Genomic DNA, 47068 nt, shown 5'->3' with positions numbered 1-47068 from the left:
TGAATGTGTTCCAGAGATCCGCTGAGGAACGTCCCAATGGAGCGGCCATGAAGGTGGTTGCCCACGACCTCAAGCCGGAGGAGATGCAGGCTGTAGCCGCGTATGTGTCTACCCTGACTACGAAGAAATAGGCCTCTCTTTGGCGGCTTAAGTGACGCCAGCTGTTTTTTCCACCAGCAGCGTATGCAGCCGTCTGCTGTCTGCGCGCAATACATGAAACTTGAGGCCGTCGAATTCGATTTCCTCACCGCGCTTGGGCAGGTGGCCGAACTGGCTCACCACCAGACCGCCGACGGTATCGAATTCCTCGTCGGAAAACTGGGTGCCTAGCACGGTGTTGAAATCGGCGACTTCGGTCACCGCCTTGACCCGGTAGCGCCCGGCCTTGTCACGGATGACATTGTCTTCGGTTTCGTCGAAATCGTATTCATCCTCGATGTCGCCGACGATTTGTTCGAGCACGTCTTCAATAGTGACGAGCCCAGCGACGCCGCCGTATTCATCCACGACAATGGCGATATGGTTGCGGCTGGCGCGGAATTCCTTGAGCAGGACGTTAAGGCGCTTGGATTCCGGGATGAACACGGCCGGGCGCAGCATTTCGCGCACGTTGAATTCCTCACCTGCGTTATAGCGCAACAAATCCTTGGCGAGCAGAATGCCGATGACGTCATCCTTGTTTTTATCGATGACCGGAAAGCGCGAGTGCGCGGTTTCGATCACATAGGGAATGAACAGTTCAGGCGTATCGTTAATATCCACCATATCCATCTGTGCACGCGGGATCATGATGTCGCGCACCTGGATTTCTGAAACCTGAAGCACACCCTCGATCATGGACAAGGCATCAGCATCAAACAGGTTGTGCTGATAGGCGCTATGCAGCATCTCCACCAGCTCGCCGCGGCTTTCCGGCTCGCGCGAGAGAAATGCGCCAAGGCGCTCTAGCCAACTGGATTTGGCGGGTTCTTCCATGTTAAATCTGCTCCATTTCTAAATAAGGATTGGCAAAGCCCAGCCCAGTGATAATTTCGGTCTCGCGTGCCTCCATGGCTTGCGCATCGGCATCATTTTGATGATCCATGCCATGCAGGTGGAGTACGCCGTGGACGATCAGGTGCGCGTAGTGGGCGATAATGGGTTTGCCTTGTTGCTGCGCCTCACGGCTCACTACCGGGGCGCACAGAACCAGATCGCCACTGATCACCGGGGTTGAGGCATACACGAAGGATAAAACGTTGGTGGCATAATCGCGGCCACGATAGTCATGGTTGAGTGCACGGCCTTCCTGCTCATTAACCAGACGGATGGTGAGTTCGGCATCGCGTTCGAGCGCGGCTCGCGCAAATTGCATGATCTGGGCACGGCTGGGCGCATCGGTTGCACGGACAGCGCGTTGCACGGACAGCGTAAGACGTGGCCGCGCCGGCCTACTTCGGGGTGAGGGTTCAGCGGGTTTGGTCGCGCTTTTCATAAGCATCGACGATCCGTGCGACCAGCGGGTGGCGCACAACGTCTTCCGATAGAAATTGGGTGAAAGCAATACCGCGTATATTCTGCAGCACTTCGCTGGCGTCAACCAGGCCGCTTTTCTGGTGGCGTGCCAGATCGACCTGCGTGACATCGCCAGTGATGACGGCTTTGGAGCCAAAACCAATACGGGTAAGAAACATTTTCATTTGTTCAGGCGTGGTGTTTTGCGCTTCGTCCAGAATGATAAAGGCCTGGTTCAAGGTGCGCCCACGCATATAAGCCAGCGGTGCAATTTCAATCGTGTTGCGCTCGAACAACTTACCCACTTTGTCATAGCCAAGCAGATCGTACAGAGCATCGTACAACGGACGCAGGTACGGGTCTATCTTCTGTGCCAGGTCACCGGGCAGGAATCCAAGCCGCTCACCCGCCTCTACCGCCGGTCGGGTCAGGACGATGCGTTTGACGGTATCGCGCTCCAGCGCATCCACAGCACTGGCTACGGCGAGATAAGTCTTGCCGGTTCCGGCAGGACCGACGCCAAAAGTGATGTCATGCGCCTGAATCTGGGCAAGATACTCTGTCTGGCGCGGGGTGCGGCCGCGCAGATCGGCACGGCGCGTCATGAGTAACGGTACGCTATCCGGGGCAAGGCTGGATGCGTTATGGTGTGTAGCTTCGACCAATGCCAGCTGGATATCATCCACGCTGATCGGGTCGCGTGCCTTGAGATAAAACGCTTCCATCAGTTGAGCGGCAAGCCGGGTCTTGGCTGTTTTTCCGGTAATGCGGAAGTGTTCGCCGCGGCGCGTGATGACGACATCCAGCCCGGTTTCGATCTGACGCAAATTTTCTTCCAAAACCCCACACAAATTGGCCAGTCGTGCGTTATCTACAGGTGCGAAAGCGATTTCCATTAATTCGTGACCCTTTCACCGCGCAACGAATGCGGCTCCGCCCGGGTGATGACAACTTCGGCAAAATGCCCGATCAGACGCGCAGGGCCCGGAAAGTTGACCACGCGATTGTTGTCGGTGCGCCCCGCCAGTTCGCTGGCATCCTTTTTGGACACGCGTTCCACCAGGACGCGCTCGCGGTTGCCCACCATAGACTGGCTGATGGCCAACTCGTTGGCTTCAATGCGTTTCTGTAATTTCACCAGACGCGCCTGCTTGACTGCATGCGGCACCTCATCAAGCAACTCGGCTGCCGGAGTGCCCGGACGTTTACTGTAGATAAAGCTGAACGAGTTATCGAAACCCACGTCCTCAATCAATTGCATCGTTGCTTCGAAATCGGCATCGGTCTCGCCTGGAAAACCGATGATGAAATCCGATGAAATAGTGATGTCCGATCGCGCCTCGCGCAAGCGGCGAATAATGGATTTGTATTCCAGTACGGTGTAGCCGCGTTTCATCGCCGCCAGAATGCGGTCAGAGCCGGCCTGTACCGGCAAATGCAGGTGTGAAACCAGCTTGGGCAGGCGCGTATAGGCATCAATCAGACGCGTGGTGAATTCGCGTGGATGGCTGGTGGTATAGCGGATACGTTCGATATTCGGGATGTCATGCACATATTCGAGCAACAAAGCAAAATCGGCGCTGTCGCCATCTTCCATCGTACCTTGATAAGCGTTTACATTCTGCCCTAGCAGGTTAACCTCTTTCACACCCTGGTTGGTGAGAGCCGTGATTTCGGCCAGGATGTCATTGAATGGGCGCGATACTTCTTCGCCCCGGGTATAAGGCACAACGCAAAACGAGCAGTATTTGGAGCAGCCTTCCATAATGGAGACAAAGGCGCTGGCGCCTTCCGATCTGGCGGCGGGGAGATGGTCGAATTTTTCGATTTCCGGGAAAGAGATATCCACCTGGGGTTGCCCGGTAGCGCGCCTTTTGGCGATTAACGCCGGCAGGCGATGCAGGGTTTGCGGCCCGAACACGATGTCGACGTACGGCGCGCGGTCTATGATGGTCATGCCTTCCTGGCTTGCCACGCAACCGCCCACACCGATAATCAGATCGGGATTGGCGTCCTTGAGTTCGCGCACCCGTCCCAGGTCGGAGAATACTTTCTCCTGCGCTTTTTCGCGTACCGAGCAGGTGTTGAACAGAATGACGTCCGCATCTGCGGGGTTGTCCGTCGGGATCAGTCCGTCAGACGCACGCAACACGTCTGCCATCTTGTCCGAGTCGTACTCGTTCATCTGGCAGCCGAAGGTTTTGATGAAGACTTTTTTCACAATGGGCGCCGGGCAGTTATCAGACTGAGGGCGAAGAAATCGAGTGGTGGTGATGGGCGGAGTCGAACCGCCGACCTATGGGTTATGAATCCATCGCTCTAACCATCTGAGCTACATCACCCCATGAAGCAAAGCGCGGAATTATCAGGGTTTTGCCCTTGTCCTGTCAAGATTTGCGACGATAAGCCCATACCATCATGGCTATGCCAGCCACAATCATTGGCAGCGACAGCCATTGCCCCATGCTGAGTCCGAGGCTGAGCAGACCGAGAAAATCATCCGGCTCGCGCGTGAATTCGACCAGAAAGCGGAACAGTCCGTAGCCGGTCAGGAACAGCCCTGACACCGCACCCATGGGACGTGGCTTGGCCGAAAATAGCCACACGATAGTAAACAGCACAATGCCTTCCAGGCCGAATTCGTACAGTTCGGAAGGATGGCGCGGCACATTATCCACGGCAGGGAAGATCATTGCCCAAGGGACATCGGTAGGCCGTCCCCACAATTCGCCATTGATGAAATTGCCGATGCGCCCGGCGCCCAACCCGAGCGGCACCAGCGGCGCAATAAAATCGGTGATGGCGAGCCAGGGTTTTCCGGTGCGTCGCGAAAATAGCCACATGGCAAAAATTACGCCGAGAAAGCCGCCATGAAATGACATGCCACCTTCCCACACATAAAAAATCTCGAGCGGGTGCGCCATGTAGTAGCTGAACTTGTAAAACAGCACGTAGCCGAGCCGCCCACCGAGCACGGTGCCAAGCACGCCATAAAACAATACATCATCCAGGTTTTTGGTGGTCCAGCCGGAATCAGGATGCTGCCTGATGCGCCAGCGCCCGAGCACCAGTACCAGCATGAATGCGGTCAGGTACATCAAACCGTACCAGCGAATATCGAGCGGGCCGATGGAAATGGCGATGGGATTGAAGTCGGGATGGATCAGCATAGTGCTTGGTAATGGGATAAAATTGGCAATTCCGTATTATCGCACTAATCTGAGGTCAACCATGCCCGTCTATCGCTCCCATACCACTACCCACGGTCGCAACATGGCCGGCGCGCGCGCCCTGTGGCGCGCCACCGGCATGCAGGATGGCGATTTCGACAAGCCCATCATTGCCATTGCCAACTCGTTTACCCAGTTTGTGCCGGGCCATGTACACCTGAAAGACATGGGGCAACTGGTGGCACGCGAGGTCGAAGCCGCCGGCGGGGTGGCCAAGGAATTCAACACCATCGCGGTGGACGACGGGATCGCCATGGGGCACGGCGGCATGCTGTATTCATTGCCATCGCGCGAACTGATCGCCGATTCGGTGGAATACATGGTCAATGCCCACTGCGCCGATGCGCTGGTGTGCATTTCAAATTGCGACAAGATCACCCCCGGCATGCTGATGGCAGCGATGCGACTTAACATCCCGGTGGTATTCGTGTCCGGCGGGCCGATGGAATCCGGCAAGGTCACCATCCGCGGCAAGGTCGTCAAGCTCGACCTGGTGGATGCGATGGTATCCGCTGCCGATGCGCGCGAATCGGATGAGGACGTCATGACCATGGAACGTTCCGCCTGCCCTACCTGCGGCTCGTGTTCCGGCATGTTCACCGCCAACTCGATGAACTGCCTGACCGAGGCACTGGGACTGTCGCTGCCTGGTAACGGCTCGACGCTGGCCACGCATGCGGACCGCAAACAATTGTTTTTGCAGGCCGGACGCCTCATTGTCGATCTGGCAAAACGTCATTATGAGCAGGACGATTATTCGGTGCTGCCGCGTTCCATCGCCACGTTCGAGGCATTTGAAAACGCCATTGCGCTCGACATCGCCATGGGCGGTTCCACCAATACCGTGCTGCACCTGCTGGCATCCGCCTTTGAGGGAGGCGTGCCGTTTACCATGAAGGATATCGACCGCATGTCGCGCAAGGTGCCCAATCTGTGCAAGGTGGCGCCTGCCTCGCAGCAATACCATATGGAAGACGTGCACCGCGCCGGCGGCGTAATGGCGATTCTGGGCCAGCTCGATCGCGCCGGACTACTGCATCGTAACCTGCCCACGGTGCACAGCAAAACCATGGCTGAGGCACTGGAAAAGTATGATGTATCGCGTACCGAAGATGCGGCAGTACGCCAGTTTTATCGTGCCGGCCCGGGTGGTGTGCCGACCCAGGTGGCGTTCAGCCAGGACAAACGCTGGCCTGATCTCGACCTTGACCGCGCTGCGGGCTGTATTCGCGACAGGGAACATGCCTACTCACAGGATGGCGGACTGGCGGTTTTGCACGGTAATCTGGCGCTGGATGGCTGCATCGTCAAAACCGCCGGTGTGGATGAAAGCATTCTCAAATTTTCCGGTCCGGCGCGAATTTTTGAATCCCAGGATGCGGCCGTGGAAGCGGTGCTTGCTGACCAGGTCAAGGCCGGCGATGTAGTGCTGATCCGTTATGAAGGCCCCAAGGGCGGGCCAGGAATGCAGGAAATGCTTTATCCTACTTCATACATCAAATCCAAAGGTCTTGGCAAAGTCTGTGCGTTGATTACCGATGGACGATTCTCGGGTGGCACCTCGGGCTTGAGCATCGGCCATGTATCGCCCGAGGCGGCCGAAGGCGGCACCATCGGCCTGGTTGAGGAGGGTGACAGCATCGAAATCGACATTCCCAATCGCAGCATCCATTTGGCCGTGAGCGACACTGAACTGGCGCGCCGCCGTACGGCGATGCACGCCAGGGGCGACAAGGCGTGGCAGCCGGTAAAGCGTGAGCGGTTCGTTTCCGTGGCGCTGCGTGCCTATGCAGCATTGACCACGAGCGCCGCTACCGGCGCGGTGCGCGATGTGACCCAGGTGGAACGGCGTAACCGCAGCGATGTGCAATAAATTTTTATGAAAACCATTCTGATCGCCAATCCCAAGGGCGGCAGCGGCAAAACGACGCTGGCGACCAATATTGCCGGCTATCTGGCTGCAGCCGGTCAAACCGTGCGCTTGCTGGATATGGATCGCCAGCAGTCGGCCAGTGGCTGGCTGGCGTTGCGATCCGAAGCACTCCCGCCGATCACGCTGTTTTCGGACAAGGTGGTCACCAATGCCGCGCATGAAGGCTGGCTGGTGATTGATTCACCTGCTGGCCTGCATGGCAAAAATCTTGAACGCGCGCTGAAGCTGGTGGATCGGGTGGTCGTGCCCATCGCACCTTCGCTGTTCGACATGAACGCCAGCAAGGACTTTCTGGATGTGCTGCAAACCGAAAAAGCGATACGCAAAGGCAAGATCTTTGTCGGCGTGGTAGGCATGCGCATGGCGCCGCGCACGCTCGCAGCTGCTGCCCTCGAACAATTCCTGCAGGAACTGGATATGCCGATACTGGCCTATCTGCGCGAAGCCCAGTTGTACGTGAACGCCGCCTTTGAGGGGAAATCGCTGTTTGATCTGCCGCCTTATCTGGCTGAGCGCGAGCTTGAACAATGGCAGTATCTATTGTCCTGGCTGGATGCAAAAGCTTGATTACTGGCCCTTTATGGTAGATTTTACAATGGCTTGTGTAGCAAATTGTACGGCTTGTGGACTGGCGCAATTCAGGTAGTATTGCTTCACCCACAGTAGTTTCCATGTGATTTTTAACTAAACTAAGGAGAGCATAATTATGAAGGCATGGATGGGCATTGTTACCGCCTCGATCATTGCGCTCGGCGCAGGTTCTGCAGCTGCGGCGGATTCTGGTTTGTCACTCGCGCAGAAAAATGCGTGTATGAGTTGCCACAGTGTGGACAAAAAAATTGTTGGTCCGGCATACAAAGACGTCGCCGCCAAATACAAAGGCGACAAGGGTGCTGAGGCCAGGCTGATCGAGAAGGTCAAGCGCGGCGGAGCAGGCGTATGGGGGCAGGTACCGATGCCGCCTAACCCGCAAGTCAAAGATGCGGATGTGAAAACAATCGTGAGCTGGATACTCAGTCTCTAAGCAGGAACAGTCATCATCCGGGCCGGCTCTAGTAGCCGGCTTTTTTTACGCCTGCAAGCCGTTCTGTGAGTTGCGCCCAAGTCCCATTACGTTCACGGCTTTTAGCGTTTGTGGTATAAGTTAAAGAAAATTTTGTGACGGAGAACATGTTGAAACCCATCGTAAATGCATTACTGGTCGCGACAATGGCGGCATTGGTACTAGGTGGTTGTGGCAAACATGACGGCGCGTCCTCTAACATCATCAAGATTGGTTCAGTGTCGCCGCTCACCGGACCGCAGGCGCATCTGGGCAAGGACAACGAAAACGGCGCACGTCTGGCCGTGGATGAGATCAATGCTGCCGGCCTCACCCTGGGCGGCAAGAAAATGCATATTGACCTGTTGAGCGAGGACGATCAGGCCGATCCGAAGACCGCCACGACCGTCGCGCAAAAACTGGTGGATAGTGGCGTTGTTGGCGTTATCGGCCACCTCAATTCCGGTTCCACCATTCCGGCATCGACTATTTATCACGCCGCCGGCATCCCGCAGATATCGCCTTCCGCTACAGCCATTGCGTATACCGCACAAGGGTACAACACCGCGTTTCGCGTGATGACTAACGACGAACAGCAGGGCCATGTGCTGGGCCAGTACGCGGTCAATAAACTTGGCGCAAAAAAAATTGCCGTGATTGATGATCGCACTGCCTATGGTCAGGGGCTGGCAGATGAATTCGCCAAGGCCGCCGAGGCGGCGGGTGCGAAAATTGTCGCGCGTGAATACACTACCGATAGATCTACCGATTTCATGTCTATCCTCACCTCGATCAAGTCCAAATCTCCCGACCTGGTGTTCTTCGCAGGTATGGATCCGCAAGCAGGTCCAATGGCCAGGCAAATGAGGCAGCTGGGATTAAAGACGCAACTGTTGGGCGGCGACGGCATGCAAACACCCGAATTCATCAAGCTGGCCGGTGCTGACGCTGAAGGCGCAATTGCTTCCAATCCTGGCCTGACTCTGGATTCCATGCCCGGCGGCAAGGCCTTCAAGGAAAAATTCACCGCGCGTTTTGGACCGATCCAGAATTACGCTCCTTATGCCTATGATGCCGTGTATGTCATGGTGGAAGCCATGAAACGAGCTGATTCATCGGATCCGGCCAAATACTTGCCAGAGCTTGCCAAAACCGATTACCAGGGCGTGACTGGAAAAATCCGTTTTGACAGCAAAGGCGATGTGAGCGGCGGCGCGGTAACGCTATACCAGGTCAAGAATGGTGCCTGGCATCCGCTGGAAACCGTATTCAACGGCAAGTAAGCGGTTTTCTCCAGCGCGTGGCATGGATATTTTTGTTCAGCAGTTGATCAACGGTCTGGTGCTGGGCAGCGTGTACGCGCTGGTGGCATTAGGCTACACCATGGTTTACGGCATCCTTGAATTGATCAACTTTGCCCATGGTGAAGTAACCATGATTGGTGCCATGGTTGCATTATCGGTGATCTCCGCGCTGGTTGGCAGCGGGGTCGAATTGCCCGGCGTGGTGATCGCATTGCTTGGCTTGTTGGCGGCGATCCCGGCGTGCATGGCGCTGGGCTTTACCATTGAGCGGCTGGCATACCGTCCGCTGCGCAATGCGCCGCGGCTGGCACCGCTGATTACCGCAATCGGCGTATCCATCGTGTTGCAGAATCTCGCCATGCTGATCTGGGGACGGCAATATATTTCTTTTCCTCCTATCCTGCCGCAAGGCCGTCATCAATTGCTGGGCGCCAGCATTACCGATGTCCAAATCGTCATTCTGATTACTTCCGTCGTGCTGATGCTGGGGCTCACCATCTTGGTAAAAAGAACCCGTCTGGGGCGTGCCATGCGCGCCACGGCGCAATCACCCCAGTTAGCCGGCCTGATGGGAGTGAATGCCAATACCGTAATCTCGCTCACCTTTGTAATGGGCTCGGCGCTCGCTGCGGTGGCAGGGGTGATGGTGAGCGCCTACTATGGCCTGGCACACTATTACATGGGATTTTTGCTGGGACTCAAGGCGTTTTCGGCAGCGGTGCTGGGCGGTATCGGCAATCTGGCAGGCGCCATGCTGGGCGGTCTGTTGCTGGGGGTGATCGAGAGTCTGGGCGCGGGTTATATCGGCGATTTCACCGGTGGCTTCCTGGGCAGCAATTATCAGGATGTATTCGCCTTCTTTGTGCTGATCCTGGTGCTGGTATTCAGACCCTCCGGCCTGCTGGGCGAGCGTGTCGGCGAGCGCGCCTAAGCCTATGCCACGCAGCAAGCGCCAGGTCTGGTTAACCTTTATCGCGCTGGGAATGATGCTGGCCTTGCTGCCGTTTGCGGTGGATTTCGGGCTGGGGCGCTCCTGGCTGCGCATCATGGATCTGGCGTTGCTGTATGTGATGCTGGCGCTGGGGCTGAATATCGTGGTGGGCTACGCCGGGCTGCTCGACCTCGGCTACATTGCATTCTATGCGGTGGGTGCGTATTGCTACGCTTTGCTGGCCTCGCCGCAATTTGGCCTGCACTTGCCGTTCTGGGCAGTGCTGCCCATTGGTGCGGCCGTCGCCGGCTTATTCGGCGTATTGCTGGGTGCCCCCACGCTGCGTCTGCGTGGCGATTATCTGGCCATTGTGACGCTTGGCTTTGGCGAGATTATTCGTATTTTTCTGAACAACCTCAATGCTCCGGTGAATATCACCAATGGCCCGCAGGGCATTAACCAGATCGATCCGGTGAGTCTGTGGGGAGTGTCACTGGGTAAAACCCATCAGCTGTTCGGAATCACCCTGTCCGCGCCGCACCAGTATTACTTCCTGTTTTTGCTGCTTACCCTGCTGGTGGTATTTGTTTCCCTGCGCTTGCAGGATTCCCGTATTGGCCGCGCCTGGGCGGCAATCCGCGAAGACGAGGTGGCTGCCGAAGCGATGGGCATCAATGTACGCAATATCAAGCTGCTGGCGTTTGCCATGGGCGCCACTTTCGGCGGCCTGGCAGGCGGGTTGTTCGCCGGATTCCAGGGCTTCATCAGCCCGGAGAGCTTCAACCTGATGGAATCCATCATGATTCTGTGCATGATCGTGCTGGGCGGCATGGGTAATATTCCCGGCGTGATTCTGGGTGCTCTGCTGCTTACCGTATTGCCCGAGGCGCTGCGTTATACCGGTAACCTGCAGCGTGCGTGGCTGGGACACGTGGTGATAGACCCCTCCGATTTGCGCATGTTGCTGTTCGGCATGGCCCTGATTCTGGTCATGCTGTTTCGCCCGGCCGGACTGCTGCCGTCGCGTCAGCGCAAGCGCGAACTGGTTGCCAAAGGCGATGTCGCGGTGCAGGAACAGGCCAGCGTCTATGATGCAAAGCGATAATTGACGATGTCCGAACTCATCCAGCTGGAGCAAATCAGCAAGCATTTTGGCGGGATTCACGCGCTCAAAAAGGTCTCGCTGCAAGTGCACGAAGGCGAAATACTCGGACTGATCGGGCCCAACGGCGCGGGTAAAACCACGCTGTTCAATATCCTCACCGGGCTGTATACCCCCAGCAGCGGTAATATCGAATTCAAACATTGTTCCATGCTGGGCATGAAACCGCACCAGGTACTCAAGCAAGGGATCGCACGCACTTTCCAGAATATCCGCCTGTTCGCCAACATGACGGCGCTGGAGAATGTCATGGTGGGGCGCCATGCGCGCACCCGCGCAGGGGTGATCGGAGCGGTATTGCGCAACGCCGCCACACGGACGGAGGAGGCAGCCATTGGCGCGCGTGCACATGAGTTGCTCGAATGGGTGGGCATTGCCAGCCATGCCCACCGGCTGGCCAAGCATTTGTCATACGGGGATCAGCGCCGCCTGGAAATCGCCCGTGCGCTGGCCACCGATCCCCAGGTACTGGCGCTGGACGAACCGGCGGCGGGGATGAATCCGGCAGAGCGCGACATACTCAAGCAGTTGATCCGCCGCATGCGCGACCAGCTGGGTTTGACAGTGTTGGTGATCGAGCATGATGTGAAGCTGATAATGAGTCTGTGCGAGCGGATAGCCGTACTCGATTTTGGCGAGCTGATCGCGCAAGGTACACCAGACGAGGTGCGTCGCGACCCGCGTGTCATCGCCGCCTATCTCGGCGGAGGGGCCAAGTGAGTCTGTTATTCGTTGAAAACCTGGCAGTTTCCTACGGCAACATCAAGGCGGTGCGTGGTGTCAGCCTGAAGGTGGATGAAGGCGAGCGGGTATGCCTGATCGGTGCTAACGGTGCGGGTAAAACCACTTTGCTCAAGGCAATCGTGGGAATGTTGCCGCCAGCCAAAGGATCCGTGCACTTCGCCGGACAATCCATCACCCATAAACCCTCGTTTCAGATCGTGCGTTTAGGGCTGGCCATGGTGCCAGAAGGCCGCGGCATTTTTTCGCGCCTTACGGTGGCAGAAAATCTGGCCATGGGTGCCTATGCCAGGCGTGATGATGCCGCCGTGCGTCAGGAAACCGATGCCATGTACCAGCGTTTCGAACGCCTGGGAGAACGTCGGAACCAGCCTGCCGGTCAACTCTCCGGCGGCGAACAGCAAATGCTGGCGATCGGGCGCGCGCTGCTGTCGCGTCCGCGCCTGTTGCTGCTGGACGAGCCCAGCATGGGACTGGCGCCGATGATGGTGGAAAAGATATTCGACACCTTGCGTGATATTGCTGCGCGCGGCGTCAGTATTTTCCTGGTCGAGCAAAATGCCCGTCTCGCCCTGGAAAGCTGTGATCGCGGCTATATCATGGCCAGTGGGAATATCACCGGCGCAGGTACGGCAGCTACGCTGATAGATGATCCTGCAGTGCAGGAAGCGTATTTCGGCGCTTGAAGCGATACAACCCTCGCTCGGTCAGCACCGCATCGAGCGGCACATCCCAAGGGTCGTGCGGCAGCTCGCCGCTGATACGCTGGCACTCGAACGCCACACCGACCAGAAAAGGTTTGCGCCACGCTTGCCGGCGTCGCAGATAGGCCAGGGTCGTGTCGTAGAAACCACCCCCCATGCCGATGCGATTGCCGCCGTCGTCGAATCCCACCAGCGGCATAAACAGCAAATCGAGCTGGCGTGCATGCAACTGCTGAGTGGTGGTGTTTTCCGGAATGCCAAAACGGTTGGCTACCCATGTTTGCCCCGCTTGCAGGCGATTGAACCACAGCGTCCTGCCGCGTCCGAATGACAACATCGGCAAATAACACGCGCGTTTTAGCATCAGCGCGCGGTTGATCAACGACAAGGTGCTGATTTCGGCGCCGTGGGCGAGATAAATGCCGATGCGTTGATAGCGGGTCAGCAAGCCATGACGCAGTGCATTGCGCGTCAAACCGACGGCGGCGCGTCGGCGTTCGGTGCGGCCGATAGCAGCGCGGCGCTGGCGCAGAGATTTACGCAGTTCGGATTTGTTCATGAGGGGGTGCTCCCCGCGATGCAGTCTGGACGCTATCTTGAACCTGCGGTTCAAGGGGTCGCAGCGCAAGTACTTTAGGCACATTAACGTGTAACGCGCACACCGGTACCAAAATATAGCCGCAACCAGATCAAATTTATTGGTTCAAAGAATTCGCGGCCAGAGCAACATCGCAGAGAGCATTAACTGGATTCTGGAGAAGTGAACAGCTCGTTTTGATCGGCCATCGCTTTGTCCAGCAACGCTTCCATGGAATTCATTCTACGCTTGATGGCAGTGATGTCAAAACCCTTGTCCTGCCTTGAGGAAAGTAACTCGTAGGCAATATTCAATGCTGCCATTACAGCAATCCGTTCAACCCCGATGACCTTGCCCTGCTCGCGTATTTCGCGCATTTTCTTGTCCAGAAAATCCGCGGCGGAGAGTAAAGCTTCCTGCTCATCGACCGGGCAGGCGACACGAAATTCACGCCCCAGAATGTTGATATCCATACCTTTGCTATCGCGACTCATGCTTCACCTTCGGGAATTTTTTCCAGCAAAGTTTCGATACGGACGCGTGCCTGCGTCATGCGCTCGGCAAGCAGCTTTTTTTCGCCGGTTGCCGCAGCGATTTGCTGGCGCAGCTTCTGGTTCTCCGTACGCAGATTCTGGCACAATTGAGCCATCTGCTGAATTTTGGACTCGAGGGCGTTCAGTTCACTTTCCATACAGACACTATAATTTGGAAAATTCAGCTGCGTCAACAGTTAACCGAACTAACCGAAAGTAATTTTTAAACAAATGAGTGATACCAGCCAATTTGTCGACCCCAATGCGGACTTCGACGAAAACAATCCTCTGCGTGATGATGCGGTGCATTATCCAGGCAATACCAAACGTGGCAAAGCATGCGAACTGGTGGACAACACCGGTTGTGCGCTTGCTCCGGATGAATGCCGGGATATCCTTGCCGGCCTGATCGAAAACGACTTGTTCGGATTTCATCCCTTTTCTGCCAATGGTGGTGAAACCATCAGCCTGGAGCGGCGCGAGTCCACCCACGTACAAGTGGGCGATGATCTATATCGTCTGATCGTGTTCCGTTATCAGGCGCGCATCGAAAATTTCTGATGGCCTATCTGCTGGATTACATCAAGTCGCGCTGGGCCCCAAAAGGCAGTGTGGTGACCGCGGGCGTCCCGCCTGAGACGCGGGTGGAGCAGGTGCCGGTGACGCTTGAACTGGTCGCACGCCATCTGGCGGCCTCAACCCTGTTGCCCCACGGCGAGGCGACAGAAACCGCAATTTTCAAGGCCCTGTCCGACCCGCTGTTCCTGCAAACCGGCCCGCGCGCGCTGGCGCAGCAGCTTATCGGGGCTGGGCTCAGCGCCGATCTGGAGCCACTGGTGAAACTGCTTACCGTACTGACCCAGGAGGTTACCCGGCGCATGTATATTGAGGCGGCCAGCCAGCGCCCCGAAGCCATCGGCATTCGCCTGTTTCCGCTGCATGCCAACGCGGACCCGGCCATTCAGGCGTTGTGTGCGGCAGATGCGCATGGACTGGGCAACGGTGTTTATCCTTTCACCGCTGTGCCGGACAATCCCACGCCCGGGCAACCATGTGCCTTCTACATCCGCGTTGTCACACAGGATTAGCCGTTTAAACTGCATTCCGCTATAATCTGCCGCCTTGTCAGGTGCCGCGCCGTGTTCCGGCTGCGCGGTTAAACGGGAAACTGGTGCAATACCAGTGCTGCCCCCGCAACGGTAAGCGAGTGTGGGTGTGTCTTTAAGCCACTGTGCGAATGCATGGGAAGGCGACACGCCAAATCTTGCGAGCCCGGATACCGGCCTGTCAGACCATCCGAAACATCGCGGAGAGGCGGTGTGGCCGGGACGTCCTGTGCGCCTTGTGCGCTGTCGCGCCTGTCTGCTTTCCCCCGTGTTTCCTTTCATCCGCCGCAAGCGGGGACCCTTGCGAATTTAAGGAATCATCATGCACACACGTTTTGCCCTCAGCGCCGTCGCGCTCGCTGTTTCCAGCTTGGCTCAGGCCGCCCCCTCCACCTATCCGCTCGATGACATTATTGTCACGGCCACGCGTACGCCATTGCCGGATGTGGCTGCGCCGTATGCGTCCGAGGTCTATACACAGGCGATGATCCAGGCCTCCGGGGCGAGCAGCCTGGTTGATTTTTTGACGCAAAACACCACGCTCAATGTGGTGCCCAATTACGGCAACAAATTCACGCCGACGCTGGACATGCGCGGTTATGGCCTGACCAGCGGTTATCAGAACATTGTGGTGAGTCTGGATGGGCAGCGCCTGAACAATATTGACGGCATGCCGCAGTTGCTCGGCGCCATTCCAATTGCCAGCATTGACCGCATAGAAATCACGCGCGGCAGTGGCTCTGTTATTTATGGCGATGGTGCGACGGCAGGCACGATCCAGATTTACACGCGGCCCTATCAAGGGGTGACAGTGGCCGGTTCTGCCGGGAATTATGGTGCGCTGTCGGGTACCGTGGCGGCCGGTTTGTCCCGAGACAATTTCAGCATCTCCGCCAGCAACGATTACCAAAGCCAGCGCGGCACCAGCGATGCCGACGTGACCGGTCAGCGCGATGCCTCCAGCCTGACGACCCAGCGCGGCCAGATGCGTGTGCGTCCAATCGACGCGCTGTGGTTGACGCTGGATGGGTCAAGTTCAAAAATCGATACGCGTTATGCCGGCCATTTGACCTTGGCGCAATTCCAGAGTGACCCTGCGCAAAATGGCGGGAATACCTATACCCACCAGAAATTCGATAGCGACCAATGGCGTCTGGGTGCGTCCCTGGATCTGACGCCGGACACAAAGCTGACCGCAAGCCGTAATCGGGAGGACAAGCTGTCCAATTATGTTTCGCCCTACCCTTACAAAGCCAACTACGATTACGTGACGGATGATGTTGCGCTGGTTCACAGCGGGAATGCCTTCAAACTCACGACTGGCATACAGCGCTTTGATGGCACGCGCATCGGTGCATCCGACCAAACCAGCAAAAACAATATCGGGTACTACCTGCAAGGGCAGTATGTGATTGACAAGCTGACCTTGTCGGCCGGCGCGCGTCGCGAAAAGGTCGAATACAACTATGTACCGGATGCAGGTACCGCCTTGCACGCCACGCAACAGCTCAACGCGTGGGACATAGGCAGCAATTATCGGCTGACCGCTACCACGTCGTTTTTTGCCAACTACAATCAGTCTTTCCAGGCCCCCGATATTGACCGGTTTTTCAATTTTGGCGGGACGTTTAATGCCTTCATCTCGCCTGAAAAGGTGAAGACGGTAACGCTGGGTGCCAATCACTCGCAAGGCAATCATCGGCTGAAACTGGCCGTGTTTCGCGCCAATCTTAAAAACGAAATCTATTTCAATCCGGCGACTTGGGCGAACACCAATATCGATCAGTCGCACAAATATGGACTGGAATTGCAGGACAGCTGGCGTATCCGGCCAGATCTGAATTTGCGTACGGGCTATACGTATACCCGCGCCATTATCGACCGGGCAAACAGCGGCGGCGGTGCTTTCGACGGGAAGGATTTGCCCGGTGTGCCGCGTCACGGCGTGACGCTCGACATGCAATACGACTGGTCCGAGCACAGCACCTTCAATGTGGGCTACGTCTGGCGCAGCAGCTCCTACGCCGCCAATGACTTTGCCAATAACTTTACCCAGAAGCAGGCGGCATTCCAGAGCACCAATCTGGCGTATCGCTACCGTTATAAGGCCTATGAGTTGTCAGCCGCTATCGATAACGTGTTTGCGCAGAAGAATGGCTTGTGGGTAAGTGATAATGTTATTTATCCGGTCAGCTTTACGCGTAACTACCGCGTGGGTTTCAAGGCCAGTTTCTGATAATAAGGTAAGCTGGAAGAAGCGTTAGCTGCTTGATCCGACCACCCGCTTGGGTGGGATAGTCGGGTGGCGTACAATTCGAGTTAATGCAATTTAAGGAGTCCCCCATGTCGCTATCGTTCAAGCACCGTTTATGGATACTCCTCGCACTGGCTGTCGTCATGGCCACCACTCGCATGAGTCACTTCGGCACCTCTGCGCTGCTGCCCGACGCAAGTCTGGCGGTATTCCTGCTGGCCGGCGTGATGGGCCTGTCCGCAGGCTGTCTGGGTTTGCTGATGGCGGCAGCGTTCGGTATTGACGTGGTTTCGGCGCAAACCGCGACCGAAGCAGGCTGGTGCATGACGCCGGCATATTTCGGCCTGATTCCCACCTACGCTTTGTTGTGGGGTGCGGGACGCTGGCTGGCGCGCCGGCATGCTGATTTCCCCGCTGCCATGAGTGCGGTGCTGGCGCTGGGGGCTGTCAGTGCGGCTTTTGTGGTGTCGAATGCATTCTGGTATGCCTGGTCCGGTACGCTGGGCGATATGGGTGTGGTGGCATACACGCAGGCCGTCGCCAAATATTTCCCCCCGTATCTGGGCAGCGCCATGCTGTATCTGGTGCCGGCCTGGCTGGTTTTCCGCCTCACGCGTAGCCGTCACATCCCTGCAAACTGATTGGTAATCCTATGCTCCAACGCATGAGCAGGCAAGCCCTGCCATGCCGCAGCACTCACCGCGCATAAACACAGTGTCACACGCACGTCACGTTGCTTTGCTACAAAACGGTTGCAGGTGAATGCGGCGTTCCCGCCCATCGCGCTGCGCTGGAGTGGTGACGTGAATATTCTGATGGTCTCGGACGTGTATTTTCCGCGCGTGAACGGCGTGTCCACATCGATCATGACCCTGCGCCGCGAGTTGCAGGCACTCGGTCACGAGGTGACGCTGGTGGCACCGGCTTATGACATGCACGAGACGGCACAGGCGGATATTTTGCGCATCCCCGGGCGCAGGGTTCTGCTGGACCCGGAAGATCGCATGATGTCGCGGCGCGCTTTGCGACAGTTGCCGGAAGCGCTTGCCGGGCAGCATTTCGATCTGGTACACATCCACACGCCTTTCTTCGCTCACTACACCGGCCTGCGTCTGGCACGCGCCTTCAATATCCCCTGTGTGGAAACCTACCATACCTTTTTCGAAGAATACCTGTACCACTACGTGCCGTTCCTGCCGAAAGCGGTGATGCGTTATCTGGCGCGGTTTTTTTCGCGCAAGCAATGCAGCCAGGTAGACGGGTTGGTACTGCCGTCCATCGCCATGGACGAGGCGCTTGCCCGGTATGGGGTGCGAGCATTCAGCAAAATCATCCCCACCGGCATTGATCTGGCGGATTTCAGTGCGTGCGACGGCGCGGCATTCCGCAAGCAACACGGCATTGCTCCAGAACGTCCGGTGGTAGTGTATGTGGGTCGTGTTGCGTTCGAGAAAAATATCGGATTTTTGTTGTCCGTGATGGCTGAATTGCGCCACAGCCTGCCCGACGCGCTGCTGGTGATTGCGGGTGAAGGGCCGGCCGAACCCAGGCTCAAACGCGAAGTAGCCGCGCTCGGGCTCGCGCACAATGTGCTGTTCGTCGGCTACCTGGAGCGCGGCACTGAATTGCCTGCATGCTACTGTGCAGGCGATGCCTTCGTGTTTGCCTCGCGCACCGAAACCCAGGGGCTGGTACTGCTCGAAGCCATGGCACTGGGCGTGCCGGTGGTGTCCACTGCGGTGATGGGTACGCGCGATATCCTGGCGGCCGGGCGCGGCTGTCGCGTGGCCGAGGATGAACCCAGGGCATTTGCAGCGACGCTGCGCGAAGTGCTTACTGATAAAGCATTGCGGGCACGGTTGAGCAGCGAAGCAAAGCAGCATGCACAAGACTTGAGCGCTCCGCAGATGGCACGGCAGATACTGGATTTTTATCGGGAAGTGCTGGCTCGCCACACCAAATAGATCGCCATGTGCGCGATAATGGCGCGCATGGCACACGCAAAGTCACCTTACATCGGCCGCTTCGCTCCTTCGCCTACCGGGCCGCTGCATTTTGGCTCGCTGGTGGCTGCTCTCGGTAGTTATTTGCAAGCCAGAACGAATCATGGGCAGTGGCACCTGCGCATGGAAGATCTCGACACCCCGCGTTGCATGCCCGGTATGGCGGACAATATTCTGCACACGCTGGAGCGATTCGGTTTCGAATGGGATGGCGCGGTGGTGTATCAGTCGCAACGGCTGCCTGCTTACCGTGCGGCCCTGGATCAATTGCAGGCCGCAGGAATGGTATATGGCTGCGCCTGTACCCGGCGCGAGATCGCCGACTCCAGCTTGCACGGCATCGAAGATACGGTCTATCCCGGCACTTGCCGCGACGGCGTGCCGCCTGGCAGGACAGTACGCGCACAGCGCGTGCGTACCGACACCACTCCGATTTGTTTCGATGACCTGTTGCAAGGCCGCATATGCCAGCGGTTACAAGACGATCTGGGAGATTTTGTGGTGTTGCGTGCCGACGGAATCTTTGCCTACCAGCTTGCCGTCGTGGTGGATGATGCGCAGCTGGGCGTGACCGAAGTGGTGCGTGGCGCCGACCTGCTTGCTTCCACCCCGCGTCAGATATACCTGCAGAATTTACTGCATCTGCCCACCCCATGCTATGTGCATCTGCCTGTTGCAGTTAACGCAATCGGGCAAAAGCTTTCCAAACAGACCAACGCCGCAGCACTGAACCCTCTCAATCCGCTTCCCGAGTTGTGCCGGGCGATGGAATTTCTGAGCCATCCGGTACCGGATGAGGTGGGTACGCTGGATGAGTTCTGGGGCTGGGCAGGGTTTGCCTGGAGTCCGCAACAGCGATTGCGTACGGGCAGCGAGACAGGTTCTAAGGTGGTATGACGTGTTATTCTTTGTACCCGAAAGGAATCCGACATGGCTTTGCCCGAACGTACCCAGCAGGTGATCCAGACCTATGCGCAGTTTATACACGCCATCGCCACGGCCTGTCACAAGCCGGAGTTGATGCCGCAAACCCAGCAGATGCTTACGCAGGCTGAACAGCAAGGCTGGGGTGCGATGGTGATGGCGGTGCGCCAGGTTCTGGCCGGCAAGCGTGATAGCAGTGTGTATGCAGGGCTGGATGATGATGACCGCATTATCATCGAGGCGATCCTGCGCGGGATTCAGGATCCCGCCACCTTGCCCGATCCGAATCAGCAGCCTGACCCCAGTGCCGCCGCACCGGGGCTGGCGGGAATGATTCATGCCGCGGCAACGGGCGATGTGCCGGCGCTTTCTGCATTGGCAGACATGGCCGAACAGATGGTCAAAGTGGGCGGCGATATGGGCCGACTGGGCGGCAGCCTGCGACGCCTGGTCAACGGCGAGCGCGATGTGGATCTGCTCACTCGCGGCATGAGCGCAAACGGCCGCGATCTGATCGCCAAATTGGTGGATGAACTGGCGCGCTACAACGTGCATTGATCTGACGATTCCGCTATCATCAGGGCACGTTTTTCGTAAGGAGCAATGGCAATGGCAAGAACCGTAAATTGTATCAAACTGGGGCGCGAAGCCGACGGACTGGATTTTCCGCCGATGCCGGGTGCGCTGGGCCAGCGTATCTATGAGAATGTATCGAAGGAAGCCTGGGCCGGCTGGATCAAACAGCAAACCATGTTGGTGAACGAAAATCGCCTGAATTTGGCTGATGCCAAGGCGCGTAAATATTTAATCGAACAGGTGGAGAAATATTTCTTTGGTGAAGGTGCGGATGTAGCTGCCGGTTACGTACCGCCTGCCAAGTAAGTTTCTCGCCCCCAATAAAAAAGGCAGCCTGAGCTGCCTTTTTTATTGGGTACGCAAGATTATTTGATAATTGCAGCCAGCTCGCCCTTGGCATATTTTGCAGCCATTTTTTCCAGATCAACCGGCTTGATCTTGGTCGCCTGACCTGCGCTGCCGAAGGCTTCGTAGCGCGCTTTACAAATAGCCTTCATGGCCTTGGTGGAAGCAATCAGGAATTTGCGCGGATCAAATTCCTTTTTGTTTTCCGCCAGGAACTTGCGCACCGCACCCGTGGATGCCATGCGCAGGTCAGTGTCGATATTGACTTTGCGCACGCCATGCTTGATACCTTCGATGATTTCTTCCACCGGCACACCGTAGGTTTCACCCATGTCGCCGCCGAAGTCGTTGATGATTTTCAGCCATTCCTGCGGCACCGAGGAAGAGCCGTGCATCACCAAGTGCGTGTTGGGGATGCGTGCGTGGATTTCCTTGATACGGCCAATGGCGAGGATGTCGCCGGTGGGCGGACGGGTAAATTTGTATGCGCCGTGCGAAGTGCCAATCGCGATAGCCAACGCATCCACGCCGGTTTTCTTGACGAAATCGGCGGCTTCTTCCGGGTCGGTCAGCAATTGTGAATGATCCAGCATGCCTTCAGCGCCACTACCATCTTCCTCACCGGCCATACCGGTTTCCAGTGAACCCAGACAGCCCAGTTCGCCTTCCACGGAAACACCTACAGCATGGGCGATATCGACTACCCTGCGGGTGATCTCCACGTTGTATTCATAGCTGGCCGGGGTCTTGGCATCTTCCTGCAGGGAACCGTCCATCATCACCGAAGAGAAGCCGTCGGTAATGGAACGAATACACACCGGGGCGCTGGCGCCGTGGTCCTGGTGCATGACAATAGGAATATGCGGATAAGCTTCGACCGCAGCGGTGATCAAATGCCGCAGAAAGCTGGCGCCGGCGTATTTGCGCGCGCCGGCAGAGGCTTGCATGATGACCGGGCTGCCGCATTCATCGGCGGCTTCCATAATGGCCTGAACTTGTTCCAGGTTGTTGACGTTGAATGCGGGCAGGCCATAGCCGTTTTCAGCGGCATGGTCCAACAGTTGGCGCAGGGATACAAGTGCCATGATTTTCTCCTTGGTTAATAAATAGACTGCAAATCCTGAAAAACTTTAAGCTTTCTTGTGTTCGCCGACCGTAACAATCTTCATGGTGTTGGTACCACCGGACTCACCGATCGGCTCACCTATGGTAAGCACGATCAAATCACCGTCACGCACCGCACCGCGGCGACGCAATTCATCCTCCGCTTCGATCAGCAACTGATCGCGATCCTTGGAATCGGTCTGGAAATTGACTGGGTAAACGCCCCGATACAAGGTAACTTTTCTACGGGTTTCCACTTCCGGTGTCAAGGCGTAGATCGGTACGCCCGTGCTCATGCGCGACATCCACAGGCAGGTACTTCCGGACTGGGTCAGCGCCGCAATGGCACGCACATTGGGCAGATGAGTCGCGGTAAAAATGGCGGCCATCGCCACCGATTCATCTTTCCGGTTGAAATTTTTATTGATCCGCAAATTGACAAAATCACGTTCGATTTCTTTTTCCGCCTCGCAACACACGCGATCCATGGCGGCAATTGCTTCCACCGGAAACATGCCTGCGGCCGTCTCGGCCGACAACATCACGGCATCGGTGCCATCCAGCACAGCATTGGCCACGTCGGAAACCTCGGCGCGCGTCGGTATCGGGCTGGATATCATGGATTCCATCATCTGCGTGGCGGTAATGACCAGTTTGTTACGCTGGCGCGCCATGCGGATCATTTTCTTTTGCAGGGCAGGCACCGCAGCGTCCCCGACTTCTACACCGAGATCGCCGCGCGCCACCATGATGGCATCGGATGCGTCGAGAATTTCTTCCAGCGCCGGAATCGCTTCAGCACGTTCGATTTTGGCTACCAGCATGCCGTGACCACCCGCCGCCCGCAGCAGATTCCGCGCAAGCTGCATATCGGCAGCAGAGCGCGGGAAGGAAATCGCCACATAATCCGCCTTCAGTGCCGCGGCAGTCTTGATATCTTCAATGTCTTTTTCAGTCAGCGCGGCGGCTGACAACCCCCCACCCTTACGGTTGATGCCCTTATTGTTGGAGAGCACACCCCCTTGTATCACCTTGCAGATGATTTCCGAACCCTTGACTTCTTCAACCCACATTTCGATACGGCCATCGTCCAGCAACAACGTGGCGCCGCGCTCCAGATCTCTGGGCAGGTCTTTGTAGTCAAGCCCCACACGTTCCTGGGTACCCATTTCGCACGTGGCGTCGAGCACAAAACGGTCGCCGGCTTGCAGCGTGATCTTGCCGTCGGCGAATTTGCCAACACGGATTTTCGGGCCTTGCAGGTCAACCAGCACGCCCACCGCACGACCCCTGGTCCGCGCCAGCGAACGCACCATCTCGGCGCGATCGATATGGTCCTGGGCGATACCATGCGAAAAATTGAGACGCACTACGTCCACGCCCGCCTCCATCATTTTGTCCAGGACTTTAGGGTCATTGGATGAAGGGCCGAGTGTGGCGACGATTTTTGTTCTGCGTATCATGAATTTATTTACTCTGAAAAAAGACTAGTCAAGACAACGTTAGCAGGCAGAATATTCTGCCTGCTAACGAAGTCCGAAGCTAGCCAAACACCGTTTAATGGATTTAGCCTGCTGCGCGTTGCTCTAGGATTTCAACGGCAGGCAATTTCTTGCCTTCCAGAAACTCCAGGAAAGCGCCTCCAGCGGTGGAGATATAAGATACCTTGTCATAGATATCGTATTTTTGTATTGCCGCAATCGTATCGCCACCGCCAGCCAAGGTAAAGGCGCTGGTATTAGCAATCGCTTCGGCGATTTTCTTGGTGCCCTCGCCAAACTGATCGAACTCGAACACGCCGACCGGGCCATTCCATACTACTGTACCAGCCTTCATGATGATATCCACCAGTTCCTGGGCTGATTTAGGACCAATGTCGAAAATCATGTCGTCATCCACCACCGCACCTGCGTCTTTGAGCACGGCAGGTTCATTGGCGTCGAATTTCTTGCCACACACCACATCCACTGCAATAGGGATTGTGGCGCCACGCGCGGTCATTTTCTTCATCAGTGCCTGGGCGACCGGAACCAGATCATCCTCGCACAGGGACTTTCCGACGTTTTTGCCGGTAGCCTTGAGGAAGGTATTGGCGATACCACCGCCTACTACCATCTGGTCCACTTTTTCAGACAATGCTTCCAGCACGGTCAGCTTGGTGGACACCTTGGAGCCGCCCACGATCGCAACCATGGGGCGCGCCGGGCTGAGCAGCGCTTTGGTCAGCGCCTCCAGTTCTTCGGTCAACAGGATGCCTGCGGCCGCTACCGGTGCAAACTTGGCAATGCCATGCGTCGAAGCTTCTGCACGGTGCGCCGTACCGAAAGCATCCATCACGAACACGTCGCACAACTTGGCGTATTTCTGCGCGGTTTCGTCCAGGCTCTTTTTCTCGCCTTTGTTGAAGCGCACGTTTTCCAGCAGCACCACCTCACCCTCGGCAACGTCAAACCCGCCGTCGATCCAGTCTTTGATCAAGCGCACCGGTTTACCCAATTTTGCGCTGAGCACATCGCCTACCGGCTTGAGCGAATTGTCTTCGGAGTACTCGCCTTCGGTCGGACGTCCCAGATGGGACGTAACCATGACTTTTGCACCGGCCTTGAGGCAATGCTCTATGGTGCGCATGGACGCTGTGATGCGGGCGTCCGAAGTAACCTTGCCGTCTTTGACCGGCACATTCATGTCGGCACGAATGAAAACACGCTTTCCTTTGAGATCAAGATCGGTAACACGGATAACTGCCATGGTGATTCTCCAGAGAAGTAAGGTTTAAGGGCTGAGAGCACCCCAGGCCTTAAAGCTCACATCGTTAAAGCACAAGGGCAAGCCAAACAAACGCAATGTTGCTTGCGCCAGTCTTGACTTGCCGCCTGCTGTTGATTATTTCGCTACGTGTTGCACAAAGCGCAGCATGTTGCAGGTATAACCGTATTCATTGTCATACCAGGCCACGACTTTGACGAAAGTGGAATCCAGTGCAATACCCGCTTCAGCGTCGAACACTGAAGGTGCCGAATGGCCACGGAAATCGGTGGAAACCACTTTTTCAGTGGTGTAACCCAGTACGCCTTTGAGGGCGCCTTCGGATGCAGATTTCATCGCCGCGCAAATGTCGGCGTAAGTGGTTTCCTTGTTGAGTTCCACGGTCAGATCCACCACCGACACGTCGGAAGTCGGCACACGGAACGCCATACCGGTCAGCTTGCCTTTCAATTCCGGCAGCACCACACCGACCGCCTTGGCCGCGCCGGTGGACGATGGAATGATGTTTTCCAGGATGCCGCGACCACCGCGCCAGTCCTTGCTGGACGGGCCGTCAACGGTTTTTTGAGTTGCCGTAGCCGCATGCACGGTCGTCATCAAGCCGCGCTTGATGCCCCAATTGTCATTCAACACCTTGGCGACCGGTGCCAGGCAGTTGGTGGTGCAGGAAGCAGCGGAAACAATCGCCTCACCCGCATATTTGGTATGGTTGACGCCATACACGAACATCGGGGTGTCGTCCTTGGAAGGCGCAGATTGCACGACTTTTTTGGCGCCCGCGTTGATGTGCGCCTGGCAGGTTTCCTTGGTCAGGAAAAAACCGGTCGATTCGATAATGATATCAGCACCGACTTCACCCCATTTCAGGTTGCTCGGATCGCGTTCGGCAGTCAAACGGATTTTTTTGCCATTGACCATCAGGTTATTGCCATCAACGGCCACGTCGCCATTGAAACGACCATGCACGGAGTCGAATTTGAGCATGTACGCGAGGTATTCGGGGTCGAGCAGATCGTTGATCGCAACCACCTCAATACCCGGGAAATCTTTGGCAATTGCGCGGAACGCCATGCGGCCAATGCGGCCAAAACCGTTGATACCAACCTTAATAGTCATAATTTACCGCCTCCAATATAAAAAGATGAATCCTCTCGCCGCCAGGGGCTTGACGCACCCTGGCAATGGTATTGCCGTTACATTACGCTCTTGACGGTTTTCACCAGATTTTCCACGGTGAAGCCGAAATGCTTGAACAGATCCGGTGCAGGCGCTGATTCGCCGAAGCTATGCATGCCCAGCACTGCGCCATCCAGGCCGACATACTTGTACCAGCCATCCGTAGAGCCTGCTTCAACGGCCACGCGCACCACACCCTTGGGCAGTACGCTGTCCTTATAAGCGGCATCCTGACGATCAAACGCGCTGGTGCAAGGCATCGACACCACACGTGCGGCAATCCCTTCGGCCGCCAGCGCTTCTTGCGCCTTGACTGCCAGTTCGACTTCCGAGCCAGTAGCGATCAGCACCACCTTGGCATTGACTGCGTCTTTCAGTACATAACCGCCCTTGGCGATGTTGGCGATGGTAGCTGCATCGCGCTGCATGAATGCCAGGTTCTGGCGGCTCAGGATCAGGCTGGTCGGGCCGTCGTGTTTTTCAACGCCCTGCCCCCAGGCAACAATGGTTTCCACGGTATCGCATGGACGCCATACGTCCATGTTCGGAATCATGCGCAAGGTGGCGGTTTGCTCAACCGGCTGGTGCGTCGGGCCGTCTTCACCCAGACCGATGGAATCGTGGGTAAATACCCAGATCACGCGTTGCTTCATCAATGCCGCCATACGCAGCGCATTGCGCGCGTATTCGGAGAACATCAGGAAGGTGCCGCCGAACGGCAGCACGCCGCCATGCAGCGCCATGCCGTTCATGATGGCGGACATGCCGAACTCGCGCACGCCGTAAGAAATGTAGTTGCCGATGCTGTTGCCGTGGACGTGATGGCAGCCGGTCCAGTTGGTCAGGTTGGAACCGGTCAGATCGGCTGAACCGCCGAGGAATTCCGGCAGCGCCGGTGCCAATGCATTGATGGCGATTTGCGAAGCCTTGCGTGTGGCGACGGTTTCGCCCTTGGCATTGATGGCAGCAACAGCCTGCGCCAGGTGTGCATTCCAGTTCGCCGGCAATTCACCTGCCATACGGCGCTTGAATTCGGCTGCCTCAGCCGGGAAAGCGGCAGCGTATTCGGCGAACTTGTTGTTCCACAGCTTCTCCAGCCCCTCACCCTTGGTCTTGGCATCCCAGCCTTCATACACATCGGCAGGAATTTCAAACGCCGGGTGATCCCAGCCGATATGCTTGCGCGTATCGATGATCTCCTGCGCACCGAGTGCAGCGCCGTGCACATCGTGGGTACCTTCCTTGTTGGGAGAGCCTTTACCAATGATGGTTTTGCAGCAAATCATGCTGGGCTTGTCGGTCACGGCTTTGGCAGCCTGAACGGCGGCTTCTACCGCTACGGCATTGTGTCCATCCACACCAGCGATCACATGCCAGCCGTAAGCCTCGAAACGCCTGGGCGTATCGTCGGTAAACCAGCCTTCGACGTGGCCATCAATCGAGATGCCATTGTCATCCCAGAATGCAATCAGCTTGCCCAGGCCCCAGGTACCGGCCAACGCGCAGGATTCGTGGGAGATGCCTTCCATCAAACAGCCATCGCCCAGGAATACGTAGGTGTGGTGGTTGACGATTTCGTGGCCAGGCTTGTTGAATTCGGCAGCCAGCAGCTTTTCCGTCATCGCCATACCCACTGCATTGGTAATGCCCTGCCCCAGCGGGCCTGTCGTGGTTTCTACACCAGGAGCGTAGCCATATTCAGGGTGGCCGGGCGTTTTCGAATGAAGCTGGCGGAAACGCTTCAACTCGTCCATTGGCAGGTCATAACCAGTCAGATGCAGCAACGAATACAGCAGCATCGAACCATGGCCGTTGGACAGTACGAAGCGGTCGCGGTCAGGCCATTTTGGGTTGGCCGGGTTGTGGCGCAGATGGTGGTTCCACACCACTTCGGCGATTTCCGCCATACCCATGGGCGCTCCGGGGTGGCCCGACTTGGCCTTTTCCACTGCGTCCATGGACAGCGCACGGATAGCATTTGCGAGATCAGTACGAGTTGCCATTGCTTCTTCCTTAGTTGATAAAAATACGTTTAATGCTGCAAAAACGGACCCTCAGGCTTGCAACCGGCATACCCGAAGAGGGAGCGTTCAGAATATTTGTAGCCAGCGATGTGCACGCAAGCCAGACAATTCAAATGCTTAAGCGGGGTAACGTCACTGCTTTACGTAAAAAATGCAGTGAAAGTTCTTGATTATGGCCGAGCCAGCCAATTTGGGCAAGCCAGCCAAGCTTCTGAATTGGCGGAGAAAGCCGCGAATTTATGGCCGGAAATGCCCGGTTTTTAAGGCGCTGCGCGAAGGTTTTTAAATCGGGCTGGAGATAATCAAAGTTTTTAATTGGGCCGCCATATTCATTTATCCGCGGCACGTATCCAGGCCTTCCATTCCGCGAACAAATCGACTCCCAAGGCCGCCACCACCGGGCGTTCCCACAGGTCATCAGCCCAGAAATCATCGCAAGCCAGGGTACACATTTGCCCCCCCGCCTCTTCCATAATCAGGCAGCCGGCTGCGTAGTCCCACAATTTCTGGCCGCCATGCAAATACACATCGAACCGCCCTGCTGCGGTGTAACACCAATCCAGCGTACTGGCACCGAAGTTGCGCTGCGAGCTGTATGGTGGATGTAACGCCACCTGGGTCGCGATGGCGTCGCTGATGCGTTTTAATTCGACTCCGGCCAGACTGTGGCGCAAGTCGGGCGAGCGCGTCTTGATCGGTAGCCGCTCCCCATTCAAAAAAGCGCCCTGGCCTTTTTCGGCATAAAACATCTCATCGGCTACCGGATCATAAATCACCCCCATGACGCTACGCCCGGCTTTCATCAGCGCCACAGATACGGCGAAATACGGCACGCCATTGACGAAATTGGACGTGCCGTCGATGGGATCGATACACCAAAGCCCGTCTGATCCTGCCATCCACTGCATGCGCTGCTCGGACTCGGGCATTTCTTCGCCCAGCACCGGATACGGCGCGATGCGTGTCAACTCGCGCACCAGTGCCACCTGACAGGCCAGATCAGCCTCGGTACACAAACTGCCGTCAGCCTTGCGGCTGTGCGCAACTTTTAAATAGCGCGGCATCACCTCGACCTGAGCAACGTGTTTGACAACGTCAATGACCGATTGCAGCACGGTTATTCCGTCTTCCACTTGATCGAACAGCCCATGCTGGGAATCTGCTCCAGCGGACCTTTTTGTGTCTGCGCCACTTGCTTCATGGCTTCGAACAAGTCACGGCGCACGCCTTCCGGCGCGGTTTCCTTGCGTGAAGCGTCAAAGCGGCCACGGTATTGCAACTCAAAACTGCGATTGAATCCGAAGAAATCCGGTGTACACACTGCATCATAAGAACGTGCGACGGCCTGGCTTGCGTCGAAAACATAAGGAAAGGGAAATTCGAACTCGGCGGCGACTTTTTGCATATTGTCGAAACCATCTTCCGCATAATCCGCCGGATCATTGGACATGATGGCGATGCTGTTGATGCCATGGTGATCGCGCAGCTCACGGCAATCGCGCACGAGACGCGGGCGTATCGCCTGTACATAGGGGCAATGATTGCAGATGAACATGACCAGCAGGCCGTTTTCGCCCATCGCGGCTTGCAGCGTGTAACGTTTGCCGTCCACGCCGGGCAGATCAAAATCCGGGGCTTTCCAGCCAAAATTGCAGACCGGTGTTTGCAGACTGACCATTTATTTCAACTCCAATTACAATGCAATGCGCATTATCATATCACGCACCCTTACCCGCTTTTGCCGTCATGCCACGCTTTTACCTGCCCGAAACGCTTGCTCCAGATACCTTCATCACCTTGCCGGATGCCAGTGCCCATCACGCGGCACGCGTATTGCGACTGTCCGTGGGCGACTCGGTAACACTGTTCAATGGCCAGGGCGGTGAATGGACGGGCAGCATTCACCATATCGGCAAACGCGAGGTGGAAGTGCGTGTGGGCGAGTGGCAAAACGTGGAGCGCGAATCAACTCTGCGCGTCACGCTGGCGCAAGGCATCTCCAGCGGCGAGCGCATGGACTACACCCTGCAAAAGGCGGTGGAACTGGGGGTACACGCGATTCGGCCGATCGCCTGCGCGCGCAGCGTAGTAAAGTTGTCTGGCGAGCGCGCCGACAAGCGCCGCACGCATTGGCAAAACCTGGTCATTGCCGCCTGCGAGCAATGCGCGCGCAACCGCGTGCCCGAGGTATCCGATATTGCTCCTTTGCCGGTCAGCCTGGCGCAATCCGCCGAGGCGCCGCTCAAACTGATGTTCGCACCGGATGCGCAACACACCCTGCATACCCTGCCCCGGCCAGACGGCGACGTTACCATGCTGGCGGGGCCAGAGGGCGGCTTCGATGCGCATGAATACAGTGCGGCGCTCGCAGCCGGATTCATCCCGATCCGGCTGGGACCGCGCATACTGCGCACGGAAACTGCTGCCTTGGCGGCGCTCGCCGCCATGCAAACCCTGTGGGGAGACCTGTAACATCTCGCGTAATTTGTTATACACTTCAAGCACATCCATCCAAACCAATAACAAAACCGTATGACCACCTCTCCGCCCTCCGCCTTCGTCCACTGGTTTCGCGCCGCTGCACCGTATATTCACGCGTTTCGCGGCAAAACTTTTGTTATTGCCTTTGGGGGCGAAGTGCTTAGCGACGGCCAGTTCACCCGCCTGGCGCATGATCTCAATCTACTCAATAGCCTCGGCGTGCGTTTGGTACTGGTACATGGCGTACGCCCGCAGGTGGAAGAACATTTGACCCAGCGCGATGCGGCGATTCGTTACGCCGACGGCTTGCGCGTGACCGACGATGCCGCACTGGCTTGCGTCAAAGAGGCGGTAGGGGAAGTGCGGGTAGAGATCGAGGCGCTGCTATCAATGGGACTTCCCAACAGCCCGATGGCCAACGCCGACATCCGCGTCGCCAGCGGCAATTTTGTCACTGCCCGGCCGCTGGGCGTACGCGGCGGAGTGGATTTGCTGCACACCGGCGAAGTGCGCAAGATCAACGCTGCCGCCATCCGCCAGCGCCTGGAAGACAACGACATCGTACTGCTGTCGCCACTCGGCTATTCACCCACTGGCGAAATATTCAACCTGTCACTGGAAAACGTAGCCACCAAAGCCGCCCTGGCGCTGGATGCAGACAAGCTGATTTTCCTGATGGAAACCGAGGGTGTGCACAATACCCGGGGTGGTCTGCTGCGCGTACTCACCGTGCCGGAGGCGGAAAAAATAGTCGCCGCCAAACGCAGCTTGCCCGAAGACGTGGGCTTTTATCTGCCATGCGCCATCACCGCCAGCAAGCAGGGCGTCGGCCGGGTCCATCTGATCAGCCGTCACGTTGATGGCGCATTATTGTCCGAGCTGTTCACGCACGCCGGCATCGGCACCATGCTCACTCCGGCACGGCTGGAAACCCTGCGCCCGGCCAGTATCGATGATGTCGGCGGCATCCTGGAACTGATCCGCCCGCTGGAAGAGGACGGCATGCTGGTACGGCGTTCGCGCGAGCGACTGGAAATGGAAATCGAACGCTTCATCGTGCTGGAACACGACGGCATGCTGATTGGCTGCGCTGCGCTCTATCCGTTTGCCGATGAGCGCGCTGGCGAACTGGCCTGCCTTGCCGTGCATATCGATTACCGCGGCAAATCCCGTGGCGACGCACTACTGGAAGCCGCCGAGAAAAAGGCTCGCGCATTGAAACTGAAACGCCTGTTTGTCCTTACCACGCATACGGCGCACTGGTTCATCGAGCGCGACTTTAAAGAAGTCGACGTCAGTGAGCTGCCTACCCGCAAACAGGCACTTTATAACTACCAGCGCCGCTCCAAAGTGTTCGTTAAACCCCTATAATCCGGCGCATGAACCCTACACGACGCCAGCTCTGCACCCTGTTACTCTGTTGCAGCGTGCCGCTTGGTGCGCGCGCGGCGACCACGCCGCTCACCTTCGGCGTATTTCCCAACCTGTCGCCGGAACGACAATTCAGGCTATATCAACTCCTCACCGATTATCTGGAACAGCGGCTCGCACGGCCGATACAGCTCTATACTGCAAAAACCCCCCGCGCCTTTATCGACGCGACCCAACTCGGTAATTTCGATATTGTGCTGACCCCCCCGCATCTGGCCTGGCTAGCCGAGCAGGAGGCCGGCTACCGGCCACTGGCCACATATACCGGCACCATCAATGGCCTGCTGGTGGTGGCAGCGGCGTCCCGTCTGCGGAGTGCTGCCGAATTGAGGGGCAGCACTATCGCCATCCCCGACCCGTTGGCAATCGTGACCATGCTCGGGATAAGTTTTTTGCAGGAAACCGGCCTGCGTCGTGGGACTGACTACCAATTCGTGAACCGGGGCAGTCACAACAACGCAGCCCTGGCTGTGATCAACGGCGAGGTTCCGGCTGCCATTGTTGGAGGGCTGTCATATAGTCAATTCCCGGAAAACATGCGCAGCAAACTGCGCATCATCGGAACAACAATCAAAGTAAAAAGCTTTTTTTTCATGGCAAACCCTCTCCTACCACCCACGACAGTTCAGGCAGTGCGAGAAGCCCTGCTGACCTTCGGTACCACCCCACAGGGACGCCTGTTTCTTGACCATGGGCACTTTGGACCCATCCTTCCCGCAACCGCCCACAATCTGACAACGATGGCACGCTATGGTGTAGAAGTGCAGCGCCTGCTGAAAGAATCGACCCCATGAATCGCCATCTCTCCTATCCTTTGTGGGTCAAACTGTTTCTGACCACCATGCTGCTGCAGTTCACCCTGCTGGGCTTGCTCGCGCTTACCAACTTACGTGAGACTCAGCAAAGCCTGCTGGAAAATGCCGAGTTGCGCATACAGGAACTGCGCTTACCGCTCAATGCCGCACTAAGCACCGCGCTGTTCCAGCGGGATGTCGCCGGGCTACAGGAATTACTCAACTCGATGCACCAGGAAAAAGGCCTCAGCTATCTGGTTGTGACTGACGCGCAAGGCAAGCAACTGGCCGCAGCGGGGCTGGATAGCGGCATATTACCCAAGCAAGACCAAGGCTTCGCCGATGCGGGCAGCGATCGCGTGTACAACACAGCCATGCCCATCACGCTGGGAAGTGCGCGTTATGGAACGCTTTATTTCGGCGTTTCCACGGATTTTCTCACGAGCGCCCAGGCACGCATGAAATACAAAATCATCGTGATAGGCGGGATTGCACTCATAGCGTCTTTTCTACTGCTGATTGTTCTCAGCCTGTGGCTTACCCGCCATTTGCGTCGACTGGCCGAGGCCAGCAAGACCATCGCGGCGGGTAACCTCAATATCCATCTCCCGGTCACCAGCCATGACGAAGTGGGGCAACTCAATCAAGCTTTTAACGCCATGGCCGCCAGCCTGCGCAGCCGCATTGAGGCACTGCAGCAGGCCGAATCCATCCAGCGTCGCTATCTCGCCGAAACGCGCGTAGAAAAAGCCCGCTTGCTGGCGCTACTGTCGGCAATGAACATGGGCATCCTGTTTGTCACCATCAATAACCGCGTAGCCTATACCAACCCGGCTTTCACCCAGATATGGATGATCCGCAACACCGATAATCTGGTCGGGCGCGAAATTGCCGACGTGCTCAATGACTCAGGTTGTGTGCTGGCACGCCCGGACCATTTCTCGCGCCACATCATGGGCGTGATGAGCACGCACGAGAGCTCGGAAAGTCTGGAAATTGAAATGACCGACGGCCGCGTGATTACCCAGCTGTCCTACCCGGTGCGCGAGCAGGACGGCCGCATCATCGGGCGCATCCTGATTTTTGAAGACGTCACGCGCGAACGCCAGACTGCCGAACAGCTGATTTACCTGGCTGAGCGCGACTCGCTCACCGGTCTCTACAACCGGCGCCGTTTTGAGGACGAACTGTGGCGCATGGTGGGCGACATCACGCGTCACGGCAATAGCGGCAGCCTGCTGTTTTTCGACCTGGACGAATTCAAATACATCAACGATACCTTCGGTCACCGCGCCGGGGACTCGATGCTGATCCGCGTGGCCGGCGCTGTGGGCGCGCTGATCCGCAGCAATGAAGTCTTCTGCCGGCTGGGTGGCGACGAATTCGCCATACTGATGCCCGACGCAAGCGAAGCGGACGCTCAATCCCTGGCAGAACGCGTCGTGCGCGCGGTGGCGCAGATTCCATTTCGCTTCGAGGGTAAAAACCTGCGCCTGACTTGCAGCCTCGGTATTGCCGCCTATCCCCAGCAGGCGGAAAGTGCCGAGCAACTGGTTGCCCACGCGGATGCCGCCATGTATCAAGCCAAGGAAGCAGGCAAAAATGCCTGGCGCAGCTATCGGGCCGACCTGGATACCTCGCGCGAGATGATCCAGCGCATGAGCTGGAATGAACGCATCGGGCGCGCGCTGGAAGAAGACCGCTTCGTATTACACTTTCAGGGAATTTATCACACCCAGAGCGGCGTGCTGGCGCACCTGGAAGTCCTGCTGCGCATGCGCGACGAGACTGACACGGAACAGCTCATCATGCCAGGCCATTTCATTCCGCTGGCAGAAAAAAACGGCCAGATTTTACAGATAGACCGCTGGGTGCTGAAGCAGAGCATTGCGCTGCTTCAGGCCAAACCGGACATTCCTGCGCTCGCCGTCAACATTTCCGGGCGCTCGCTGGACGATCCGGGTCTCGCCCTGTTCATTTCCGACGAATTGCTCTCCGCCCAGGTGGAGCCGCACCGCCTGATGATCGAAATCACCGAAACCTCGGCATTGTCGGACCTGCAGGAGGCACAACGTTTCATCCAGGCATTACGCCACACCGGCTGCATAATCTGCCTGGACGATTTTGGCACAGGTTTCGCATCTTTCGCGTATCTCAAGCACATCAAGGCGGACATTCTCAAGATTGACGGCCTGTTCATCCGCGACATCATCTTCGAACGCGACAATAAGGTTTTCGTCAAGGCGATCGTGGACGTGGCGCGCGGGCTGGGCAAAACCACCGTCGCGGAATTCGTGGAAAGCCGTGAAATCTATGCGGTGCTGAAGGAAATGGGCGTCGACATGGTACAGGGGTATTACCTCGACATTCCGAGCGGTGGACACTGGCAAACCAAGCTGAGCAAACCTCACCAGGCTTAACCTCACCTGTCGCAGGCAATGCGCGCCAGCAACTCCGGCGCCACACTGGTAAAATGGCATCTGTTCCGATTTATCTTTAGGTAATGCATCTTGATCTCCACCCAAGGCCTCACCATCCAGTTCGGCGCCAAGCCGTTATTTGAAAACGTCACCGTCAAGTTCGGCGACGGCAACCGCTATGGCCTGATCGGCGCCAACGGCAGCGGCAAGTCCACCTTCATGAAAATTCTCGCCGGTCAACTGACCCCGACCTCCGGTCATGTCGCGCTGGACAGCGGCGAAAAATTGGGCTGGCTGCGCCAGGACCAGTTTGGTTTCGAAGACCAGATCGTGCTCGATGTGGTGATGCAGGGTGACGCCGAGCTGTGGGCGGTAAAACAGGAAAAAGACGCCATCTACGCCAATCCGGACGCCACCGAAGAAGACTACATGCATGCTGCCGAACTGGAGGGGAAATTCGCCGAGCTCGACGGCTATTCGGCCGAAGCGCGCGCCGGCGAACTGCTGCTCGGCGTGGGCATTCCCACCGACAAGCACAATGGCCCGATGAAGGAAGTCGCTCCCGGCTGGAAGCTGCGTGTTTTGCTGGCACAGGCACTGTTCGGCAACCCGGACATCCTGCTGCTGGACGAGCCTACCAACAACCTCGACATCAACACCATCCGCTGGCTGGAAAACGTGCTGGACCAGCGCACCAGCACCATGATCATCATTTCGCACGATCGCCACTTCCTGAACTCGATCTGCACCCACATGGCCGATCTGGACTATGGCAAGATTCAATTATTCCCCGGCAACTACGACGAATACATGACCGCCGCCGCGCAAGCACGCGAAGGCCAGGCTGCCGCCAATGCGCGCGCCAAGGAAAAAGTCGCCGAGTTGCAGAGCTTTGTATCGCGCTTCTCCGCCAACGCCTCCAAGGCGCGCCAGGCGACTTCCCGCGTCAAGCAGATCGACAAGCTCAAACAGGACATGGTGGTCCTCAAACCGTCTTCACGCCAGTATCCCTACATCCGCTTCGAGCAGGAAAAACCGCTGCACCGCAATGTAATCGAGGTGACGGATCTCGCCATCGGCTACGACGCGCCGCTGTTTTCCAAATTGAGCTTTATGGTTGAAGCGGGCCAACGCCTGGCCATTCTGGGCGAAAACGGCATGGGAAAATCCACGCTGATCAAAACCCTGGTCGGCGAACTGCCCGCCAAGGCCGGAACCATCAAATGGTCGGAGAACGCCAAGATCGCCTATTACGCCCAGGATCACGCCGCCGAGTTCGACACCGACCTCACCCTGTTCGACTGGATGCAGCAGTGGACCCAGCCCGGTGACGACGACCAGATGGTACGCGGCGTGCTCGGCAAATTGCTGTTCTCCGGCGACGATGCAAAAAAATCGGTGCGGGTGCTATCCGGCGGCGAGCAGGGGCGCATGCTGTTCGGCAAACTGATCCTGTCGCGCGCCAACGTGCTGGTGCTGGACGAACCCACCAACCACCTCGACATGGAATCCATCGAGTCCCTCAACACGGCAGTGGAACTGTTCAAGGGCACCGTTATTTTCGCCTCGCACGATCGTTCCTTCGTGTCCTCGCTGGCCAGCCGCGTCATCGAAATCACCGATCAGGGCCCGACCGTGTATGACGGCAACTACGAGGATTATCTGGCCAGCCGCGGCGTGGCCTGATGAAACTGGTCGTTCTCATTTCCGGGCGCGGCTCCAACCTCCAGGCCATACTGGACGCACAACTCCCGGTGGAGATCGCCGCCGTCATCAGCAATCGTCCCGACGCCGCCGGGCTGGATCTGGCGCGCGCGCGAGGCATCCCGGCGCTGCCGCTGGATCACAAGCAATACGCCAGTCGTGAAGCATTTGACAATGCACTGATCGAGGTCATTGACCGTTACCAGCCGGAGCTGGTGGTATTGGCAGGTTACCTGCGCATTCTCGGCGACAGCTTCGTGATGCATTACGCAGGACGGTTGATGAATATTCACCCATCCTTATTGCCCAGCTTTCCCGGCCTTGATACCCACGCACGCGCATTGGCCGAAGGCGTGAAAATTCACGGCTGCACGGTGCATTTCGTTACCCCCATGCTGGATCACGGCCCTATCATCGTGCAGGCGGCAGTGGCAGTGCACTCAAACGACACGGCCGCCACATTGGCGGCACGCGTGCTGGCTGCCGAACACCGCGTTTACCCCAAAGCCATTGCGTGGTTTGCGCAGGGTCGACTCCTGTTGCTCGATAACGGCCAGGTAAACTTGCGCGACGATAGCGGGTCTGAACAGACACTATTCATTTCCGGAAGCCTGCCATGACGCGTTACATTGCCTTGTTGCTTACCCTGATTGCGCTACCCGCGTTCGCCGCGCCACGCCAAGTGGAGATCGATTACGTCCTGTCGCATAACGGCCTCGAAGTCGGTTCCGTGCACGAAACCTATACACGCAACGGCAACAATTATCGCATTGACAGTCAGACCCGTGCCGCAGGTCCGCTCGCAGTATTATTCAAAGGTCAGTTGGAGAGTGTCAGTGAAGGAAAAATCACGGCGCACGGCCTGCGCCCCACAAAATTCGAGCAAACCCGCAGCGACGCCCCACAAAAAAATATCAGCTCCAGTTTTGACTGGAAGACCAGGAAAGTTACCCATACCAGCAAGGATCGCAGCGAAGCCGTCACATTGCCTGCCGACGCCCAGGACCGGCTGTCGGTGCTGTACCAATTCATGTTCGTCAAGCCGGGTGCAAAAAAACTCGATTTCGATGTCTCTACCGGCCATAGCCTGAGCCACGAAGTCTATACCCTGGTGGGTGCGGAAACCCTCGCCACACCGGTCGGTGCGCTCAAAACCCTGCATTACCGCAACCAGCCGGAAAAGGGCGAAAAGCAGATCGAAGTATGGCTGGCACGCGACAGGCACTACTTGCCTGCCCAGGTACGCATCGTTGACGACGGCGCCACCGCACTACAAACACTCAACCAGATCAAGATCGAATAAACCCGTGCATGGCTGCCGTCAGTGACCGGTTCAGCACCTTGAATTCATCGTCGCGAATGCGCAGGATTTTCCTGCTGGCGCTGGCGATATCGGTATTGGCGCATTTGCTGTTGTTGACTACACCCGGCTTCCGGCTACCTGCCGACGACAGCCATGAATCAACGATTCAGGCACGTCTCGAGCCGTTGCCAAAACCTGTGTTCAAACCCGTTCCCAAGCCCAAACCGGCGGTCAAGGCCGCACCCAGGCCGCGTCCCAAGCCCAGGCCGAAATCCCCTGTAAAACCGGCATCTCCTCCACAACCAGCACCTGAACCCCCTGCACCCCCTGCGCCCGCAACTGAGGCTGCCGCAGCCGACGTACCGGCTGAAACGCCTCCCGCTGCGCCGCAGCAAGCGCCTGCCGAAGCACCCGCCAATGCGCCTGACGCCCCTGCACCGCCGCCACTTAACGCCATGCCTGGCAAAGCCGAAATCCAGTACACCATGTTCAAGGGTGATCATGGGTTCGAAATAGGCCGTGCTACCTATATCTGGCAGGTACGTGGCGACCGTTACGTGTTGACCAGCATTACCGAGGGCACCGGCCTGATCGCCCTGATCCAGCCGGGCAAACTGGTGCAGATCAGTCAGGGGCACATCACGCCGCTGGGGTTGGCGCCGGATGATTTCTGGATCCAGCGCGGCAAACCCACGCCCGACAAAACCTCCGCCGCCCATTTCGATTACCGGCAACATACGGTCACCGTCGGCAAAATGAGCAACGCCACGACCGTGCCACTGCTGCCCGGTGCGCAGGATATTCTCAGCGTCACCTTCCAGCTGGCGATGCTGGCGCCGTTCCAGAACGAGCAACTGCTTCATGTCACCACCGGCAAAGGCCTCAAACCCTATACTGCGCATGTGGTGGGGGAAGAATTGCTGGATACGCCGCTGGGACAGCTACGCACGCTGCATCTGGCGCGCAACGCGGAAGCGGGTGAAGACGCTATTGATGTATGGCTGGCGGAAGATTACAACTACATGCCGGTCAAAATTCGGGTTGACCACAGCAAATTCGGCATCGTCGAGCAAGTCATCAACGGTATCAACATTGAACACTAATGCCCGGCGCTGCGAAAACCGTATGCCTTATAACTGTGCGCGGATGGTTCGCGCCAATGCCAGCGCGGTTTCCAGCGAGGCATCCACGCAGGTGAAATGCCCCATCTTGCGCCCCGGGCGCGCAGACTGTTTGCCATACAGGTGCAGTTTGGCTGCCGGATGTTGCAGCAGCGCTGTCCAATTGGGTTGGCTAGCACCCCACAGGTCGCCCAGCAGGTTCACCATGACCGCAGGCGTATGCTGCGTGGTGGCGCCAATCGGCAGATTGCACAGGGTGCGCACCTGCATCTCGAACTGGCTGGTAAGGCAGGCATCCAGCGTATAGTGACCGCTGTTGTGCGGGCGCGGGGCGATTTCGTTGACGACCAGCCTGCCGCCATCCACGACGAAAAACTCCACCGCCATCACACCGCAATAACCGAGCTGGTCGGCAATCGCCTGCGCGGTGGCGCGCGCAGTTTGCGCCAGGGTTTGCTCCACCCGTGCCGGCACGATGCTGATATCGAGAATGCCCGCTTCGTGGATGTTCTCCGCCACCGGGTAGAGCGCGCATGCGCCAGCTTCATTGCGCCCCAATACCACCGACAGCTCGCACTCCAGCGCCAGCATTTTCTCCAGCACGCACACCTCGCCGCCCATCGCTGCAAATGCGGCCTGCGCTTCATCAAGACTGGCAACGCGCGCCTGGCCCTTGCCGTCATAGCCAAAGCGCGACACCTTGAGCACGGCGGGAAAACCGACCTGCGCACAGGCAGCGGCGATCTCCGCCGGCGCTGCGACCACCGCGAACGGTGCGGTGGCAAAGCCGTGCGCATGCAGCCAGGATTTTTCCGCCACGCGGTTCTGCGCGATTTCCACTGCCTCGGCGCCCGGCTTGACCGGGCAATGCTGCGCCAGCGCGCGCAGGGTTTGCGCCGGGACATTCTCGAATTCCGTGGTCACCGCCGCGCACTCGCGGCCCATCTGCGACAGCGCCGTTTCATCCTGGTAGTCGGCGCACAGGTGCATATCCGCGACCTGCCCGGCCGGGCTGATGGGATCGGGATCGAGCACCATCACGCGGTAGCCCATGGTGCGCGCGGCAATGGTGAACATGCGTCCGAGCTGGCCGCCGCCCAGCATGCCGAGGGTGGCACCGGGCAATATCATCGGGTTCATCGGTCAGGCTTCCGGCAGGCTCATGTTGAGCACGGTCGCGGACTGTTCGGTGCGGAATACTTCCAGCCGCGCAGCCAGCGCTGCATCGCCACTGGCCAGCAGCGCAGCAGCGAACAGCGCGGCGTTGGCTGCACCCGCTTCGCCGATGGCGAACGTGGCAACCGGAATGCCCTTGGGCATTTGCACAATGGAGAGCAGCGAGTCCATGCCCTTCAGATATTTGGAAGGCACCGGCACGCCCAGCACCGGCACGGTGGTTTTGGCGGCCAGCATGCCGGGCAGATGCGCTGCACCGCCAGCACCCGCGATAATGGCGCGCAGTCCGCGCGGCGCGGCGCTGGCGGCATAGTCAAACAGCAGGTCTGGAGTACGGTGGGCGGAGACCACTTTGGCTTCAAAAGCCACGCCCAGCGACTTGAGCATCAGCGCGGCATGCTGCATCACTTCCCAGTCGCTGTTGCTGCCCATCACAATGCCGATTAGAGGTGTATTCATTTTGATCTTTCTTTATTCACCGTCAGCACCGTCACGGTAAGCATTAGGAAGACGGCAGCCACACCAATCTGGCGCCATTCGTCCATTTCCTTCATGCCGAGAATGATACAACGCGCCAGCGCGATGATAGCGATATCGATTGGAAACGCACAGGCAGCTGGCCCTGCTTGTAATACAGGCCGAGCATGGTGACAATTTCGAGACAGAGTAACAGTTGCAGCAGATCGGTCAGCGTGGCAGTGTCCGCATCGACCATGATGCGCAATTCCTGAAATCCAGCCACCAGTGTACCCAGCAGAAATATCCCCAGCCTGAAGTTTTCGACCCAGTGCAGAACGCGCGGTGCGAAACGGTCGTGTTGCTGGATCATGGTGCGCTTCCGGTTAAAACCAGTGTCGCATTTTAGCCGATTTGCGACTGATTACGTAGTCACACCGTTTTTTCTGCACGCGGTGCAAAAGATTTGCGCGCGCGGCATTGCTGCAATACCTCTGCTGCACGGCCGCTGCTGCCCCAGACCTGGATACAGCGTTCGGTTTCAAGCTGCACCGCTTCGCGCACACCGGCTACCGTCGCCGCATAGCCTAACGCTCCGGCCGTGACATTGTTGCGTATGCGCTCAGCGGCGATATCGAGCAGCGGCGCACTGTAATTGATCTTGGCTGCGCCAAAACCGATCATGCGCCGCATCTGGTCATCGGTGTAACCAGCACTGCCATGAATACCAAGCGGGATGCCCACGGCCTGGTTGATTTTCGACAGGCGGGTAAAATTATACTTGCTGCTGCCGCCTGAACAGATCCGGCTGACCGACACCGCCAAGCACCCTACACCTGTACGATCCACATAATATTTGGCTTCCGGTGGTGTGGTTGCACCATTCCCCGAAGCATCGACCAGCTCGTCTTCCTGCCCAGTTTCGATCAGCCCCACCCGACCGACCACCAGCACCCCCAGCGGCGCAGCCAGCGCGACTACTTTTTGCGTCAATGCCACATTTTCGGGCAATAGCTTCGAGGACGCATTGAACACGATGCCACAGCAACCCATGTCAATCGCGGCTTCTGCTCCGGCAGGGTCACTTTCTATTTCGACCTGAAAGGTCACCGGGATGGTGGCACGATGTCCCATTTCGGTCACCGCGCGTGCCAGTGATTCGATAGTGTCGGTACCGGGGTACGCCTTGGAAATGCTCAGGATGATGGGCGCGCGCATTTTCTCGGCAGCAGCGATCACGCCTTCCAGGACATTCCAGTTGACCACACCAAAGGCACCCACAGCGTAACCGTGTCGGTAGGCATGACCGAGCATATCCTGCATATCAACGAGTGGCATAAAGTGCTTTCATTTTCCCGGTTGAATCGAGTACGCAGCGGCTTGCAGGCCGGCAGCGTAGCGCGTCTGCAATGTCTGAAATGCGATGTCGCGACTCTTGAACACATTTTCCGCGCCCAGCAAGTGTTGCAGGCCGGCTCTATCGAACTTCTCCCGAACCGGCTGCTTCAGGCTGCTGAACCCCAGATTTACGCCTGCCTCATGCATGTATTTTGCGATTTCCCGTATTTTTTCCTCGCCCGAAGCATCGATGTTGTTGATGCCATTACCGATCACCAGTATGGTTTTTGCCCGCGGGAAATCAGCATGGGCGCGCAATATCACATCCTCGAAATGCGCCGCATTGAGGAAATCCAGCGAACCATCGTAGCGCATTATCACAAAATGCGGGCTGACCGGCGACAACCCATGCGCTTTCATGTCGGCGAGGCTTCCATCCGGCATCTGTCCCAACAAGACAGCTCGCGGCTTCATGCGCCGCACCAGAAATATGGTAATCGTCAACGCCACGCCGGCCAATACACCATTGGCAATTGACGGTGCCATGGATAGCGTTGCAACAAACGTGAATGCCCCCGTTACCGCGCCCATGCGATCGACCTTCCACGCCATCAACAGCGGACGGACTTTAATCAGGTCGAACACCGACAGCATGACAATCACCGCCAGCACTGCCAGTGGCAAATGGTACTGATAGTGCGTAAAGAACAGAAGCACCAGCGCCACCATCAGCGCGCTGATGATGGCAAACAGCCCGGTACGCGCCCCGGTACGAGCTACCACTGCTGAACGCGAAAACGAACCACTCACCACGAACGACAGGCAGAACGAACCGACAATGTTCGCCAGACCCTGCCCGATCAGTTCGCGGCTGGGGTTGATACGCTCGCGCGTCATGGCTGAAATCGCCTTGGAAATGGACGTCGCTTCAAGAAAACCGATCAATGCCATCACCAGTGCCCCCGGCAGCAGAGGCAGCAGTAAATCGCCCCGCAAGCTGGGGGGCGAAAATGACGGCAAGCCGGCCGGAATATTCCCGACCACGCGACCACCGCCGCTAAAGCTGACCTGGCCGTCCTTGATCTTACCAAAGCGCCATTTTGCACCTTCTCCATCGGCTGCAAGCCGGTAGCGAACCTGGCCGTCTGGCTGCGCTTCGCGTACAAACCGGAGTGCATGGAGCTGAACTCTGCGCAGATTGTTGTCCGCCTTGAGCCGGGCTATTTTGCGACGCGCCCACTCGGCCTGTGCATGCAGCTCAGCACCTCTTTCGATGGCGTCATGTGAGCCATTGTCTAATTCACGCAGTCGTTGGTTGATATCGCTAAGCTGGCTGGCCAAAACCTGCAACTGGCGCTCTGTCTGGGCATACGCATCGATGTCGGAGCGAGCCGCGGCTGTCGTCACCGATGACAAGGGCACTGTCTGGTTACGCTCAAAGCCGATCACCCAACTCACCAGTGTGGTCAATACTACTGCTACCAGAATACCGGGAATTTTCGGCATATAGCGGCGCAAAGCGAGCATGATAGCGGCCGTGGCAAAGGCAAATCCCAGCGTTGACAGATGCGCGTGCTGCACCTGTGCCACGACCCGCCATAAATCTGCCATGAATACATCGCTGCGCGGGAACGGCACGTTTAGCACCTCGGCCAGCAATGACAGCCCGATAATCAGCGCGGCGGCATTGGTGAAGCCAACCACGACCGGGCTGGACAACAGGTTAACCAGCGCCCCCAGACGCAGCATGCCCAGCACCAGACGCAACACGCCGACCATTAACGCCAGCATGATGGACAGTTCGATGAATTTGTCGCTGCCAGGCGAAGCGAACGGAATGATGGTCACCGCCGAGATCAGCGCCAGCATTGCCACCGGCCCGGTGTGTAGCTGATTCGACGAACCCCACATCGAAGCCACCACCACCGGCAACAATGACGCATACAGACCATACACCACGGGCAAGCCTGCAAGCTGGGCATAGGCCATGCTTTGCGGCACCAGTATCAACGCGACAGTAATGCCGGCCACCATGTCGGCGCGTAGTTTTTCAGTGCTGAGCGGAAACCAGCGCAAAAACGGAAACAGCGTGGACGCACGGGTTTTTATCGTGCGGGTCATCGGGTCAATCCCATATAAAGCAGCGGCAGTTTTTCCGGCAGGCGTTCAACATGATCGACCACCATGTAATTGCGCGCGCCAAAAATGCGCGACACATACTCATCGGCGCGCGGATCCAGGCTCAGACAGTAGGTCGCAATGCCCTCTCTGGTCAGTTCTTCCACTGCTTTTTTGGCGTCGAATCGCAGGTATTGCGGATCGCGCACGTCGTTGTCGGCGGGTTCGCCGTCGGTAATCACCAGCAGCAGTTTTTTATGGCTGGGTTGTCGCTTGAGCAGTGAGCCAGCATGCCGCATCGCCGCACCCATGCGCGTGGATAGTTGCCCACTCATGCCCGCCAGACGAGACTTCGCCTTGTCGTTGAAATCGTCGTCGAAATCCTTGAAACGAAAATACTCCACGTCATGGCGGCCATTGGAATCAAAACCATGCAGCGCAAAGGGGTCACCGATTTTGTCCAGCGCATCGGCCAGCAGCACCGTCGCTTCACGCGCAAGCTGCAGCACTGTGCTGTCAGAACCCAGCACGCTGTCATTCGTGGATTCGGACAAATCGATCAGTAGCAGTACGGACAAATCGCGCACCTTGCGCACGTTGCGCATCATAATGCGCGGGTCGGGCTGCTCGCCCAGCCGGATGTCGATCATGGCGCTCACCGCCGCGTTGAGGTCGATTTCGTCGCCGTCTTCCTGCTTGCGCAGACGCTGCACCCCCTGTGGTTGCATTGCCTCGATCAAGTGCTTGAGACGCGCTACGAGTGGCTTGTGTTTGACGACAATCTCGTCAATCAGCTCGACTTCGCCGGCTTTCGGACGCTTCTCCAGCACGGTGCACCAGTCTGGCCGATCCAGCTGCATCTGATAATCCCATTCAGCATAGTGGTAAGGATCCGGCGGTGGTTCACGGCCTTCCTGCTGGTTGATGCTGGTGCTTTCCTCGTCGCGAAAGAATTCGCTGTTCAGCACCCATATCTCGTTGGCATCGTCGCCGGCACCCGGAACATCCAGCGTATTGATCATCTCCATCACGCTGACGTATTTGCGCAACTGCTGGGTGGCGATGCCGGCCACCGCCTGGCTGGCTTCGAATATGTCTTCAAACTCCCACATATAGCGGTTGTCATCACGGTAAACGATGTCGATCACGTCATTGGTATGACTGTAATTCGCGCCTGATGCGAGCAGGGCGTCAGCCAGCTCGATACCCACCTCGCGTACCCACACCTCGGGCTCGGATTCAGTACAGCGTGCGCGGAATAAACGGCACCCCAGTGCGACCCAGGCGTGCGTATCCTGGTAAGTATCATCCATCAGCGCGCGCGCCAGGCGTGCCATCAATGCGGCAGCGCCGTCGCCCGACTGCGGCGTCGCGGTATGCAGCGGCAGCCAGGTCTGCCGAAGGCCAGGAAATTTTTCCAGAGCCAGCGCTTCTACGCGTGCATCCTCGATCAAGCCCATCAGCACCTTTTGCAAACTGCTCAGGCCGGCACTGTCAAACTGCCGTGTGGTGTAGACCTGATGGCATGCGGCATGCGCCGCGCTGGCTCGATACAGGGCAATGCCGGCAATCCGCTCCGCCCCGTCAGCGGCCGGATCCGCCACAAAATCATCGTAGGCATCAGGCAGGTGGATGATGTAGCCATCGATATAGGGACGGTAACCCTCGCGCTGTTCGAAGTCGCCGCTGGTGGGTCGCAGGAAGAAGTCGCGTCCCCACAGGGCACGCAGGTACATTCCGATGCGGCGTTGCACGTCGATGAATAAGGTGCCCTTGCGTTCACGCTGCAATACGCCGATGGATTCCGGGCTGTCCAGGCTGAAGTATTTCAGTTGTCCGTCAAAATTGGTTTTGTGCGCCTGCGCACCCCACAACGCCCAGCGTCGCAGACCGCCCAGCGTGAGTTGGCCCAGCAGGGTGCCGAGGTGGTCCAGCATCGGCCGCACGCCGCGTGGCGCCTGGGCCAGCAACATGTCAAGCAAGTGCAGATAGCCGCGAAACAGTTCCGGATCGCCCAACCGTGCAGCAGCCACCGGACTGGTCGAAAAAATCGACGCGATCACCGCGGCGCTGGTCTTGGAATACATCTTGATTGCGGCGGCGAGCAGATCGCCCACGGCATCTTCGCCCAGCTCGCGCGCCACGGCGGGCGCGTTCTGTATGAACGACACCACCAGATCAGTGCCACGCCCCAGTGATTTGAGCCCGGTTGCACCTTGCAGATAATAGCGTTCCAATCCGCGCGGGCTGAATACGCGCGCAGCTTCTCCCCAGGAGGCACGCAGCACTTCGCCTGCATGCTCTCCGAGCTCGTCCAGAATATCTTGATACTTGTCGAGTTCGAGCGCCATCATTCTGCTCCGGAAATTTATTGGGAATGCCTTTGGCACTAGCCGCAAAGCAGCGCCAAGTCGGGTGTATACGGGTTAGCGGGACGGCGTGGATTTGATTACCTGCGCCGCGCCCGGCAACGTCTTAAAAGAACGTACTCACTGCCGCATCCAGCGCATCGCGCATGTCCGGGTCATCCGTAATCGGGCGCACCAATGCCATACGGCATGCAGCGGTCGGCTCCACGTTCTTGGCGATCAGGCTGCCTGCGTAAATCAGCATGCGCGTGGAGATGCCTTCGTCGAGGCCGTGGCCTTTCAGGTTGCGCGCGCGTTCGGCGATGGATACAAGCTTGCCGGCCACTTCGGCACTGACGCCGGTTTCGTGGGCCACGATCTCAGTTTCGATGTCGTGTGCCGGGTAGTTGAAGTCGAGTGCGCCGAAACGTTGCTTGGTGGACTGTTTC

At 57.6% G+C, this 47068-nt stretch carries 48 protein-coding genes, 1 tRNA gene, 1 other RNA gene and 1 riboswitch; of the genes, 24 read left to right on the top strand and 26 right to left on the bottom strand.

Annotated elements, in window-relative coordinates; translation table 11 throughout:
- Nucleotides 1–147: 147 nt before the first annotated feature.
- From EI185_RS17310 to lgt, 6 genes are all read right to left on the bottom strand, one after another.
- On the bottom strand, nucleotides 148–975 hold the full coding sequence (locus EI185_RS17310) for a CorC family transporter (RefSeq protein WP_124706398.1): 828 nt from the start codon (nucleotides 973–975) through the stop codon (nucleotides 148–150).
- A 1-nt stretch (nucleotide 976) separates the two neighbouring features.
- On the bottom strand, nucleotides 977–1402 hold the full coding sequence (gene ybeY, locus EI185_RS17305; protein WP_306308290.1) for an rRNA maturation RNase YbeY: 426 nt from the start codon (nucleotides 1400–1402) through the stop codon (nucleotides 977–979).
- 46 nt (nucleotides 1403–1448) lie between these two features.
- On the bottom strand, nucleotides 1449–2390 hold the full coding sequence (locus EI185_RS17300; protein ID WP_124706396.1) for a PhoH family protein: 942 nt from the start codon (nucleotides 2388–2390) through the stop codon (nucleotides 1449–1451).
- Nucleotides 2390–3718, bottom strand: coding sequence for a tRNA (N6-isopentenyl adenosine(37)-C2)-methylthiotransferase MiaB (miaB, locus tag EI185_RS17295; protein WP_124706395.1), 1329 nt, complete (start codon nucleotides 3716–3718; stop codon nucleotides 2390–2392). The genes EI185_RS17300 and miaB overlap by 1 nt, the downstream gene beginning before the upstream one ends.
- 41 nt (nucleotides 3719–3759) lie before the next feature.
- Nucleotides 3760–3836, bottom strand: a tRNA-Met gene (locus EI185_RS17290).
- Nucleotides 3837–3881: 45 nt separating this feature from the next.
- Nucleotides 3882–4664: a prolipoprotein diacylglyceryl transferase gene (lgt, locus tag EI185_RS17285; protein WP_124706394.1), complete on the bottom strand. Its 783-nt coding sequence runs from the start codon at nucleotides 4662–4664 to the stop codon at nucleotides 3882–3884.
- Between the two features lie 61 nt (nucleotides 4665–4725).
- Between lgt and ilvD the strand changes: the two genes are divergently transcribed.
- The 8 genes from ilvD (at nucleotide 4726) to EI185_RS17245 (ending at nucleotide 12523) form a co-directional block, all read left to right on the top strand.
- Nucleotides 4726–6597 carry a dihydroxy-acid dehydratase gene (ilvD, locus tag EI185_RS17280; RefSeq protein ID WP_124706393.1) on the top strand — a complete coding sequence of 624 codons (1872 nt, stop codon included), beginning with the start codon at nucleotides 4726–4728 and terminating at the stop codon, nucleotides 6595–6597.
- Between the two features lie 6 nt (nucleotides 6598–6603).
- Nucleotides 6604–7224: a nucleotide-binding protein gene (locus EI185_RS17275; protein WP_124706392.1), complete on the top strand. Its 621-nt coding sequence runs from the start codon at nucleotides 6604–6606 to the stop codon at nucleotides 7222–7224.
- Between the two features lie 139 nt (nucleotides 7225–7363).
- Nucleotides 7364–7681: a c-type cytochrome gene (locus EI185_RS17270; protein ID WP_124706391.1), complete on the top strand. Its 318-nt coding sequence runs from the start codon at nucleotides 7364–7366 to the stop codon at nucleotides 7679–7681.
- 146 nt (nucleotides 7682–7827) lie between these two features.
- A complete protein-coding gene (locus EI185_RS17265) occupies nucleotides 7828–8982 on the top strand; it encodes a branched-chain amino acid ABC transporter substrate-binding protein (protein WP_124706390.1) in 1155 nt (384 codons plus the stop codon).
- Nucleotides 8983–9004: 22 nt separating this feature from the next.
- Nucleotides 9005–9934: a branched-chain amino acid ABC transporter permease gene (locus EI185_RS17260; protein ID WP_124706389.1), complete on the top strand. Its 930-nt coding sequence runs from the start codon at nucleotides 9005–9007 to the stop codon at nucleotides 9932–9934.
- Nucleotides 9935–9938: 4 nt separating this feature from the next.
- Nucleotides 9939–11039: an ABC transporter permease subunit gene (locus tag EI185_RS17255; protein WP_124706388.1), complete on the top strand. Its 1101-nt coding sequence runs from the start codon at nucleotides 9939–9941 to the stop codon at nucleotides 11037–11039.
- A gap of 6 nt (nucleotides 11040–11045) precedes the next feature.
- Complete coding sequence (locus EI185_RS17250) at nucleotides 11046–11816, top strand: ABC transporter ATP-binding protein (protein WP_124706387.1); 771 nt, start codon at nucleotides 11046–11048, stop codon at nucleotides 11814–11816.
- A 2-nt stretch (nucleotides 11817–11818) separates the two neighbouring features.
- On the top strand, nucleotides 11819–12523 hold the full coding sequence (locus tag EI185_RS17245; RefSeq protein ID WP_223247915.1) for an ABC transporter ATP-binding protein: 705 nt from the start codon (nucleotides 11819–11821) through the stop codon (nucleotides 12521–12523).
- Here the strand turns inward: EI185_RS17245 and EI185_RS17240 are convergent.
- The 4 genes from EI185_RS17240 to EI185_RS17225 all read right to left on the bottom strand — a co-directional run bounded on the left by EI185_RS17240 (nucleotide 12474) and on the right by EI185_RS17225 (nucleotide 13809).
- A complete protein-coding gene (locus EI185_RS17240; RefSeq protein ID WP_124706385.1) occupies nucleotides 12474–13100 on the bottom strand; it encodes a 5-formyltetrahydrofolate cyclo-ligase in 627 nt (208 codons plus the stop codon). The two genes, EI185_RS17245 and EI185_RS17240, sit on opposite strands and share 50 nt — an antisense overlap.
- A gap of 6 nt (nucleotides 13101–13106) precedes the next feature.
- A non-coding RNA gene (ssrS, locus tag EI185_RS17235) (6S RNA) lies at nucleotides 13107–13282 on the bottom strand.
- Complete coding sequence (locus EI185_RS17230) at nucleotides 13283–13612, bottom strand: cell division protein ZapA (RefSeq protein ID WP_124706384.1); 330 nt, start codon at nucleotides 13610–13612, stop codon at nucleotides 13283–13285.
- A complete protein-coding gene (locus EI185_RS17225) occupies nucleotides 13609–13809 on the bottom strand; it encodes a hypothetical protein (RefSeq protein ID WP_124706383.1) in 201 nt (66 codons plus the stop codon). The genes EI185_RS17230 and EI185_RS17225 overlap by 4 nt, the downstream gene beginning before the upstream one ends.
- 73 nt (nucleotides 13810–13882) lie before the next feature.
- Between EI185_RS17225 and EI185_RS17220 the strand changes: the two genes are divergently transcribed.
- From EI185_RS17220 to EI185_RS17185, 8 genes are all read left to right on the top strand, one after another.
- Complete coding sequence (locus EI185_RS17220) at nucleotides 13883–14212, top strand: hypothetical protein (protein WP_124706382.1); 330 nt, start codon at nucleotides 13883–13885, stop codon at nucleotides 14210–14212.
- Nucleotides 14212–14739, top strand: coding sequence for a hypothetical protein (locus EI185_RS17215; protein WP_124706381.1), 528 nt, complete (start codon nucleotides 14212–14214; stop codon nucleotides 14737–14739). The genes EI185_RS17220 and EI185_RS17215 overlap by 1 nt, the downstream gene beginning before the upstream one ends.
- Nucleotides 14740–14761: 22 nt before the next feature.
- Nucleotides 14762–14953: riboswitch (cobalamin riboswitch) on the top strand.
- Between the two features lie 126 nt (nucleotides 14954–15079).
- Nucleotides 15080–16993, top strand: a complete 1914-nt coding sequence (locus EI185_RS17210; RefSeq protein WP_124706380.1) for a TonB-dependent receptor — start codon at nucleotides 15080–15082, stop codon at nucleotides 16991–16993.
- A gap of 107 nt (nucleotides 16994–17100) precedes the next feature.
- Nucleotides 17101–17652, top strand: coding sequence for a hypothetical protein (locus EI185_RS17205; RefSeq protein ID WP_124706379.1), 552 nt, complete (start codon nucleotides 17101–17103; stop codon nucleotides 17650–17652).
- 162 nt (nucleotides 17653–17814) lie between these two features.
- A complete protein-coding gene (locus EI185_RS17200) occupies nucleotides 17815–18975 on the top strand; it encodes a glycosyltransferase (RefSeq protein ID WP_124706378.1) in 1161 nt (386 codons plus the stop codon).
- 27 nt (nucleotides 18976–19002) lie between these two features.
- Nucleotides 19003–19911 carry a tRNA glutamyl-Q(34) synthetase GluQRS gene (gluQRS, locus tag EI185_RS17195; RefSeq protein ID WP_124706377.1) on the top strand — a complete coding sequence of 303 codons (909 nt, stop codon included), beginning with the start codon at nucleotides 19003–19005 and terminating at the stop codon, nucleotides 19909–19911.
- A 33-nt stretch (nucleotides 19912–19944) separates the two neighbouring features.
- Nucleotides 19945–20496 (top strand): hypothetical protein, encoded by a 552-nt coding sequence (locus EI185_RS17190; RefSeq protein ID WP_124706376.1) that lies wholly within the window; start codon nucleotides 19945–19947, stop codon nucleotides 20494–20496.
- A 51-nt stretch (nucleotides 20497–20547) separates the two neighbouring features.
- Nucleotides 20548–20820, top strand: coding sequence for an oxidative damage protection protein (locus EI185_RS17185; RefSeq protein ID WP_124706375.1), 273 nt, complete (start codon nucleotides 20548–20550; stop codon nucleotides 20818–20820).
- Nucleotides 20821–20879: 59 nt separating this feature from the next.
- On the opposite strand, the gene fba is transcribed toward EI185_RS17185, so the two are convergent.
- The 8 genes from fba to EI185_RS17145 form a co-directional block, all read right to left on the bottom strand.
- Nucleotides 20880–21944, bottom strand: a complete 1065-nt coding sequence (gene fba / locus EI185_RS17180; RefSeq protein WP_124706374.1) for a class II fructose-bisphosphate aldolase — start codon at nucleotides 21942–21944, stop codon at nucleotides 20880–20882.
- A 45-nt stretch (nucleotides 21945–21989) separates the two neighbouring features.
- A complete protein-coding gene (gene pyk / locus EI185_RS17175) occupies nucleotides 21990–23426 on the bottom strand; it encodes a pyruvate kinase (RefSeq protein WP_124706373.1) in 1437 nt (478 codons plus the stop codon).
- 103 nt (nucleotides 23427–23529) lie between these two features.
- Nucleotides 23530–24711, bottom strand: coding sequence for a phosphoglycerate kinase (locus EI185_RS17170; protein ID WP_124706372.1), 1182 nt, complete (start codon nucleotides 24709–24711; stop codon nucleotides 23530–23532).
- A gap of 135 nt (nucleotides 24712–24846) precedes the next feature.
- A complete protein-coding gene (gap, locus tag EI185_RS17165) occupies nucleotides 24847–25845 on the bottom strand; it encodes a type I glyceraldehyde-3-phosphate dehydrogenase (protein ID WP_124706371.1) in 999 nt (332 codons plus the stop codon).
- A 77-nt stretch (nucleotides 25846–25922) separates the two neighbouring features.
- Complete coding sequence (tkt, locus tag EI185_RS17160; protein WP_124706370.1) at nucleotides 25923–27908, bottom strand: transketolase; 1986 nt, start codon at nucleotides 27906–27908, stop codon at nucleotides 25923–25925.
- Nucleotides 27909–28038: 130 nt separating this feature from the next.
- A complete protein-coding gene (locus tag EI185_RS17155; protein ID WP_124706369.1) occupies nucleotides 28039–28275 on the bottom strand; it encodes a hypothetical protein in 237 nt (78 codons plus the stop codon).
- On the bottom strand, nucleotides 28259–29044 hold the full coding sequence (locus EI185_RS17150) for an inositol monophosphatase family protein (RefSeq protein ID WP_223247914.1): 786 nt from the start codon (nucleotides 29042–29044) through the stop codon (nucleotides 28259–28261). Before EI185_RS17150 ends, EI185_RS17155 begins: the two co-directional genes overlap by 17 nt.
- Nucleotides 29045–29046: 2 nt before the next feature.
- A complete protein-coding gene (locus EI185_RS17145) occupies nucleotides 29047–29607 on the bottom strand; it encodes a thioredoxin family protein (protein ID WP_124706368.1) in 561 nt (186 codons plus the stop codon).
- A gap of 68 nt (nucleotides 29608–29675) precedes the next feature.
- On the opposite strand from EI185_RS17145, the gene EI185_RS17140 reads away from it, so the two are divergent.
- The 8 genes from EI185_RS17140 (at nucleotide 29676) to EI185_RS17105 (ending at nucleotide 39165) form a co-directional block, all read left to right on the top strand.
- The gene (locus EI185_RS17140; RefSeq protein ID WP_124706367.1) at nucleotides 29676–30401 is read left to right on the top strand and encodes a 16S rRNA (uracil(1498)-N(3))-methyltransferase; all 726 of its coding nucleotides are present in this window, start codon (nucleotides 29676–29678) and stop codon (nucleotides 30399–30401) included.
- A 60-nt stretch (nucleotides 30402–30461) separates the two neighbouring features.
- Complete coding sequence (gene argA / locus EI185_RS17135; RefSeq protein WP_124706366.1) at nucleotides 30462–31781, top strand: amino-acid N-acetyltransferase; 1320 nt, start codon at nucleotides 30462–30464, stop codon at nucleotides 31779–31781.
- An 8-nt stretch (nucleotides 31782–31789) separates the two neighbouring features.
- Nucleotides 31790–32635: a phosphate/phosphite/phosphonate ABC transporter substrate-binding protein gene (locus EI185_RS17130; protein WP_124706365.1), complete on the top strand. Its 846-nt coding sequence runs from the start codon at nucleotides 31790–31792 to the stop codon at nucleotides 32633–32635.
- Nucleotides 32632–35055 carry an EAL domain-containing protein gene (locus EI185_RS17125; protein ID WP_124706364.1) on the top strand — a complete coding sequence of 808 codons (2424 nt, stop codon included), beginning with the start codon at nucleotides 32632–32634 and terminating at the stop codon, nucleotides 35053–35055. The genes EI185_RS17130 and EI185_RS17125 overlap by 4 nt, the downstream gene beginning before the upstream one ends.
- A 90-nt stretch (nucleotides 35056–35145) precedes the next feature.
- Complete coding sequence (locus EI185_RS17120) at nucleotides 35146–36741, top strand: ABC-F family ATPase (protein ID WP_124706363.1); 1596 nt, start codon at nucleotides 35146–35148, stop codon at nucleotides 36739–36741.
- A complete protein-coding gene (gene purN, locus EI185_RS17115; RefSeq protein WP_124706362.1) occupies nucleotides 36738–37379 on the top strand; it encodes a phosphoribosylglycinamide formyltransferase in 642 nt (213 codons plus the stop codon). The genes EI185_RS17120 and purN overlap by 4 nt, the downstream gene beginning before the upstream one ends.
- Nucleotides 37376–38062, top strand: coding sequence for a DUF3108 domain-containing protein (locus EI185_RS17110; RefSeq protein WP_124706361.1), 687 nt, complete (start codon nucleotides 37376–37378; stop codon nucleotides 38060–38062). Before purN ends, EI185_RS17110 begins: the two co-directional genes overlap by 4 nt.
- 56 nt (nucleotides 38063–38118) lie before the next feature.
- Complete coding sequence (locus tag EI185_RS17105; RefSeq protein ID WP_189836454.1) at nucleotides 38119–39165, top strand: DUF3108 domain-containing protein; 1047 nt, start codon at nucleotides 38119–38121, stop codon at nucleotides 39163–39165.
- 27 nt (nucleotides 39166–39192) lie between these two features.
- On the opposite strand, the gene EI185_RS17100 is transcribed toward EI185_RS17105, so the two are convergent.
- The 8 genes from EI185_RS17100 to EI185_RS17070 all read right to left on the bottom strand — a co-directional run.
- Nucleotides 39193–40314: a 5-(carboxyamino)imidazole ribonucleotide synthase gene (locus EI185_RS17100; protein WP_124706400.1), complete on the bottom strand. Its 1122-nt coding sequence runs from the start codon at nucleotides 40312–40314 to the stop codon at nucleotides 39193–39195.
- Between the two features lie 12 nt (nucleotides 40315–40326).
- Nucleotides 40327–40818 (bottom strand): 5-(carboxyamino)imidazole ribonucleotide mutase, encoded by a 492-nt coding sequence (gene purE / locus EI185_RS17095; protein WP_124706359.1) that lies wholly within the window; start codon nucleotides 40816–40818, stop codon nucleotides 40327–40329.
- Nucleotides 40815–40913, bottom strand: coding sequence for a hypothetical protein (locus EI185_RS18275; protein WP_223247912.1), 99 nt, complete (start codon nucleotides 40911–40913; stop codon nucleotides 40815–40817). The genes purE and EI185_RS18275 overlap by 4 nt, the downstream gene beginning before the upstream one ends.
- Nucleotides 40910–41188, bottom strand: coding sequence for a hypothetical protein (locus tag EI185_RS18270; protein WP_223247911.1), 279 nt, complete (start codon nucleotides 41186–41188; stop codon nucleotides 40910–40912). The genes EI185_RS18275 and EI185_RS18270 overlap by 4 nt, the downstream gene beginning before the upstream one ends.
- A 59-nt stretch (nucleotides 41189–41247) precedes the next feature.
- Nucleotides 41248–42153 carry a class II fructose-bisphosphate aldolase gene (locus tag EI185_RS17085; protein WP_124706357.1) on the bottom strand — a complete coding sequence of 302 codons (906 nt, stop codon included), beginning with the start codon at nucleotides 42151–42153 and terminating at the stop codon, nucleotides 41248–41250.
- A gap of 9 nt (nucleotides 42154–42162) precedes the next feature.
- Nucleotides 42163–44274, bottom strand: coding sequence for a SulP family inorganic anion transporter (locus EI185_RS17080; protein ID WP_124706356.1), 2112 nt, complete (start codon nucleotides 44272–44274; stop codon nucleotides 42163–42165).
- Complete coding sequence (locus EI185_RS17075) at nucleotides 44271–46622, bottom strand: nitric oxide reductase activation protein NorD (RefSeq protein ID WP_124706399.1); 2352 nt, start codon at nucleotides 46620–46622, stop codon at nucleotides 44271–44273. Before EI185_RS17075 ends, EI185_RS17080 begins: the two co-directional genes overlap by 4 nt.
- Nucleotides 46623–46746: 124 nt before the next feature.
- Nucleotides 46747–47068, bottom strand: a 322-nt coding sequence (locus EI185_RS17070) for a CbbQ/NirQ/NorQ domain-containing protein (protein ID WP_189836453.1), incomplete at its 5' end; no start/stop codon positions are given.

Origin of the sequence: Sulfuriferula multivorans (genome assembly GCF_003851125.1) — a bacterium.
Taxonomy (GTDB): domain Bacteria; phylum Pseudomonadota; class Gammaproteobacteria; order Burkholderiales; family Sulfuriferulaceae; genus Sulfuriferula; species Sulfuriferula multivorans.
Note: the sequence above shows the minus strand (reverse complement) of the source record. Positions and strands in the feature narration are given on the sequence as shown.

Coding starts and splice junctions, on each gene's coding strand:
- EI185_RS17310 (WP_124706398.1), bottom strand. CDS start 975: ATGGAAGAACCCGCCAAATCCAGTTGGCTAGAGCGCCTTGGCGCATTT.
- EI185_RS17300 (WP_124706396.1), bottom strand. CDS start 2,390: ATGGAAATCGCTTTCGCACCTGTAGATAACGCACGACTGGCCAATTTG.
- lgt (WP_124706394.1), bottom strand. CDS start 4,664: ATGCTGATCCATCCCGACTTCAATCCCATCGCCATTTCCATCGGCCCG.
- ilvD (WP_124706393.1), top strand. CDS start 4,726: ATGCCCGTCTATCGCTCCCATACCACTACCCACGGTCGCAACATGGCC.
- EI185_RS17275 (WP_124706392.1), top strand. CDS start 6,604: ATGAAAACCATTCTGATCGCCAATCCCAAGGGCGGCAGCGGCAAAACG.
- EI185_RS17270 (WP_124706391.1), top strand. CDS start 7,364: ATGAAGGCATGGATGGGCATTGTTACCGCCTCGATCATTGCGCTCGGC.
- EI185_RS17265 (WP_124706390.1), top strand. CDS start 7,828: ATGTTGAAACCCATCGTAAATGCATTACTGGTCGCGACAATGGCGGCA.
- EI185_RS17260 (WP_124706389.1), top strand. CDS start 9,005: ATGGATATTTTTGTTCAGCAGTTGATCAACGGTCTGGTGCTGGGCAGC.
- EI185_RS17255 (WP_124706388.1), top strand. CDS start 9,939: ATGCCACGCAGCAAGCGCCAGGTCTGGTTAACCTTTATCGCGCTGGGA.
- EI185_RS17250 (WP_124706387.1), top strand. CDS start 11,046: ATGTCCGAACTCATCCAGCTGGAGCAAATCAGCAAGCATTTTGGCGGG.
- EI185_RS17240 (WP_124706385.1), bottom strand. CDS start 13,100: ATGAACAAATCCGAACTGCGTAAATCTCTGCGCCAGCGCCGCGCTGCT.
- EI185_RS17230 (WP_124706384.1), bottom strand. CDS start 13,612: ATGAGTCGCGATAGCAAAGGTATGGATATCAACATTCTGGGGCGTGAA.
- EI185_RS17225 (WP_124706383.1), bottom strand. CDS start 13,809: ATGGAAAGTGAACTGAACGCCCTCGAGTCCAAAATTCAGCAGATGGCT.
- EI185_RS17220 (WP_124706382.1), top strand. CDS start 13,883: ATGAGTGATACCAGCCAATTTGTCGACCCCAATGCGGACTTCGACGAA.
- EI185_RS17215 (WP_124706381.1), top strand. CDS start 14,212: ATGGCCTATCTGCTGGATTACATCAAGTCGCGCTGGGCCCCAAAAGGC.
- EI185_RS17210 (WP_124706380.1), top strand. CDS start 15,080: ATGCACACACGTTTTGCCCTCAGCGCCGTCGCGCTCGCTGTTTCCAGC.
- EI185_RS17205 (WP_124706379.1), top strand. CDS start 17,101: ATGTCGCTATCGTTCAAGCACCGTTTATGGATACTCCTCGCACTGGCT.
- gluQRS (WP_124706377.1), top strand. CDS start 19,003: ATGGCACACGCAAAGTCACCTTACATCGGCCGCTTCGCTCCTTCGCCT.
- EI185_RS17190 (WP_124706376.1), top strand. CDS start 19,945: ATGGCTTTGCCCGAACGTACCCAGCAGGTGATCCAGACCTATGCGCAG.
- EI185_RS17185 (WP_124706375.1), top strand. CDS start 20,548: ATGGCAAGAACCGTAAATTGTATCAAACTGGGGCGCGAAGCCGACGGA.
- fba (WP_124706374.1), bottom strand. CDS start 21,944: ATGGCACTTGTATCCCTGCGCCAACTGTTGGACCATGCCGCTGAAAAC.
- pyk (WP_124706373.1), bottom strand. CDS start 23,426: ATGATACGCAGAACAAAAATCGTCGCCACACTCGGCCCTTCATCCAAT.
- EI185_RS17170 (WP_124706372.1), bottom strand. CDS start 24,711: ATGGCAGTTATCCGTGTTACCGATCTTGATCTCAAAGGAAAGCGTGTT.
- gap (WP_124706371.1), bottom strand. CDS start 25,845: ATGACTATTAAGGTTGGTATCAACGGTTTTGGCCGCATTGGCCGCATG.
- tkt (WP_124706370.1), bottom strand. CDS start 27,908: ATGGCAACTCGTACTGATCTCGCAAATGCTATCCGTGCGCTGTCCATG.
- EI185_RS17145 (WP_124706368.1), bottom strand. CDS start 29,607: ATGGTCAGTCTGCAAACACCGGTCTGCAATTTTGGCTGGAAAGCCCCG.
- EI185_RS17140 (WP_124706367.1), top strand. CDS start 29,676: ATGCCACGCTTTTACCTGCCCGAAACGCTTGCTCCAGATACCTTCATC.
- argA (WP_124706366.1), top strand. CDS start 30,462: ATGACCACCTCTCCGCCCTCCGCCTTCGTCCACTGGTTTCGCGCCGCT.
- EI185_RS17130 (WP_124706365.1), top strand. CDS start 31,790: ATGAACCCTACACGACGCCAGCTCTGCACCCTGTTACTCTGTTGCAGC.
- EI185_RS17125 (WP_124706364.1), top strand. CDS start 32,632: ATGAATCGCCATCTCTCCTATCCTTTGTGGGTCAAACTGTTTCTGACC.
- EI185_RS17110 (WP_124706361.1), top strand. CDS start 37,376: ATGACGCGTTACATTGCCTTGTTGCTTACCCTGATTGCGCTACCCGCG.
- EI185_RS17105 (WP_189836454.1), top strand. CDS start 38,119: ATGCGCAGGATTTTCCTGCTGGCGCTGGCGATATCGGTATTGGCGCAT.
- EI185_RS17100 (WP_124706400.1), bottom strand. CDS start 40,314: ATGATATTGCCCGGTGCCACCCTCGGCATGCTGGGCGGCGGCCAGCTC.
- purE (WP_124706359.1), bottom strand. CDS start 40,818: ATGAATACACCTCTAATCGGCATTGTGATGGGCAGCAACAGCGACTGG.
- EI185_RS18275 (WP_223247912.1), bottom strand. CDS start 40,913: ATGAAGGAAATGGACGAATGGCGCCAGATTGGTGTGGCTGCCGTCTTC.
- EI185_RS18270 (WP_223247911.1), bottom strand. CDS start 41,188: ATGATCCAGCAACACGACCGTTTCGCACCGCGCGTTCTGCACTGGGTC.
- EI185_RS17085 (WP_124706357.1), bottom strand. CDS start 42,153: ATGCCACTCGTTGATATGCAGGATATGCTCGGTCATGCCTACCGACAC.
- EI185_RS17080 (WP_124706356.1), bottom strand. CDS start 44,274: ATGACCCGCACGATAAAAACCCGTGCGTCCACGCTGTTTCCGTTTTTG.
- EI185_RS17075 (WP_124706399.1), bottom strand. CDS start 46,622: ATGGCGCTCGAACTCGACAAGTATCAAGATATTCTGGACGAGCTCGGA.